The following is a 56327-nucleotide window of genomic DNA, read 5'->3' as shown; positions in this document are numbered from 1 at the left end:
GTCGCCCTCGAACAACAGCGCCGCGTCCTGCGCGACCGCGCCGCCGGCAGCTGACCCGGCGGGTGAACGTCAGGATCGCGCCGTCAGCCTGACCGTCCGTCCGACCGGCTGACGCCGCGAGCCAGGCGCGCCACGGTCTCCCCGAGGTACGCGCGGAACTCGGGCGGCCTCACCACCTCGAAGTCGGCGGCCAGCGCGGTCAGGATGAGCACCGGCCAGTCGAACTCGTCCACGTGCAGCACGAGACGGCAGCTCGCGTCGTCGACGGGTTCCACGACGCCGCCGGTCGCCGCGACCACGCGCCGGGCGTGCTCCAGGGAGGTCTGGACGATCACCACGATCTCCCAGGCGGTGGACTGCGAGGTGAAGCGGTCCCGCACGAACGCGGCCGGATCGCCGCCCGGCACCTCCCGAGGTCGGAACGGCACGCCGGTGGTGGCCGGGGCCCGCATCCGGTCCACCCGGAAGGTCCGCCAGTCGTGCCGGTCGAGGTCCCAGGCCAGCAGGTACCACTTGTGCCGCACGGACACCAGCCGATGCGGCTCCACATGCCGCCTGTCCTCCGCGGCGGGTTCCGCACGGGACGCCGGATCAGGGGCGCGGTAGGTGAAGTGGAGGCGTTCGGTGTCGCGGCAGGACTGGGCGAGGGCGGTGAGGGTGGCGGGGTCGGTCCGAGGGCCCGTCGAGGTGAAGGGGCGGACGGTGTAGCGGGCGAGAGCGTCGACCCGGTGCCGCAGCCTGGGCGGCATGACCTGGACGATTTTGGCGAGGGCCTGGACGGACGTCTCCTCCGCGCCCACGACCGCGCCGTCGGCGGCCGCCTGAAGGCCGACCGCGATGGCCACCGCCTCGTCGTCGTCCAGGAGGAGGGGCGGCATGGCCGTACCGGATCGGAGCTGGTAGCCGCCGTCGACGCCGCGGGCGGCGTCGACCGGGTAGCCGAGCTCGCGCAGGCGGTCGATGTCGCGGCGCAGCGTGCGCTCGCTGACGCCGAGGCGGGCGGCGAGGTCGGTGCCGGGCCAGTGGCGGTGTGTCTGCAGGAGGGACAGCAGGCGCAGCATCCGGCCGCTTGTATTCGCCATGACCGGCAGCATATTGCGGACGGAAAGTGGCCGGAATGGGTTCTAGCGTGGGTGGCATGACGGTTCTGGTGACGGGCGCCACGGGATTCGTGGGCCGCAACGTGGTGAAGCAGCTCGTGGACGCGGGCGCGGAGGTAAGGGCGACGACGCGCAGGCCCGAGGCGGCGCACGGGCTGCCGGACGGGGTCGAGGTGGCCGGGGCCGACCTGGAGCGCCCGCGGACGCTGGAAGCGGCGCTGGAGGGGGTACGGGCGCTGTACCTGTTCCCGGTCGAGGAGACCGCCGAGGAGGTGGTGGCGCTGGCCAAGGAGGCGGGCGTGCGGCGGATCGTCGATCTGTCGGGCGCCTCGGTGAGCGTGGGTCTGCATCACAACCCGGTCGAGACGGTCGTGGAGAAGTCGGGCCTGGAGTGGACCCACGTGCGGCCCGGCGGCTTCATGGCGAACATGCTGCAGCTCTGGGCGCCGTCGGTGCGGGCCGAGCGGGTGGTGCGCTATCCGTTCGCCGACGAGCCGATGAACCTCGTCCACGAGGCCGACATCGCCGCCGTCGCCGTACGGGCGCTGCTGGAGGACGGGCATCACGGCCGCGCGTACACGATCACCGGGCCGGCCTCGTGGACGGTGCGCGAGCAGGTCGCCGCCATCGGGGCGGCGCTCGGCGAGCCGGTGCGCTACGAGGAGGTCTCGCGCGAGCGGGCCAGGGAACTGCTCAAGGCGCAGGGCGGGTTCGCCGCCGCGTCGGCCGATCTCATGCTCGGCTTCGTCGACTACGACGGCGGCGCGGCCTCCGGCGAGGACGGCTACTCCGAGCAGGACTGGTCGGCGCTGGAGCGTCCGTGGCCCGATCTGGAGCAGGTGCTGGGCCGTCCGGGACGCACGTACGCCGATTGGGCCCGCGACCACATCGGCGATTTCCGGTGAATTCAGTGGATTGATTCCCGACGTCTCAGGCAGGGAAAGGTGGCGCCCGGCACCCGGGCGCACCTAACCGGAGCGCGCAATTGACTTTACTTTCCTGATCAAACTCGGGCTAAACCTTAAACCGATCTCAATTTGGCAGGACTCCCCGCCTTACCTTCTGTGACAAAAATGGGTCTGCCATTTTATGGAACCAATACTGCAGACTGTGTCCCGTGGGTGCATCGGTACTGCCAGCAGGAGCGCCATCGGTCGACCAGGTGGCGGACCTCGTCGCGAAGGGAAGGGAGCGCGGCAGCGTAACCGTCGATGACGTCGCCGCCGCGCTCGACCGATCCGAGCTGCCGTCCGACGCGCTGGAACGCGTCGTGCGCATGCTCGCCGAGAACGGCGTGGAGGTCCTTGAGCCTCAGGGCGACGAGGAGACCACCCGCGCCGACGAGGAAGACGTAGGCAAACGCGCGCCGACCAGCGATCTTGTCCGCATCTACCTGCGCGAGATCGGCCGCGTGCCGCTGCTGACCGCTGAGGAGGAGGTGGAACTCGCCAAGTCGATCGAAGCCGGCCTGTTCGCCGAGGACAAGCTGGGCAACGGGGTCTCCCGTCTGGCCTTCCCCGAGCTACGCGAGCTCGTCTGGCAGGGAACCCGGGCCAAACAACGCCTCATCGAGGCCAACCTGCGACTCGTGGTGTCGATAGCCAAACGCTATGTGGGCCGCGGAATGCTCTTCCTGGACCTGATCCAGGAAGGCAATCTCGGCCTGATCCGCGCGGTCGAGAAGTTCGACTACACCAAGGGCTACAAGTTCTCCACGTACGCCACCTGGTGGATCCGGCAGGCGATCACTCGGGCGATTGCCGACCAGGCGCGCACCATTCGCATTCCGGTGCACATGGTGGAGACGATCAACAAACTCGTCCGGGTGCAGCGTCAGCTCCACCAGGACCTCGGGCGCGAGCCCATCCCCGAAGAGATCGCCAAGGAAATGGACCTGCCGGTCGATCGCGTGGTGGAGATCCAGCGCATCGCCCAGGAGCCGGTCTCGCTGCAGTCGCCGATCGGTGAGGAAGACTCCGACCTGGGCGACTTCATCGAGGACGCCGACGCGGTGGTACCCATGGAAGCCGCCGCCTTCATCATGCTCCAGGACCAGCTCGACGACATCCTGGCGACCTTGTCGGATCGCGAGCAGCGCATCATCCAGCTGCGCTTCGGCCTCGCCGACGGTCATCCGCGCACGCTGGAGGAGGTCGGACGCGAGTTCGGCGTCACCCGCGAGCGCATCCGGCAGATCGAGTCCAAGACCCTGGCCAAGCTGCGCCACCCCACCCGCGCGCAGATGCTCAGGGACTACCTGGACTGAGTTCACCGACGCACGCGGGCCCGGACGCCCCCGGGCCCGCGCGTCCGTGATTACGAGCAGCCCTCGAACTGGGGCACGGCGATCGTCGAGAAGTCCAGGTCGGTCGTGCCGAACCACTTCTTGAACAGCGACTTGGCCGTGCCGTCCTGGTACATGTCGGTGATCGCGCGGTTGACCGCCTCGCAGCCCTCCACATCGCCCACTCGCAGGCCCACGCCGGTCCGCTGCTCGTTGAAGCGCGCGTTGAGCAGCCGCAGGCCGGAGCCGTCCTTCGCGGCCAGGCCGGCGAGGATGATGTCGTTGGTGGTGATGGCGTCCACCTGCCCGGCCTTCAGGCGTTGCAGGCAGGTGCCGTAGTCGGGCACCGGGACGAGCAGGGCCGCCACCTTCCGTTCCTCGACCACCCGCTGACCGGCGTTGGCGCCCTGCACCTCGCAGATCCGCCGCCCCGCCAGGTCCCGGACCTTCTTGATCCGCGCCTCGTCGGGCCGCACCAGGATGTCCTGGTACGACAGGTGGTAAGGACCGGCGAACAACACCCGCGACTTGCGTTCCTGGGTGATGGAGAACGTGGCCAGCACCAGGTCGGCCCGGCCGTCGGCGAGCACCTTCTCCCGGTCGGCGGCCAGCACCGGCACGAACTGCGGCCGCGCCCCGAGCTTGTTGGCGAGGTAGCGGGCCACGTCCACGTCCAGGCCCTCGAACCCGCCGGAAGCCGTGCGCACGCCGATCCCCGGCAGGTCGGTACGGACCCCGATCCTGATCGTCTCCTTGCCCATCACGCTCTCGACCCCGCCGGTCCCGCAGGACACCGCCACGAGCGCCAGGACGGCCAGCGCCGCGATCCGCCTCATCGGTACTCCCTCAGCCGGGGCCACACGCCGGCGGCGATCAGGACGGCGGCCGCGCCGAGCGCCCACGGCGCCAGCCGCCACAGCCCGTCCAGCGCCCCGTCACCGGCGGCGACGGTCTTCGTGAACGTCGCCTCGTAGCGCTCGCCGACCGTCACCAGTTCCTTGTCGAACGCCGTGAAGCTCTGCGCCAGCTCGTCGAGCTTGGCCGAGACGGCCTGCGGGGTCTGTCCCGAGGTCGCCAGCGCGCGCATCCGGCCGTCGGCCTCCTGGAAGCGCCGGTAGGCGGCGAAGTTGCCGGAGACGTTGGCGCGGACCGGGGCCAGCAGACCCAGGCTGACCTGCCCGTTCTTGGCCAAGGTGGCGTGGTAGGCCTCCACGTTGCCGCCGTCGGCGTAGACGAGCGACTGAGACTTGTCGAGGAAGGCGTGCTCGTAGGTGTCGGCTCTGTCCGGGTCGAGCAGGTAACGTGCCTGGTCGGCGTGGAGACTGTTGCCGATGGCGCGGGCGCGGGCGGTGGTCAGCACCGCGTCGAAGCCGTCGCGCTTGGCCGCCGCGATCGACTGCAGCGCCTGCCCCAGCACGCCCACCCCGACCAGCCCCGCGACGACGGTCAGCGCCGTCGCGAGGAGCAGCGCGGGCGCCAGCCGCCTGCGGAAGGCACGGGCCAGATAGAGCTGCAGGGCCACGATGAGCCCGCCGACCGCGATCAGCGCGGCGATCAGCCCGAGCATGAGCAGCCGGACGGCCGCGCTCTCCTCGTCGTGGGTGCGGCGCACGATCGTGCCGCTCTCCAGCGTCAGGTTGTACGCCTTCGGCAGCAGCTCCAGCCGCATCAGGTCGGTGGCCTGCCGGTAGACGCTCAACACCCGCTCCGGGGGCACGCCCGCGGCGTGGCCCGACTGGGTGTTCAGCAGCAGGGCCTCGCCGGCCAGGCGCTCGTAGCGGCCCAGGCCGTCCAGGACGGACTGGATGGTGAGCCGCTCCGCCGGGTCTCCGTCGGCCAGCTCGAACGCGTCCAGCAGCGCCTGGTTGGCCTCCGTGCGGCGGCGCTCGTACTGGGCCAGGGCGGCGGCGCGGCGCTCGCCGTACTCGCTGCCCATGAGCAGCACGTCGGCGACCTGCGCGTCCATGTCGCTCAGCCCGAGATAGAGGCCGGCCGTGGCGACGACCTGCGGTCCGGAGTCGTGGCCGATCACCCGCAGGCCCTCGCGGGCGCTGCCGCTGCCGAAGGCGAGCAGCGCCGACAGCAGCGCCAGCGCGATCAGCACCGCGCCGGTGAGGGTGCGGACGCGGCCGGGCACACTGTGGCGCGAGACGGCGTGCTGCGTGATCACCGGCGCGGGGACCGCGCTCTGGGTCTGCGCGGGCGTTGGCGTGGTGGCGGGCTGGACGATCGTCATGGCATGTTCTCGCGGATGGTGATGACGGTCCACGCGCCCACGTGGATGCGGTCGCCCGGCTTCACCGGCACCGGCACGTTGACCTTGAGCGCCTTGCCGTTGACGCGGGTGCCGTTGGCGGAACCGGGGTCGACGAGGTCCCAGCCGCCGTCGTCCCTGAGCAGGAGGACGGCGTGCAGGTGGGAGACGCCCGGGTCCTGCGGCGGGCCGCTGAGGTCGATCTCGGGGTCGTTGCCGCCGGAGGATCTCTGCCGGCCGATCCGCACGTGCCGGCCGGCCATCGCGAACGAGCGCTCGGGGCAGTACGGCGGGAAGGCCATGGCGGCCGCGTCGGGACCGCCTTCGGCGATGATCTCGTTGAAGTAGGCCCGGTCGGCGCCGGCGATCGCCTCCCAGCGCGTCGGCGTCGGTGGGCGCGGGAGCGGGCCAAGGCCGGGTCCGGTGCCAGGGCCGGGGCCGCGGTGGTCCTGCGCGTCGGCGGGTGCGTTGAAGTCGTGGCCGCAGACCTCGCAGAACTGCCCGGCCCGCGGAGCCTGGCACACCGGGCACGGCTCGCCGCCGGCCGGGGCCGCCGCCACCCGGGTGGGAGACTGGACGGCCGGAGAGGCCGCGCCGGACCCGCCGGGCATCTGGGTGCCGCAGACGTCGCAGTAGTCGTCGGCGCCCGATGGGTGCCCGCTCGGGCAGGTGGCCATCAGCCCTCCTCCTTCCTCAGCTTGCTGGTGCGCACCGAGCCCGTGTCGAGCTCGATCATGTCGGCCTTGTCGACCTGGCGGCGCAGCCGGGCGGTGCCGGAGGAGTCGATCTCGACCACCTTGTCCAGCAGCCTCGCGGTGTCGCCGTGACCCGACTCGACCGCGATCTTCCTGGCCCTGGCCAGGCGGGCGGTGGCGGTGTCCAGGTCGCCGGCGTCGCGGGCGCTGAGTCCCTCCTGGATCAGCACGGCCATCTCGGCCTGGCCGCTGTAGTGGGCGACCTTCGGGTTGAGCCGGGTGGACAGGGCCAGGTCGTCGGTCCACTGGGCCAGCACGTTGCCGCTGGCGAAGACCTCCTGCGTGTCCGGCAGCACGAGCTTCACCCACCCGGCCCTGATCTCGTTGCCGATCTGGCCGGGCTGGTCGAGCTCCACGCACAGGTGGTAGACGCGCTCCTCGGCGCCCCAGGAACCGGTCGGGTAGTCGCCGGTCAGCGGGTTCACGTCGGTGCGCTTGCCGGTGAGCTCCACGAGCGTGGGGTTGACCTGCTTGACGAACTTGATCCGCGAGTTCTGCGGCGCCCACAGGCGCAGGGCCAGCTCGGCCACGGTCTTGCCCATCGACTGCTGGGTCAGGTCGCGGAAGAACGCGGCCAGGTCGCCCTGGTTCCTGACGAAGGCGGAGGTGCCGAGCAGCGCCTCGGCCACCTTGCGCAGCTCGGCCGGGACCCAGTCCTCGCCGATGCCGAGGCTGTCACAGACGAACCTGCCCTCGCACGCCTGCAGCGCGCGGGCGAAGACGTCGGCGCTCTGGTTGTTCTGCCCGTCGGTCATCAGGATCGCGTGCTTGATGGCGTTCGGGTGGTAACGGAACAGGTTCTCGGCCAGCTGGAGCCACCGGCCGATCTCGGTGCCGCCACCGGCGCCCAGCCGCCTGATCGCGCCCAGCGCCTCCTTGCGCGAGGCACCGTGCGCCGGAACCAGCCTGCCGCTCTGCGGATAGATCACCGCGGCCTCGTGGTTGCCGGCGATCACCGCGAAGTGCACGCCGTCGCGCAGCGCCTGCACCGCCGCGGAAGCGGCCTCCCTCGCATCCCTGATCTTGCTCCCGCTCATGGAACCGGACACGTCGATGATGATGATCTCCGCGGCCTCGGCGGGCCCCGTGTCCGTGGTGACGGTCCCGGAGGACTCAATGGTCAGAACGGCGTGCACCTCCCGGCCGTCGGTCGGCAGGAACTTGTTCTGGTCGATATTCAGCTTGAAGTCAGCCATCAGTGCCTCCTAGGGGGTTCACGGGGATCAGAACGACGGTCACGTTGTCCCGCCCGCCCGCGTCGAGCGCGTGCTTGAGCAGGTCGCGGGCGAGCGCCTGAGGCTCGCCCGCGTCGGGCACACCGTCGCCGAGGTAGCCGGACAGGCCGTCCGTGCACACGCACAGAAGGCCCGGCTCGCTGGGCGCGAAGGTCCGCACATGCGGTTCGACCGGGCCGGCGTCGGCGCCGAGCCAGGCGGTGATCTCGCCGGTGGGCGCGGCGTCGTCCACGGTCAGCTGAGTCCAGCCGGGCAGCCAGTACGCGCGGCTGTCGCCCGCCCAGGCCAGCGTGATCCGCCCGCCGCCCACCAGGGCCGAGACATAGGTGCAGGCCGGCGGGTCGGCCGGGTCGTCGGCCAGATCGGCGACGGCGCGGAACGCCAGCTTGAACGCCTCCTCCGACGAGGCGCCGCCGGCCAGCGCGGCCGAGGCGGTCCGGACGGCCGTCGCCGACGCCTCGTCCGCCCTGGGCGAGGAGGCGACGCCGTCGCAGACCACCGCCACGGTCGTGCCGCCCGCCTCCAGCAGCGCCATCGCGTCCTCGTTGCGGGTACGGCGCAGCCCCTTGTCGGTGACCCCCGCGGCGCCCGTCTCCAGGGCCGCCTCCTCGTGGTCGCGGCCGGTGGGCTGGCGCAGGCCGCAGCGTTCGCAATAGCCCTCGGGGTCCACGGTGGGGGTGCCGCACGCCGTACACGTGGGGGCGTTGAGCGGGTGGCCGCAGGCCTCGCAGAAGGAGTCCGACGGCAGCACCGAGGCCGCGCAGAGGGGACAGGTCATACCCACGTCCTCACCCGGACGGCGTTGGCCCGGTCGACCAGGGCGTGGCGTTCGCGGCGCGAGGTCGCGGCGTGGGCCAGGCGGCGGTAGATGCTCTCCAGCTGGCCGCGCACGCTCTCCTCGGTGACCGGCTGCCCGGCGATCGTCAGGCCCGGCTGCGGGGGCGCCTTCGCGAGCCCGGCGAGCGCCGAGGTCAGGACCTCCGCCAGCATGCCGTCGCGGCGGCTCTGGTCGAGGTCGGTCAGCGCGTCGAGGCGGTCGGCGGCGCCGGCGGCCTCGCGCGCGTCACCCGCCCGGGTGCGGGCGCCGATGGCCACGCAGGCGAGCTGGGCGGCCACGCGGTGGCTGGAGCTGGCCGGCACCTGGTCGAGCACGCGTATCGCCGAGGCGGTGTCGCCCGCGGCCAGATGGCGTCTGGCCAGGCCGAAGGCGGCGCTGACGTAGGAGCGGTCGGTACGCCAGACGGTCTCGTACCAGCGGCCGGCGTCCTTGCCCGCGGCCTCCAGGGCCAGGGCGTAGGCCAGCTTGGGGGCGAGTTCACCGGGCAGCATGGTGAAGGTCTCGTCGAACAGCCCGGCGGCCGTGTCGGCGTGGCCGGTCGCCAGCGCGTGCACGCCCTGGTACCAGGTGAGGCGCCAGTCGCCGCCCAGGGTGCCGGCCGCGTCGGTGAGAGCCTGCCCGGCCTCCGGGCTGCCGGTCTCGGCCAGCAGCCTGATCCGGGTCAGGACGGTCTCCGGCGTCTGTGGCATCGCCTCCACCTGGGCGAGCAACTGGTGCGGGAAGCGGCCCGCGAGCCCCGCCAGCGCGCCGGCGGCGGGGTCGGCGGGGTCGGCCAGCGGCACCGGCATCGCCGCCGCGGCCTCCAGCGGATCCAGCTCGGCGAAGACCCGGGCCGGGTCGGGGGACAGGGCCGCGCCCGCCGCCAGGCGTTCCGGCCCGAACAGCCCGGACACCTGCGGGAACGGGACGCCTTCCGCCTCGGCGCTGATCTCCCGCAGCACGCCGACGAGCTGCTCCTCCATCTCGGCCGCGCTTTGGAAGCGGGCCGACGGCTCGGGAGCGGTCGTCCGGCGCAGCAGCCGGGTGAAGGACTCGTGCCCGCAGTCGGCCGGCAGCGGGTTCTCCTTGCCGTCGCGCACCGGGCTGAAGCCGGGTATGGCCAGCACCGCCAGCGTCCTGGCCACGGTGTAGAGGTCGGAGACCACGGAGGAGGGCAGGGTTTCCAGCTCGGGCGCGTGGTAGCCGCGCGTCACCCACGAGGTGCCAGGTGGAGAGCCGAGCCGCTGGACCGCGCCCAGGTCGATGAGCTTGAGCCGCCTGCCGACGCGGATGGCGTTGGCGGGCTTGAGGTCGCAGTAGACCAGGCCCTGCTCGTGCAGGTAGCCGAAGGCGCGCAGGATCTCCCTGCCGTACTTGAGCGCGTCGCGCAGCGGGACCACGCCCTGGCGGCGCAACTGGTGCAGCGACTGGCCGCCGACGAACTCCATGACGATGTAGCTGAGGCCGTCGTGGTGCTGGAAGTTGATGATGTCGACGATGTTCGGGTGGTCGACAGAGGTGAGGAAGCGCCGCTCGGCCTCGGCCGCGGCCAGGGCCTCGGGGTCGTTGGTGTTGAGCAGGCCCTTGAGCACGACGGGCTTGCCGTCGAGGTTCTCGTCGGTGGCCAGGTAGATCCAGCCGAGACCGCCGTGGGCCATCGCGCCCCGCACCCGGTACTGGCCGCCGACCAGGTCGCCCTCCACCAGCTTGGGACTGAAGGAGAAGCGGGTGCGGCAGTTCGGGCAGAACCCGTCGGCACGGCCGGGCCGGCCGTCCCTGCCGCGGCCCACCGGCTCACTGCACGAGGTGCAGTAGCGCTTTTCCTCGGCGACCTGCGGGTCCTTGAGCACCACGTCGTCGGGGTTGACGGCGGGCACCGCCGGCAGGTCCTCCAGCGAGGCGGCCAGCCGGCCGCCGGTCGAGCGGCTCACCGGGCCGCTGACCGGCGTGCTCATGGGCGTGCTCAGCGGACCGGTGGCCGGGGAGGCGCTCTGCGCGGAGGGTGGTGTGGCGGCCGCGTGGCCGCAGTAGTCGCAGTAGCCGTCTTCGATGGTGCCCGGGCAGCCCGGCTGGGCACACGTGGTCATCGGCTGCCTCCATGAATGGCGTTCTGGTAAAGGTCGACGGCGGTGGACGCCTGCCTCAGGTCACAGGGGGCGGTCCAGAGGATCTGGTGCGCCCGCTCGTACAGGCGGGTGAACTCGGTGTTCTCCGCCAGGCCGACCCTGGCGGCCTTGGCCTGGGTGGCGGTGAGCCTGCCGCGCAGCTCGTCGCGGCGGCCGATGAGGCCGAACAGCGCCCGCGTGCTGGCCCGCGCCTTGTCGGCGGCCTCGGCGGCGGCCTTCTCCAGCGCGTCGAGGCGGGTCGATCGCGTGAGCCAGCCCTCGGTCGCGGCGTCGAGGCCGGAGAGGTGGGCGACGAGGTCCCGCAGGCGGTTCCCGGGCGCCGCGGACGGCGGCAGGACGATCTTGACGACGACCTGGCCGTGGGCCATCCTGGCCTCCGCCTCGGCCTGCCGTACCGTGTCGATGGCGGCCAGCAGCCGGTCGCGGCGGGTGGCGTAGTCGCGCTTGGCGCGCACGGCGCGCTCCAGGTCGGCGCGGCTCGCGTCGAGGAGCTTGGTGAGGCGGTCCAGCTCGGGGCCGGGCGGAGCGCAGCCGATGGGGTCCTCGACGACCTGCGCGCGCACGCGCGCGAGGTCGGACTCGACCGCGCTGAGGTCCAGGCGCTCGCCCACCTCGGCGGTCAGCGTCACGAGCGCCTGGGCGCTCGCCTCGGCCTGCTCGACGCGGGGCAGGGCGGGGTTCCAGACCGCGTCGACGTCCTGCAGGGTCTTGGCGATCTCGCCGAACGCCGCGTCCATCCTGGCCACCGTCTGGTCGAGGGTGAGCAGCTCGTCCGGTTCCGCCTCGCCCAGCGTGCGCTGCTCCACGGGCTTGGCCGCGGCCTTGAGCACGACGGACGGGCCGGTGAGTAACGCGGTGATCTCGGCCAGCTCCGCGGTACCCGGTTTACCGCGCCGTGCCCGTACCTCTTCCGCCTGCCGGAGCACGGCGCGGTAGAGGTCGTACAGCGCCCACATCGCGGCCACCGACGCCTGCGCGGCGGCCCACCTGCTCGCCGTGGCGCCCCGCAGGGTGGCGCCCTTGAGCAGCTGGTAGGTGTTGTGGGCATCCAGGTCGAGAAGGTCGCCCGAGATGCGGTCGCGCTCCTCCGCGCGTGCTCGGAGCTCATAGTCGGCGCCTTCTCGGCTCATGGGCAGACCCAGGCTCATCACACTCCCCGTTCAGGCCAGGTAGGGGGATCCCTGACTTGACCCTGATTCAACCCTGTGACGCCTGCATTTGGCTTGAATCCGCGCATACCGTCGATGACATGGGACGAATTCTTCTGATCATCGCCGCCCTCGTCGCGGCCTTCCTTCTGCTCGGTCCGCTCGTGGGTCTCGTGTTCACGCTGATCAAGTGGGCCCTGATCATCGGCGCCGTCGGGCTCGGCGTCCTGCTGCTGAAGAAGGTGCTCACCGACTGAGGTCACTTTGGTGGCGTACGTCACTCTCCACTGTTAGGTTAGGGGAAGCTAAGTTAGGGGCACCTTACGTCACCAGGAGACCCCATGGCTTCCGTGCTCCGGACGCTCGCCCTGAGCGGTTCTCTCGCTCTCGCCCTGGCCGCCTGCGGCGGTGCCGACGACGGAGCCGACGGCGGCACCGGGAGCGGTAGCGGCAGCTCCGGCTTCACGCAGGCCGCGCCCACCGGCGCGGTCAAGGAGACCGTGGCGGTGGCAGCCACCGACACCACCTGCGTGGCCGAGAAGACCGACCTGGCCGCCGGAGTCATCAAGTTCGCGATCAAGAACCAGGGCGCCCAGGCCACCGCGGTCTACGTCTACCGCGCCGACAAGAGCGTGGTCTCCGAGCGCAACAACATCCAGCCGGGAGCCTCCGGTGAGCTCGTCGTCGAGCTGGGCGGCGGCTCCTACCAGCTGGCCTGCAAGCCCGGCCACAAGGGCGAGGGCATCCGCCAGGACTTCAAGGTCTCCGGCGAGCTGGCCAAGCAGGCCGACCCGCGCGTCACCCGCGCGGTCGAGGACTACCGCGCCTACGTCACCGCGCAGGTGGACGACACGATCGCCAAGACCGAGAAGTTCGTCGCCGCGGTCAAGAAGGGCGACGTCGACCGGGCCAAGGACCTCTACGCCCCCAGCCGCTACGGCTGGGAGAGCGTCGAGCCGGTGGCCGAGGCGTTCGGCGACATCGACCCCAAGGTGGACCTGCGCGAGGCCGACCTCGAAGAGGGCCAGCAGTGGACCGGCTGGCACCGCCTGGAGAAGGCCCTCTGGACCGCGCCCGGCACGCTGGCCAAGGAGAAGAAGTACGGCGACCTCCTGCTCAAGGACCTCGCCGACCTCAACTCCCGCATCCCCAAGGCGCAGATCGACGCCACCTCCATGGCCAACGGCGCCAAGGAGCTCCTCGACGAGGTGGCCACCGGCAAGATCACCGGCGAGGAGGAGGCCTTCTCGCACACCGACCTGTGGGACTTCGCCGCCAACGTCGAGGGCGCCAAGAAGGTCTACGACCTGCTCACGCCCGTCCTGCAGGAGAAGAACCCGGCCCTGGTCACCACCCTGGACACCGAGTTCGCCGACCTGGACGAGCTGCTGAATGCGCACGTCTCCGGCGACGGCTGGGTCACCTACGACAAGCTGTCCAAGGCCCAGATCAAGGAGCTGGCCGACGGCGTCAACGCGCTCGCCGAGCCGCTGTCCGGGCTGGCCGACGCCGTGGCGGGCTGAGCCGTGGCCGTCTCGCGCAGGAAGCTGCTCACGGGCGCGGGCCTGGCCGCCGGCGCGGGCGTCGCGGTGGCGGGAGTCTCCCTGGTACGGCTCGGCGGCCCGGAACCCGCCCAGGCGGCGCCGTCCGCCGTCCCCTTCCACGGCCCGCACCAGGCCGGCATCGCCACCCCGGTCCAGGACCGGCTGCACTTCGCCGCCTTCGACCTCGTCGAGCCCTCCGTGCCCAAGGCGGTGGCCCTGCTGAAGGCGTGGACCGAGGCGGCCGTACGGATGACCGCCGGGCAGGAGGTCGGCAGGGGCGCGCTGGGCTCGGCGCTGGCCCCGCCCGACGACACCGGGGAGGCGCTCGGGCTGCCCGCCTCGCGGCTCACGCTGACGGTGGGCTTCGGCCCGTCGTTCTTCGACCGGCTCAAGCTGACCGCCCACCGGCCCGCCCCGTTGCGGAGGCTGCCGCACTTCCCGGCCGACAAGCTGGATCCGGCGCGCAGCGACGGCGACCTGTGCGTCCAGGCGTGCGCCGACGACCCCCAGGTGGCGGTGCACGCGGTCAGGAACCTGGCCAGGCTGGCCTTCGGCACCGCCGCGGTGCGCTGGTCGCAGCTCGGCTTCGGCAAGACCTCCTCCACCACGCCGGACGCCCAGACGCCGCGCAACCTCATGGGGTTCAAGGACGGCACCAACAACATCGCCTTCAACGACCGGGCCGCGCTCGACCGGCACGTGTGGGCGGGCGCGGAGGCGCCGTCGTGGCTGCGCGGCGGCTCGTACCTGGTGGCCAGGCGGGTCCGGATGCACATCGAGACCTGGGACCGTACCTCGCTGCGGGAGCAGGAGGACATCTTCGGGCGGACCAAGGGGGAGGGCGCGCCCTACGGCGGGCGGCGCGAGCACGACGCCGTGGACCTGGCCAAGCAGCCCGCGGACTCGCACGTGCGGCTGTCGAACCCGGATTCGCTGGGCGGGGTGCGCATCCTGCGCAGGGGCTACTCGTTCACCGACGGCACCGACGGGCTGGGACGGTTGGACGCGGGGTTGTTCTTCCTCGCCTACCAACGCAACCCCGAAACCGGATTTATCCCGATTCAGCGGGCGTTGGCTCGGCAGGATCCGCTCAACGAGTACATCCAGCACGTCGGGTCCGGGATCTGGGCCTGCCCGCCGGGCGTCGCACCCGGCCAGTTCTGGGGGCACGAGTTGTTCGGGTGAGGGCGTAGTCGTTACGGCGGGCGGCCCCGTGAGCCCTCACTCGCGGCGCTCGACGGAGGCCCGCCGGGGGCGGCGGGGCGGGGGGATGGCGAAAGCCGTACGAGATCCTCAGAATTTTGGGGGTTTGGGTTTTGACGTGGGGCGCGCATAGTGGGTTGATGGAAGCGCGGCCCGCGGTCGATGACGCCGCGCTCGGGCGCGAGGCCATGGCCGTGCTCGAGGCGAACTGGACGGGGACCGCTACCGTGCCCGCGCCCGGCCTCTACCCCCACCAGTGGAGCTGGGACTCCGCCTTCGTCGCCATCGGCCTCGCCCGCCACCGCCCCCAGCGCGCCCACGCCGAACTCGCCGGGCTGCTCGCCGGGCAGTGGTCCACCGGGATGGTGCCGCACATCGTCTTCCACACCCCCGAGGCGTATTTCCCCGGGCCGTCCGTCTGGCGCTCCCAGGACCACGCCGCTGCGCCCGGCGGCGTGCTCACCTCCGGCCTCACCGCGCCGCCGCTGCACGCGCTCGCCACCTGGTGGATCTGGCGGCACGGCGGCGACGCCGCCTTCGCGCGCCACCTGTATCCGAAGCTCGCCGCCCAGCACGCCTACCTCGCCGCCGCCCGCGACCTGGGCGGCTCGGGACTCGCCGCGATCATCCATCCGTGGGAGTCCGGCATGGACGACAGCCCGTCCTGGGACGAGCCGCTCGCCGCCCTCCCCGAGATCCGGTACGGCTACCGCAACGTCGAACTCGACGAGCGCCACCCCGACAGCGACCACGACCGCTACGTCTGGCTCGCCCTGCGCTACCGCAACGCCGGATACCTCCCCGAGTACCTGCGCGACGAGCACCCCTTCGCCGTCGAGGACCCCTTCTTCAACGGCATCTGGCTGGCCTCCTGCCATGCTCTCGCCGAGCTCGCCCGGGTCGCGGGAGCCGACCCCACACCCCACCGCGAGCAGGCGGAACGCATCAGGCAGGCGCTGCTCGACCGGCTCTGGGACGGCTGCTTCTACGCCCGCGACCTGCGCGCCGACCGCCTCATCCGGGTCAGCACCATCGGCGCGTTCGGCCCCCTGCTCGACCCCGGCCTGCCGGCCGACCACGTGCGCGCGCTGATCGACGTGCTGGAGTCGGCCAGGTTCATGGGCGCCACCGGCTACCCCGTTCCGAGCTGCGAGATCAGGGCCGCCCAGTTCGACCGCACCCGGTACTGGCGCGGCCCGTCCTGGGTCAACACCAACTGGCTGCTGCGCCGCGCCGCCGCCGTCCACTCCCTCGGCCAGCTCTCCCGCCAGCTCACCACCGGCACCCTGCGGCTGGTCAGGCAGGCCGGGTTCCGCGAGTGCTTCGACCCGTTCGACGGCAGCGGGCGCGGGTGCAGGGACTTCTCCTGGAGTGCGGCGCTCACCCTCGACCTGCTGGCCGATAGCGTGGAGGAATGAGCTTCCTGAGCCGCCTGCCCGCCGATGTCCGCAAATCCCTGGCCACCGAGCCGGGGGAGCGCGTGCTCGCCTTCGCGCCCTCGGGCGACGGGTACGTGGTGGCCACCGATCGGGCGTTGTTCCTGCCTGACGGGGTGCGGGTGCCGTACGAGACGATCGATCGTGCGGCGTGGAGCGAGGACGGCGTGCTGAACGTCGCGACCACCACCGGCGAGCGTCACCAGGCGCCGGTGAGCGAGCCCCGCCGCCTGCCCGAGACGGTCCGCGAGCGGGTGAACGCCACGATCGTGGTCAACAAGCACGTGCGGCTGCCGGGGCGGGGCGGCGTGCGCCTGATCGCCCGCCGCCCGCCGGGCGGCGAGGTGAAGGAATGGACGCTCGTGTTCGACGAGGGCATCGACCCCAACGACCCGGGCGTGCGCGCCCAGGCCGAACAAGCCCTTGAGGGGGTACGGCGGAGCATGGGCGTCTAGACCGTCGCCAGGAAGTCCCGGACGGCGGCGGGCGAACGCCCTCAGGGTCCGAGGTGCAGACCAGGTGGTCGGCGTCCACCTGGGCGGCGGTGGTGCCGGGGCGGCGTTCGACCATGGCGCGTACCTGCTCGGCGGGGATGACTCCCCTGGGCGGCGTCGAAGAGGGCGCGGTGGGTGATGCCGAGGCGCGTACACTCGGCGCGGTTCAGATGGCCTGCTCACCGGTCTGGTGACGCAGTGGCTCACCGATCCGGGGCTCACCGATCCGGGCCAGACCCCGGCCGGGGCCGACGTGGTCGCCGGCCTGAGGGCGCTGGCCCGCATCGTCTCTCAGTAGGGAACGCCGGTCTCCTCGGGCTTGCGTTCCTCGTCCGGCCAGCCGGTGCCCGTGTCGTGGTGGTTGAACCGCGACAGGAACGGAACCCGGTCGCCGACCTTGGCCTTCGTCTTCGAGGCCGCCTTGGAGACCTGTGCTCCGAGCAGCCCCGCGGCCTCCTGCACCGTGGGACTGTCGGCCACCCGCTGGGCGGCCCGTTTGATCTGCTCGTAACGCTCACGACCGGCGCGGCTGCCCAGCACATAGCCCACAGCCAGGCCAATCGCGAATGTCATCCGATAACGCATCTTGCACCTCCGCTGTCTCCCGGCCTACCCCACTATCGATGCGACACGCACTCCCGGAGTGCGCTAATCTATTCATGCGCCGAACGAGAGGCCCAAAGCCCCGCCGATCAGCGCGAAGTTCAATCCCGTGTAGCTCAACCGGCAGAGCAGCCGGCTGTTAACCGGCAGGTTATAGGTTCGAGTCCTATCGCGGGAGCAGGACGGTGCCCATTGAGGTACGACTCAGGCCCTCTACCTAATGACAGGTAGGGGGCCTGAGTCGTTTCGGGAGCCGCTGCCGAGGACGGTGTCCATGGTCCGGGCGGTTGATGCCCGATCTGATCCGGCCGGAGGCGGAGCAAGGGTCACATCCCGTGTATCGATGGGTGTGGCCGGACTTCCCAGGCCGGCCGTTGGAGCTGATCGTTGTACACGATGACGTCGGCGTGGTCGGTGGGGCGGGCTGCGGCGAAGTAGAGCTGTTGCGAGGGGATGTAGCGGTTGCGCCAGGACCGTTCGATGTCGGCGGTGGATCCGGTCGATCCTTTGCCTCGTTCCCGGGCGCGATCTACCGTCTGCTCAAAAGGGACGGACACGAAGACGCGCAGGTCCCACCGGTCGATGAGTTCGGGGCGCAGGAGGAAGACGCCGTCGAAGAGCAGGACGGCGTCCGCGGAGGCGGTCGTGGCCGGCGGGGACGACGGGGTGTCGGTGTCCGCGTCGTAGACCGTGTGCCGGAACCTTCGGTCTCCCCCCGGGCCCAGCGGATCGAGCAGGACCCGGCACAGCGCGGCGTGGTCGTGGGCGTCGAAGTAGCAGCCTTCGGCCGAGTACCGGCCGCGTCGGTAGCGCCGTGCGCGGGGGACGAGGAAGTCGTCGATGGTCGCGCGGATGACGTCGCGGCCCTGCGCGCGCAGGACGGCCGCGAGCTCGTCGGCCAGCGTGGTCTTGCCGGCGGCGGGCGGCCCGTCGATGGCGACCCGCAGGGGGTGCCCGGTCGTGACGGACGTGATCGCCTCGGCCAGCCGGCCGATGAGCTCGCCGCGGGTGCCATGGTCCATTGCCGCCTCTCTCGCGGTGCCTCCGTTTGGCGCCGCAGGTCAGGCTTTCCCGCGGGACGTGGATCGGAACCGGGCTTGGGTGACTGATCCCATCACCTGTCCGGGCGCCGGCCGAGCTCACCGAACGTGAACGACGTCGTCGTGGCCTCCCAGCCGGCCGGTCCGGATCGGCCGTGGGGGTGGCGACGGTGCCGGCCGTACCATGCGAACAGCCGGTCGAACCCCGTCTGACCAGGCCCGGAGAGGTACCCGTCCAGCGAGACCGACGCCTGTGTGAAGACCTGCCCATGGTGCCCAAGAACGTTCGCGATCTTGACAAATCCGGACTCTCGCACATATAAAACCATCAGGTTATTGAACCGGTGGGTTATCGACACGCTGGACACGACGTGCGCGGCACTCGCCGACCCTCATCCACGAAAGGCCCCACCCGTGACCGACACGTCCACCCCCGCCAACGAGGTCCCCGAGAATGCCGGCAACCCGCCCGTGCCGCCCGGCGTGCTGTTGCTGGAGCTGGTGCCGGTACCGGTCACCGATATCGAGCGGGCCAAAGCCTTCTACCGGGACCGGCTCGGGTTCCGCCTCGACGTCGACGTCAACCCGAAACCCGGCATCCGCGTCGTCCAGCTCACCCCACCCGGTTCGGCCTGCTCGATCACCCTCGCCGAAGGTCTCCCCACCCTCGACATGCCGCCGGGAACGCTGCGTGGTCTGCACCTGGTGGTCGCCGACATCGAGGCGTCCCGCGCCGAACTCGCCGAACGCGGCGTCGAGATCAGCGAGGTCGAGGACCTCGGCGGAGTGCTCTACGCCTACTTCGCCGACCCCGACGGCAACACCTGGTGCCTGCAGCACATGCCCTGGCGCTGACCCCGGGGGCGCGGCATGGCCGTCGTCAGACCTCGCACCTGCTCCTCGGCATGAGCGGATGTTTCGGAGCGCGGCTGATGGTCTCCGGCCGGCGGTGATGAGCACCGCGGGTGGCAGGCCCCGCCTGGTGATCGACCGCAGCCCGACGCCGAGATCTAACGGATATGGCCGAGGGCCTTGGCCAGTTCGGTGGCGGTGGTGGCGATGACCTTTTGGTCGGGGGAGACGCCGTTGGTGTTGCGGTTGGTGAAGATCGAGATGATGATCGGCGCCTTTGACCTGGGTGGCCAGGCGATCGCGATGTCGTTCGCGGTGCCGTAGTTGCTCGCGCCCCCCGTGCCCGTCTTGTCGCCCACCGTCCAGTTCTTGGGGAGTCCGGCACGGATGCGCTCGGCTCCGGTGAGGGAGGCGCGTAGCCAGCCGATCAGCCGCTTTCTGTCATCGGGGTGGAGGGCGTTGCCCGCGGTGACTTTGGACAGGCCGGCGGCGGCGGCCGCCGGGGTGCTGGTGTCGCGTACCTCGCCGGGTTTCCATTCGGTGAGGTGGGGCTCGAAGCGGTCCAGGCGGCTGTGGCGGTCTCCCAGGGAGCGGAAGTACCTGGTCAGGCCGGCGGGGCCGCCGATCTGCTTCAGCAGCATGTTGCCCGCGAAGCCGTCGCTCTTGGTGACGGCCGCGCGGCAGAACTGGGCCGGGGTCATGCCGGTGTCGGTGTATTCGCGGGTTTCCGGGGAGTTCTCCAGCACCTCTTCCGGCTTCCAGCGCTGGACGCGGTCGAGGAGGCCGGGGTCGGTGTCGCGGGCCTTTCGCAGGACGGCGGCGCACGCGTACGCCTTGAACATGGAGTTGAACGGGAACCTCTCGTTCGCCCGGTATCCGATGGTCTTGCCGGTGGCCAGGTCGATGGCCGCCGCGCCGATGCGCCCGTCGTAGGACTTCTCGAGCTCCCGCAGCTTGCGCTCCAGATCGGTCTGGGCGGTGCGCGCGTGCGCCGGGGAGGCGGAGGCGAGCGAAGCGGCCGCGGTGAGCACCGCCGTGGCACTCCGGAAGGGAAATCGCATAGCGGAGAGCAGAGCAGAGATCGCCGGCGGATGTCCAATAGCGATATGGATCATGGATTGATAGCGGAACGGATATGACAGCGCGCGGAGGACCCCTCGACGTGGAGCTAGAGGGGCGGGAAGTCGGGGTCGCGGCGTTCGAGGAAGCTGGCGACGCCCTCGGCGAAGTCGGGGCGGCCGAAGGAGGCGAGCATCTCCTGCACGGCGGTCTTGGCGGAGGCCTCCAGGGTGACGTCCCAGTCGTTCCACACCTGGCGCTTGATGACGGCCATCGAGGCGGGTGAGCTGTGCGTGGCGAGTTCGCGCGCGTACGCCTGGGCTCCCGCCAGCAGTTCGCCTGCGGGCAGGACACGGTTGACCAGGCCCATCTCGTACGCCTCGGCGCCGGTGAAGACGCGGCCGGACAGGAGCACGTCCATGGCCCGCTGCTGGCCCATCAGCCGGGGCAGGATCCACGAGAGCCCGTACTCGGCGACCAGGCCGCGCCGGGGAAAGGCGGTGGTCCACTTGGCCTCGGCCGCGGTGAAGACCAGGTCGCAGACGAGCGCGTGGACCATGCCGAGCCCGGCGCAGGCGCCGTTCACCGCGGCGATGACCGGTTTGCGGATCGTGGTGGGGAAGGTGGTGGGGCGGGGGTCCGGGGTCTCGTCGTAGTCGCCGGTCCGCAGCGCGGTGAGGGTCTGGAAGTCGGCGCCGGAGCAGAAGCCGTTGCCCGCTCCGGTCACGACGACGGCGCGTACCGCGGTGTCCTTCTCGGCCTGTTCGAGCAGGTCGAAGTAGCGGCGGCCGAGCGCGTCGGTCCAGGCGTTGAGGCGTTCGGGTCGGTTGAACGTCAGCGTCAGCACACCCTGGTCGAGCGAGGAGAGAACGAGTTCCGGCATACCGCAACCGAATCATGTTCTAGGGCGCGCGCGCAAGGACCCCGCTCAATGGCGGGGGACGTAGGCGGGGGTCAGCGTGGACTGGTCGTAGTACCGGTGGAAGACCGGCGTGGCCGCCCCCGAGATCGGCGGGACGATCCACGACCAGTCCGCCGGGCAGACCCGCCCGGCCTTCTCCTCACGCTCCAGATGGGTGAGGAAGCGGCGTGACTCGGTGTGGTGGTCGGTCATCGTCACCCCCGCCCGGTCGAAGGAGTGCAGCACCGCCACGTTCAGCTCCACCAGCGCGTGGTCACGCCACAGCGAGCGCTCGGTCGAGGTGTCGAGACCGAGGTGCTCGGCCACCACGGGAAGCTGGTCGTAGCGGGTGGCGTCGGCGAGGTTGCGCGCGCCGATCTCCGCGCCCATGTACCAGCCGTTGAAGGGCGCGCACGGGTAGCAGATCCCGCCGATCTCCAGGCACATGTTCGAGATCGCCGGTACGGCGTGCCACCGCAGCCCCAGATCCGCGAACCACCGGTACTCCGGATGCTCGATCGGCACCTCCAGCACCGCGTCCCCGGGCAGGTGGCATAACAACGGCTCCCCGAACCCCGGCTGGATGACCAGGGGCAGCACGTCGAAGCGGCCCAGGCCGCCCCGCCAGCCCAGCTCGCGGGTCAGCGCGGTCAGCTCGGCGGCACGCGGGTCGCCGATGACCGAGCCGTCGCGGGCGCGGTGGCCGGCGTACCGGATGAGCTGCTCGTTGAGGATGCGCGGACCGGGGCGGGCGGGCGCGTCGGGGGCGAACACCGTGATCGTGGGCCGGATCCTGCCGTCGCCGGTGGCCTGGCGCAGGTGCTCGACGCACTCCAGGGCCACGCCCTCGGCGCTGGAGATCGTGCGCCGGTCGCGGACCTTGAGCGAACGCCAGTAGAGGCGGCCGATGCAGCGGTCGTTGTTGCGCCAGGCGACCCTGGCGCCGAACTGGAGCTCCTCGGGGGTGTGGGTGTAGGTGCCGTGGCGGGCCACGTCGGTGACCACCTGGCGCAGGCGGGACAGCAGGTCGCCGGAGCCGGGGTTCTCGGCGTGGAAAAGCCTGATGAAACGCTCCGCTTCGCGGAGGTCGACCGTTCGCTCGATGATCGTGTGGATGGAGACGGCGTCGAAGGGACGCAGGGACCTGATCCAGGTACGCACGCAGTGAACCAACGCATTCCGCAACACGGATCGCCCGGCCGGTTCCGGGCCGGCCTGACGTCCTCGTGGCGGTGCCCTCTCCACACCGCCCCGTTTCCGCAGCAGTTCACATCCTTTACCGACAGGCGAGGATTTGTCCCACAAAATCGAAAACTCGGTGATCTTATGGATACATAGAGTGATGCTCAGGCGAGCTTGCGGGCGCCCTGTGCCGGGGTGGCGCGCAGGTAGCGGGGCTCCTGCCAGCCCTTTTCCGCGTACGCGGCGGTGACCGAGCGCTGAACCGCTTCGACGCGGTCGGCGGCGGTCAGGGCGATCACCGAGCCGCCGAAGCCGCCGCCGGTCATGCGGGCCCCCCGGGCGCCGCCCCGCACCGCGGCCTCCGCCGCCACGTCCAGCTCGGGCACGGTCACCTCGAACTGGTCGCGCAGCGACAGGTGGGAGGCGTTGAGCAGCGCGCCGATCTCCGCCGCCTTGCCCGCCCGCAGGAGCCCGATGAGCGCCTCGACCCGGTGGTTCTCGGTCACGACGTGCATGGTCCGCTTGCGCTCGTCGCCCGAGAGCCTGCCCAGCGCGTCGGCCAGGTCGGTGACGTCGCGCAGCGCGGCCACGCCCAGCGTGCGCGCGGCCGACTCGCACTCCGCCCGGCGCTTGGCGTACTCGCCGTCGGCCAGCTCGTGGTGGGCGCGGGTGTCGATGATGAGGATCTCCAGGCCGTCGGCGGCCAGGTCGAGCGGGACGTTGCGGGAGGCCAGCGAGCGGCAGTCGAGGAAGAGCGCGTGGCCCTCCTTCGACAGCGCCGACGCCGCCTGGTCCATGATCCCGCAGGGCATGCCGACGAAGTCGTTCTCCGCCTTCTGGCCGATCAGGGCGATCTCCATGGGGGTCAGGCCCAGGCCGTACACCTCGTTGACGGCGGAGCCGACCGAGACCTCCAGCGCCGCGCTGGAGCTGAGCCCCGCGCCCTGCGGCACGTCGCCGTCCACGGCGATGTCGGCGCCGCGCACCCGGTCGCCGAGGATGGCCAGCACACCGGCGGCGTACCGCTCCCAGCCCCGGGTGTCGTCGAGCCGCCCGCGGGTGACCGGGCCGCCCTCGGCCTGCAGCGACAGGAGGCGCACGACGCCGTCCGCGCGCGGGCTGACCGCGGCCGTCACGCCCCACGGCACCGCGAAGGGCAGGACGAAGCCGTCGTTGTAGTCGGTGTGCTCGCCGATCAGGTTGACCCGGCCGGGCGCGTGCCAGACGGTCCGGGGATCGGCGCCGAACGCCGCACGGAAAGCTTCAGTAACCCGCATAATCGAACACTCCTCAACAACGGTCCGTCCGTAGACTAGCGCCATGCGCACGCTGGCAGATCCGTCGCTGGGCTCGGTACGGGTCATGCTGAAGGCCGACGACAACAAACCGCGCAAGCTGAAGTACAACCTCGGCCACCCTCGCATCCTCACCTTCGGCGGCGCCTACTCCAACCACATCCGCGCCGTGGCCGCCGCGGGGCGCGAACGCGGCATCGAGACGATCGGGATCATCCGCGGCGAGCAGCGCCTGCCGCTCAACCCCTGCCTCGCCCACGCCGTCTCGTGCGGCATGCGCCTCGGCTATCTCGACCGGGCCACCTATCGGCTCAAGCACACGCCGGCCGTACAGGAGATGCTGCGCGAGCGGTGGGGCGAGGTGGCCATCCTGCCCGAGGGCGGCAGCAACGCGGCGGCGGTACGCGGCTGCGCGGAGCTGCCGGGCGAGATCGGCGAGCCGTACGACGTGATCTGCTGCGCGGTCGGCACCGGAGGCACGCTGGCCGGCATCTCCGCCGGGCTGCCCGAGGGACGGCGGGCGATCGGCTTCCCCGTCCTGAAGGGCGGCGGCTTCCTGGCCGGCGAGGTGGAGCGCCTGCAGCACGAGGCCTACGGCCGGGTCCGGCCCAACTGGAGTCTGGAGACCGGCTACCACTTCGGCGGCTACGCCAAGACCACCCCCGAGCTCGACGCCTTCGCCGCCCAGCACGGCGTGGAGAAGGTCTACGTCGCCAAGATGCTCTACGGCGTCCTCGATCTGGTACGGCACGGCGCCTTCGCCCCCGGCACCCGGATCGTCGCCCTCGTCACCTCCGGCACCCTGGAGCGATGACACGAGGGGCGGCTAGCGACGGGGCGCCGCGTCCGCCTCGCCGCTCAGGCCGTGGAGCAGCGCGCGTACCCGCATGGCCGCGTCGTGCACGTCCGTGCCCACGTCGCCGAGCAGCCGGTCGGCCGCCGACGGCGAACTGCGCAGGCTCGTGCCCGCCTCCCGCAGCGACCGGTGAACGCCTTCGAGCGCCCGGTCGAGCTCGGCGCGCAGGCCGTCACGAAGCCGCCGCTCCTCCTCTCTGGCCGCCGCCAGCCGTTCGCGCGAGCGCCGCAGGTCGTCGCGCATCCGCACGGCGTGGGCGCAGTCGGCGATGTACGGCGCCGCCGCCCACAGCAGTTCCTCGGCGTAGTCGGCGGTGAACTGCCTGGCGCCCGGCGGGCCGATGACCAGCGTGCCGACGGGCTCGCCGTACCAGACCAGCGGCAACTCCCTGCCCGCCGCCCGCACCCCGCCCGCGCGGCGCCCGCCCCGCGCCTTCCCGTCCGCCCGCCGGCCGATGGTGTCGGCGTCGCCCACCTGGATGGGTTCGCCGATCGCGATCGTGGCGCCGTGGCGGATGCGGACGGCCAGTCCGCGGACCGCGAGCCCGTCGGCCGTCACCCGCAACGCCGCGCGGAGCGCCTGGTCGGTGTCGGCGCGGCCCACCTCGGCGGCCAGGCGCCTGGCCAGGCGGTGCGGGTCGCCGTGGGGGCCGTACATGGCGTGGTCGACGAGGCGGCGCAGCCGTACCCGCAAAGGCTGGAAGGCGGCGCCCGCCAGGAGCGCGGCGGCCAGCCCGGCGACCTGGCCGCGGCCGGAGACCACGAGGCTGGCCGCACCGGAGGCGGCCAGGTAGGCGACGCTGACCACGCCCGCCACCCCCGCGCCGACCAGCGCCTTGCCGAGCAGCACCTCGATGCCGAACAGCTGGTGGCGCAGCACCGAGGCGACGATGGCGATCGGCACGAGCGCCGTCGCGACCAGGCACGCCGCCCAGAACGCCGGTCCGGCCAGCAGGCAGACGACATACAGGGCGAAGGCCCCGAGCGGCCAGGCGAGCTGGCGGCGCAGCGCGGCGTCGGCCCCCCGCGCCCGCAGGGCCAGCGAGAACAACCCGGCCACGACCACCGCCAGCGTGCCGACCTCGGTGACGTCACGCAGCAGGCCGTCGACCGGAGCCAGCGCCTCGATCGCGAGCGGGTTGGGGATGGGCGCGGGCCAGCGGAGCGTCTGGGGCGGCGGCGTGGGCCGGACGACCGCCCGTACGCACTCCAGCGCCGTCACCAGCACCGCGAAGGCGACCACCGGCCGCCAGCGCGGCGAGGGCAGCCGCCCGTCCGGCGAGTACGCGGGCAGCAGCCCGGCCAGCAGCATGCCGCCCACCACGCGGCCGATCGCGGCCGGATAGCGCAGCAGCGCGGCCAGTTCGAGGTCACCGGCGGCGGCCGCGGTGAGCATGCCCGTCTCGGCGCCGATCCGCACGGCGCAGGCCAGCCCGCCCGCGCACATCAGCCGGGCCAGCAGATGACCGGGACGGCGGCGCAGCAGGAACGCCCCCAGCGCGGGGAAGGCCAGCCCGGCGGCGTAGTCCGGCAGCAGCGGCACGTCGGGCGACCACGCGCCGGGCAGCAACGCCCGCATCACCAGCGCCGCGAACGTCAGCGCCGCCGCCGCGACGGCCACCCATCGGCTCCATGCGCTCATCGGCCCCCCGGTGTGACCAGGCCCGACTCGTAGGCGAGCACGACGAGCTGGGCGCGGTCGAGCAGGCCCAGCCGGGCCAGCAGCTCGCCGACCATCGCGCCGGCGTCGGCGACGCCCATCACCTCGCCGATCTGCCGGTCGCTCAGCCCCCGCGCGACCAGGCGCAGCACGCTCAGCTGCCCCGGCGGCAACCCGTCGAGCCCGCCCACCGGCCCTCCCGCGGGCTCAGGCGGCGCCACGAAGGAATCGGAGGAGGGGAAGGACGCGAAGGAGGCGATGAGGCGGGTCGTGACCGCCGGGTCGATGAGCGCGTCCCCCGCCGCTGCCGCGCGCACGGCGGCGACGATCTGCTCGGGCGGCGAGGTCTTGAGTATGAACCCGCTCACCCCCGCCCGCAGCGCCGCGTAGAGGTTCTCGTCGCTGCCGAACGTGGTCAGCATGATCACCTTCGGCGGTCGTGGGCCGGCCAGGATGCGGCGGGCGGAGGCCAGGCCGTCCAGGCGCGGCATCTGGATGTCGAGCAGCACCACGTCCGGCCTGAGCGCCCGCACCGCCGTCACCGCCTCCTCCCCGTCGGCGGCCTCACCCGCGAAGCGCACGTCGGGCTCGGCGTCCAGCACCACGCGCAGCCCCGCCCGTACGAGCGCCTGGTCGTCGGCGATCAGCACCCGCGGCGCCGCACGCTCGGGCGCGCGCCGCTGCTCGGGCAGCCACGGCCCCCCGGCAGGACGCTGAGCCAGGAAGTCCGCCTCCAGCGCGCGCAGCTCCGCCGACAGGTCGAGCCCCAGCTCCTCCCGCCAGAAGGCGCGGGCCCTGCGCAGCGCGCCGAGCGCGTCGCCCAGGCGGCCGCTGGAGTAGAGCGAGGAGGCCAGCAGCCGCCAAGCCTCCTCGCGCAGCGGGTGGGCGCACGCGTGCGCCTCAAGATCGGGAACGAGCGCCGCGCCCATGCCCAGCCGGATCCCGGCGTCGGCGTGGCGCTCCACGGCCACCAGTCGCAGCTCCTCCAGCCGGGCGGCCTCGGTGGCCGCCCAGGGAAGGTTGGCCAGCTCGGCCAGCGCCGGTCCGCGCCACAGGGCCAGGGCCGCCTCCATGGACGTCCAGACCTGTCGGGGCTCGTCGCGGACGCGGCGTACCTCGGACTCGAAGCGCCAGGCGTCGACCTGCTCGGCGCCGGCCCGCAGGGCGTAGCCGGGCGGCGCGTTGACCAGCACCGTGGCCTCCTGGCGCGGCGGCCGGTCGGGCTCAAGGGCGCGGCGCAGCCGGGAGACGTACCCCTGGATGCTGGCCAGCGGCTGCGCGGGCGGGCGTCCCGGCCAGATCTCGTCCACGAGCAGGCTCGCCGGTACGGCCCGCCCCCGCGCCACCAGCAGCCGGGCCAGCACCGCGAGCTGGCGCAGCCCGCCCAGGTCGAGGGCGGTGCCGTCGCGATGGGCCTGGAACGGTCCAAGGATGTGAAAGCTCAGCCGGGTGGACGTGGGAACCTCACAGGGGTAGATCGACTTCGACAATCGTCCCGCCTCCCTCCGCGTGCCGGATCACGCAGCAGCCGCCGAGCTCGGCGGCCCGCTCGCGCATGGACCGCAGACCGATGCCCGCCGGCGGCAGGGCGGGCAGCCCGCGACCGTCGTCACGGACCCGCACGAACAGCCGGTCCCGGCATCGCTCCACGGCGACGGTGACCGAGGTCGCCGCCGCGTGCCGATGCGCGTTCGTCACCGCCTCCTGGACGATGCGGTAGACCGCAAGCTCCACCGCGGGCGGCAACCCTTCCAGGTCGCCGCCCCCCGACGAGAGCGGGGAACCGACGAGTGCCTCGATCGCCCTGAGGAGGCCGAGCTCGGCCAGCTGGGGTGGGGGCGCGCCGTCCACCAGCCTGCCGACCTCAATAGTCACCTCCTCCATCGCGGAGAGCAACCGCATAAACAGGGCTTCGGCCTGTTCCGGGGCGGTCCTGGCGGCCAGGCGAGCCGCGTGGATGGACATCGCCAGGCCGCTGAGCGACTGGCCGAGCCCGTCGTGCAGGTCCCGGCCGAGCCGCCGGCGCTCCTGGGCGCGCAGCGCGGAGGCCCGCTCGTGCTCGCGTTGGAGCGTTCCGGCCAGCCGTACGGCGTGGGCGGCGTCGGCCAGAGCGGGCAGGAGCGCGGCCAGCACCCGCGTGGTGACCGGGCCGGGCGCGCCCCGTCCGGTGTAGGCCCCGAGGAGCAGCCGGCCGACCGGCTCGCCGTGCCGGTCCAGGGTCACCGAGGTGGCGGCGGCGGGCAGCGTGCCGGTCTGGACGACCTGGTCGTCGAGCTCGACGGCGGCGCCGGTCACCGGCAGCGCGGCGCACAGCAACGCCAGGATCGCGCGCAGCCCGGAGTGCGGGTCGCCCTGCTGGAGGCGTTGCCTGGCGGTGGCGGCCAGCGCGCGCACGTCGGCGGTCCTGCCGTCCAGCAGCCGGTCGGCGGCGCGCCTGAACAGCCGGTGCAGGGGCTGGAAGAGCGCGCCGGCCAGCAGCGCGGCCCCGAGGCCCGCCCACTGACCGGCGGCGCGGGCCGCGCCCACGGCCGCGAGCATGACGGCGAGCGTGGCGACACCGATCGCCACGCTGCGGACCCTGTAGCTGCTCCCCATCTCTTCCGGGGAGGTTAATCGCGGCCTGCCAACGTCGGATCAACGTCCGCTCAACGCGGAACCCGCCTCACAGCTGGGCGAACGCCGGGCGGCGGTCGATACGCGCGCGGTCGGCGGCCGAGGCGAAGTGGTAGTCGATCCGCCGGGTGGCCTCGGCCCACTCCCGCACGGTACGCACCGGGGTGAGCGTGGCGACCACGAACGGGTCGTGCCACCGCTCGACCGAGCGCCGCCAGAGCTCGGCGGGGGAGTCGGTCAGCAGGTTGCCGACGGTGCCCTCGTAGGCCGGCATCGCCCGTACGGCGCCGTCGGGCTCGATCTGGAGCGCGGGGAAGAACTGGCCGTCGCGGATCCGGTCGGGATGCATCTGCAGGGCGAGGTTGTCGGTGGCGGTGACGTGCACGCCCGGCGGGACCAGCGCGCGCAGCCGTTCGCGGAAGGCGGGCTCGCCCATCGCCGCCATCTGCTCCTCCGTCAGCAGCTCGTGCTCGGCGAAGCCGGTACGGCTGGCCAGCCCCTCGGGCACCACCGCCCCGAAGGAGACGAACCCGAGCCCGGGAAAGCGCGGCACCAGTTCCGTGCACACCTGCTCGATCTGCCGGAAGTTGCTGCGCACCACGACGTAGTCGATGCCGAACACGGGCCCGGCCCCGTCCAGCATGGCCAGCGCCCCCAGGGCCCGGTCGAAGGAGCCGCGCCGGCCGCGGACGCGGTCGTGCACCTCCGCCGTGGCCCCGTCGACGCTGACGCTCACCCGGAAGAAGGCGCGGGCCAGGTCGCCGACCATCTCGGGCCGCAGCGTCCAGCCGCCGGTGAACAGCGCCACCTGGATGCCCGCCGCCGTCATCCGCTCCGTGACCTCGAACAGCTCCTTCACCAGCAGCGGCTCGCCGCCGGCGATCGAGATCCCGTGGGGGCGCATCGCGACGATGGCGTCGGCCATGCGCAGCAGGTCGTCGCGGCGCAGCTGGCGGCTGGGCCGCCGGCCGGACTCCGAATAGCAGTGCACGCACCGCAGCGGGCAGGCGTAGGTGATGTCCCAGATGATCTCCAGGGGACGGTCGGGGATGGTCACAGCGGGTCTCCAGGGTCGAGGACGACGAGCAGCTTCCTGGTGCCCGCCCGGGTGGGAGCCGGGCCCTGGTCGGCCGCGAGCCGCATGCGCGGGAAGCGCCGGGCCAGCGTGCCGACGGCGACCTTGGCCTCCGCCCTGGCCAGGGCGGCGCCCAGGCAGTGGCGGTGGCCGAGGCCGAAGGCGAGATGCGGGTTGGCCGGGCGGTCCGGGGCGAAGGCGTCCGGGTCGGGGAAGCGGTCCGGATCGCGGTTGACCGCCGCGAGCACGCAGTGGACGCCGCCGCCCTCCGGCAACTCCACGCCGCCGATCTCCAGGCTCTCCTTGACGTACCTGGAGGAAAGGGCGGTGGGGGTGATGAGCCTGAGCAGTTCCTCCACGGTCGGGTCGAGCCGCGAGGGGTCCTCGACCAGGCCGGGCGGGCGGCTCAGGAGGATCTCCACACCCTCGGTCAGCAGGCGGGTGACGGGACGGTGGCCGGCGACGAGCAGCAGCCGTACCGCGGAGAGCACGTCGCGCGGGCCGGCGGCGGACATCGCGCTGATGAGGTCGTCGCGCGGCGCGGCGCGGCGCTCGGCGATGAGCTCCTTGAGGTAGCCGGCCATGGCGACGCCCGCGCTCTCGGTGACCACGGTGCCCACGCCGGCCTCGGCGATCCAGCCGAAGACGTAGTCGCGGATGTGGCGGCGGCCCTCGGGCGGGACGCCCAGCAGCTCGCACAGCACCGCGACGGGGAACGGACGGGAGAACGCGGCGATGAAGTCGGCGGGCTCGCCGGCCGGCATGGCGTCCAGCAGGAGGTCGGCCTCGTGCTGGATGCGCGGCAGCAGCCCGGCCACGCGGCGCGGGGTGAGCTGACGGGAGATCATCCGGCGCAGCCTGGCGTGCTGCTCGCCCGGCAGGAAGAACAGGTCCTCCTCGTCGGCGAGCTCCTTCTCCGGCCCCTGCGCCTGGGGCGCGTCGCCGCGCAGCCTGGGGTCGACCAGCGCCTTGGCGGCGTCCTCGTGGCAGGTCAGGATCCAGCCCGGCTCCCTGCCGCCCATGTCGACGTGGTGGACCGGACCGGCCTCCCTCATCCGGCGCAGCGCGTCCATGTCGCGAAGCGTCTCGACGCCGACGAGGGGCAAACTACTGTCCATGGGGAACCTTTCCGTGGCCGGTGCCGGGGATCACTGCCCGATCCCCGGCACCGGTGTCGATCAGCAGGTGCCTGCGTACGACGTGACGTGGCTGTAGCACGGGTGCGCCGTGAGAGCCTTGGGGGCGTTGAGCGCCTGGAGCTCAAGGACGAATGCCATTTCCTTCACCTCCTTCCGGCGCCTTCGACCGCGGGTGCACGCAGGTCGACGGCGGGGATGACCGACGCGTTCAGGCCGAACGCGACGCCTAGGGCGGCAAGCACACCGGCGGTGCCCGTGGCCAGATCCATGGACAGGCGCAGCAGCTGGTTGCCGGGGAAGGCCAGATGGCCTCGGTAGGACAGGGCGTGCCAGGCGAGCCTGCGCACGTGGTCGTGGATCACCGGCCGGTCCTCGGGCAGGCCGAGGTGGTGGAGGGCGGCGATGGTGCCGGCCCGGCCCATGAACAGGAACGGGTGCCGGACGAACGGCGCGCGGCACGATCGGCGCGCTCCGTCGATCACCTCGGCGAAGCCGGGCTCGTCCCGCCGGGCCAGATACTGCGACACGACCAGGGCGAGACCGCTGCCGCCGGTGCCGAGGTAGGCGTGGTAGCGGTTGTCCTCCAGGAGCTGGAAGCCGCCGTCCGGCAGGACCTGCCCGTGCTCGACGGCCCGGCGCAGGGCCTTCAGCGCCCGGTCGAGGTGGCGTTCGTCGCCGGTGGTCTCGTGCAGCCGCAGGAAGAAGTGCGCGATGCCGGCCAGGCCGTGCTGGAGCCCGCCGCGTTCGCAGCCGTCGGCCGCCGCGGCGACCCGCTCGCCCACCGCGACGGCCGCTTCGGCCTGCCCGAAGTGCAGCAGGCTCATCCCGACGCCGGCCAGCCCGCCGTGGAGCCCCGCGGCCACGCAGCCGGGCTCGGCCGCCCTGGCGCGGGCCAGCGTCCGCGCGGCCTCCTCGCCGCGGCCGAGCTCGTCCAGCACCACCGCGACGCCGTGCAGGCCGTCGAGCAGTCCGGGCCGGGCGGGAGCCGCGCGGGTGGCGGCCACCAGCCAGTCCACGTGCTCCTCCGGCACCGGCGACCCCACGGAGCGAAGCGCCCAGAGCACCCCGGCGGCGCCGTGGGCCACGGTGTGCCCGCCCGAGACGAACTGCCGGGGGTCGCCCGGATAGAGCCGGTCGCGCCGATCGGGCGTGGCAGCGGCCAGAATCCCGGCCGTGATCGAGTCGCTGATCTCCGGCCAGGACGGGTCGTCGAACATCCTGGCCCGCTCGTCCATCCCGGCGCTCAGTCCGAACCCCCTGAGCATTCGGGGGCCGAACCCCGGCGGCACCGGGAAGTGCTCGGTGATCACGTCGGTCAGGCTGGAGAGCTTGACCCGGTCGCGCTCCTGCAGCGGCGAGATCGGCAGGAACACCCACTGGCGCAGGCAGTTCAGCACGTACCGGTCGGCCTCGCGCCCGCTCAGCCCCACCGGGGCGGCGAATCCGGGCGCCGCCAGCCCCGGCCGGTGCGGGTCGGCCAGGTCGCAGGCGATCTCGAAGTCGATCAGCGCCACCCGCCCGTCCGTACGCACGATGACGTTGCCCGGGTGCAGGTCGGTGAAGCGCACGCCCCTGGCGTGCACGGCCGTGAGCGCCTGGTCGACCTTGGCGAGCACGCCGACCGCCCACCGCGTGTACGCGGCCGCGTCCTCCGGCGTCGGGTCGGGCCCGGCCAGCGGATAGCGGTCGAAGACCTCCTCCATCAGCGTCTTGCCCTCGATGTACTCCTCGACCATGAAGTGGTGCTCCCAGATCACCAGGTGGTCCAGGACGCGGGGCACGCAGTCGAGGCCGTCCAGCCGCTTCAGCACCTCGCGCTCGCGCGCCAGCCGGGCGACCGCGTCGGTGCCGTCGCGGTCGAGACCGGCGTGCGGGCGCGCCTCGGAGAGCACCACATATCCGCCGGACTCCCTGTCGCGGGCCAGGTACACGCCGCCGCCGTTGGAGAAGTGCAGCGGGCGCTCGATCTGGTAAGGGAAGTCCTGTGCGCCGCCCTGGCCGCGGCGGGCCAGCGACCCGGCCAGCACCTCGGGCACCCGTACCCACTCGGGCACGGTGAAGGCGGGGCTGCGGTCGTCGGGCACCAGCGCGCCGTCCGGGTCGCGGATCGCGTAGACGGTCTCGCCGTCCGCGCCGACGTAGGTCATCGGGCGGAACGCGCCGTAGCGCACGTAGACCGGGGCCTCGCCGTAGCGCAGATCGGTCAGCACGTACGGCCCGGCGAACCCGCGCAGCAACTCCTCCAGCTCGGGCAGCACGCGGCTCAGCTCGTCCTCATCGGCCGGGTAGAGGGTGAGCAGCTTGCCGCTGCTGCCGCGCTCGGCGTACTTGCTGTTGAGCAGCCGCACCGCGGCGGCGCCGCGCAGGAACTTCACCGCGATCCCGCGCGCCAGGCAGTGCTCCACGACGAGGTCGCACACCCGCTCGGCGTCACCGGCGGTGGCCGAGACGTGGATCTTCCACCCCTGTTCGGGCAGCTCCCCGACGGGCGGGCGCAGCACGACCCACAGCTCCTTCTCGCTCCGCCGCCAGCCTTCCGGCAGGTCGCGGCGGGCGGTGGCGAAGCGCGCGGGACCGTCGGCGATGCGCCACGGCGGCTCGAAGAACAACGGGTCCGCCTGGCAGTAGGCGAGCAGCTGGGGAATGGTCGCGTCCATGGGACGGGCTCCTAGCGCGGGCTGAGGACGACGGGGAGTTCCAGCAGGTAGCGCACGCGGTTCTGCCGGTAGTGCAGGTCACGGGCGTCGTGCGTGAGGTCGACGCCGGGGAAGCGGCGGGCCAGCGTCTCCAGGGCGACGCGCGCCTGGATCCTGGCCAGGGCGGCGCCCAGGCAGAAGTGGTGCCCGTGGCCGAAGGCCAGGTGTGGATTGCGGGCGCGGCCGATGTCCAGTTCGTCGGGCTCGTCGAAGAAGGCCGGGTCGCGGTTGGCCGCCACGAGGGAGGCGGCCACGAGGTCACCGGGCGGGATCGCCCGGCCGGCCACCTCGGCCGGGCAGGACACGGTCCTGGCCAGGCCGACGGGGAAGGGCGTGACGTAGCGCAGCAGTTCCTCGACCGCGCTCTCGGCCAGCGCCGGCTCGGCGACCAGCCGCTTCCACTGCTCCCGTTCGCGCAGCAGCGCGGCCAGGCCGTTGGCCAGCAGGGTCGTCGGCGCGCGGTGCCCGCCCACCATCAGCAGGCGGGCGGCGGCCACGAGATCGTCCTCCGGCAGGCGCTCGCCCTCGGCCTCGGCCACCCAGCTCAGCAGGTCGTCGCGGGGGGTCGCCCGCCGGTCCGCGATGAGCGCGCGCAGGCGCTCGTCGATGTCGGCGTGGGCCACCGGCGGCACGGTGTTCATCCGCACCAGCAGCCAGTCGGCGATGTCGTCGCGGTCGTGCTCGGCGATGCCGAGCAGCTCGCACAGGACGATGATCGGCAGCGGGCGGGCGAAGGCGCGCACCAGGTCCACGGGCTCGTGCGCGGGCAGCGCGTCCAGCAGGCGTTCGCACGCGGCCCGCACGCGCGGCGTCAGCGTCTCCATCCGGCGCGGCGTCAGGTGCGGGCCGACCAGCTTGCGCAGCCGGGCGTGCTCGTCGCCGCCGATCGTGATGAGGTCCTGCTCGCCGCGGTGCTCCAGCTCGCCCTGGAGGCGGAAGCCGGCGGTGATCTCCAGTTCACCGGCCAGCGCCGGGTCCGCGAGGGCGGCGGTGCTCGCGGCGTGGCCGGTGAGGATCCACGAGGTCGACACCCCGGGGGCGTTGACCCGGTGGACCGGACCCAGCACGCGCAGTTGCCGGATCACGTCGGGATCGTTGAGCAGGACCGGGGTGAGCGCGGGCAGCCGGACGGGGCAGCCGGTGTCCTCACCCGGGTCGAGCGCGGCCAGGAACGAGGCCACGCTCCGGGTGTCGTCCTCGGCCAGCACGAGGGCCGGGCAGCACAGGCCGGACGGGTCGAGGTCGCCGGGCGCGCCCACGGCCACGACCGCCGCCGCGCGCTCCGGGTGGAGGTCAGCGAAATCCATGACGGCCGGGGCGGCGGCGCCGTAGCCTAGGAGAACCGCACGGGCGGGGCTTCCGGGTGCGGCGAGGAAGTCCTCGACCGCCTGCGCCCAGTCGCCGTCCGGCGTCCCGGCCACGTGGACCCGCCAATCCTCGCGCACCGGCGGCGCCCCCGCGCCGAACACCACCAGGGTCCCCGTCATCACCGCTCCCTCACGTCTTCGAGCTGACAGACCGAGGATGGACGGCCGGACTTGGATCGCCCTGGGAGACGGCTGCAAAGCCCGGCCAGACCTGTGTCGGCCCAGGTCAGCGCGTACGGCACCGCCCGCCCGCGACCCGCGGCGTCCCGGCGGGCGGAACGAGGCACCCCGCCCCGCGCCGTCCGATGGCGATGGATCCGCAGGTCAACGCCCCAAAGCCGGGCCTCCCCGCCGTCGTCAAGCCACTTCCAAGCCGGGCTTCCTACGCTGGCCAGCGGCGTCGGCCGAAACGCGGAGGGAACATGCGGATGCGAAGGCGAGGCGCGGGCGCCGCGCGGGGGAGCGCGGACCTGCCGTCCCTGGCCACGGCCTGGTGGGACGCCCACACGGCCGCGCTCGCCGGCACGAGCTTCCTGCGGATCGCCGCCCGGCTGCCCGCCACCACCGCCCGCGCGGTGGCCGTCGCCTGGCGGGCCGACCGCCGCGACACCGCGTGCGCGATCGCGCTGAGCCTGCTCGGCGGAGTCGCGACCTCCTACGGCCTGCTGGCCACGCGCGACGTGCTCGTGGCGCTGTTCGCCGCCGGGCCGACGCTCGGACGGGTCCAGGCGGCGCTGCCCTCGCTGCTGGGCGTGGCGGCGGCCGTGGCGGCCAGGTCAGGGCTGTCGATCGGCGCCGGCTGGGCGCAGGCCAGGCTCATGCCCAGGGTGCTGACGCTGGTCGAGCGGGAGCTGTTCGAGCTGACCACCCGGGTGGAGCTGGCCGCGTTCGACGACCCGGGCTTCAGCGACGAGATGAAGCGGGCGCGCAACCGCGGCGGCATGGCCCTGCAGGCGCTGGTGCGCGGGACCCTCGACCTGGTCGCGGGCCTGGCCGGGCTGGCGGGCACCGCGGTGGCGCTCCTGGTCGTGCACCCGCTGCTGCTGGCCGCCCTGGTGCTGGCCAGCCTGCCGGGGGCGTGGGCGGCGGTGCGCGTGGCACGGCTGTCGTACGTGAGCGAGCGCAACCGCACCTCGCGCCGCCGCCGCATGTGGATGCTCGGCGAGCTCATGGCCGAGCGGCTGACCGCGGCGGAGGTGCGCGTGTTCACCATGCGCGACTTCCTGCTGCGCGAGTACGACCGGATGGTCTCGGCGGAGACCGACGCCGAACTGGAGGTCGTCGCCGGGCAGACCCGCGTGCGGGTTCTGGGCGGCCTGCTGTCCGGCGGCGCCACCGCCGGGCTCTACACGGTGCTCGGCATGCTGCTGATCGGCGGCGGGCTGCCGCTGGCCGCTGCGGCCACCGCGGTGCTGGCCCTGCAGGCGGCCAGGCAGTCGCTCACGCTTGCGCTCACGAACGTCAACAAGATCTACGAAGAGGGCCTCTACTACGGCGACTTCACCGAGTTCGCCGAGCGCTGCGAGAGCCGCCTGCCGCCGCAGGCCGACACCGCCGTGATCACGCCGCCCGAGACGATCGAGGTGAAGCACGCCGGGCTCAGCTACGGCGAGGACGGCCCCATGGCGCTCGGCGGCGTCAGCCTGACCGCCCGGCGCGGCCAGACGATCGCGCTCGTCGGCGAGAACGGCTCGGGCAAGACCAGCCTCGCCATGCTCCTGGCCGGGCTGCGCCGGCCCACCTCCGGCGCGGTCACCTGGGACGGCCTGCCGCTGGACGCCGTGGAACGCCACGAGCTGTGGCGGCACGTGGGGCTGGTCAGCCAGGAGTTCTGGCGCTGGCCGTTCACCGCCGCCCGCAACATCACGCTCGGCACCGAGCACGAGGACCGCGCCCGGATGCGCGCCGCCGCCGTCAAGGCCGGCGCGCACCAGGTGATCGAGAAGCTGCCCGAGGGCTACGACACGCTGCTGTCGCGGGTCTTCGCCGGCGGCCAGGACCTGTCGGGCGGGCAGTGGCAGCGGCTGACCTGCGCCCGCGCCTTCTACCGCGACGCCCCGCTGCTCATCTGCGACGAGCCGTCGGCCGCGCTCGACCCGAAGGCGGAGCACGCGCTGTTCGCCAGCCTGCGTGCCGGCGCCGAGCGCCGGATCACGGTGCTGATCACCCACCGCCTGGCCAACGTACGGCACGCCGACCGCATCTACGTCCTGCACCACGGCCGCGTCGTCGAGGAGGGCACCCACGGCCACCTGATGGCCCTGGACGGCCGCTACGCCGAGCTGTTCACGCTGCAGGCCGACGGTTACCTCGAGGAGCGGATCGCATGACCACCCGCCTGACTCCCGCCCAGCTCAACGACGTGCCCACGGTACGCCGCCTGCGTGAGGCCGCCCCCGTCCACCACGTCGACCTGGGCCGGGGCGGCGCCGAATGGCTGCTGACAGGCTACGAGGCGGCGGTCACCGGCTTCGCCGACCAGCGCCTCATGGGCGGCGGCGCGGCGGGCAACCCGATCGAGGAGGCGGAGAAGGCGGGCCGGGTCATCTTCGAGGAGGACCTGGTCGACCTGTCCGGCGAGGACCACCAGCGGGTCCGCCGGATGATCTCCCGCCAGCTCACCCCGCGCCGCGTGGCCGCGCTGCTCCCCAGGATCGAGCGGATCACCGGCGAACTCCTGGACGCGATCCCGCCCGCCGAGAGCGTTGACTTCATCGCCGCCTTCGCCCGCCCCCTGCCGATCATGACGCTCTGCGCGCTGATCGGGGTGCCGGACGCCGACCGGGCGTACGTGCAGGCGTACGTGAGCGGCCGGATCGCCACGCTGCCCGAGCGGCCGGAGGCCAGGACGCCGGGGCCCGACATGACCTCGCCGGAGACGGCCGCGATGGTCTCCCACCTCGCCGCGCTGATCGCCGAGCGGCGCCGCGCACCGGCTGACGACCTGGTCAGCGGCATGATCCGGCAGGCGGATCGGGAAGGGCTGCCGGACGCGTACCTGGTGGCGGGGGTCAGGCTCACGCTGGTGGCCGGGCACCGGGCGGTCACCGCGCTGCTGGCCAACGGGCTGGCTCTGCTGCTGCGCGAGCCGGGGTCGTGGCGGCTGTTGCTGGAGCGGCCCGAGCTGATCGGCGACGCGGTCGAGGAACTGCTGCGCTACGTCACGCCGATCGCGCTGAGCGTGCCGCGGCACGCCACGGCCGCCGTGGAGGTGTGCGGGGCGGAGGTGCCCGACCGGGCGGTGGTGCGCTGCGCGTGGGGAGCCGCCAACCGGGACCCGGCGCGCTTCGCCGAGCCCGACGCCTTCGACCCGGCCCGGCCGGACAACGCCCATCTGTCCTTCGGCTACGGGCACCACTTCTGCCTGGGCGCGGCGCTGGCCAGGGCAGAAGCCGGGCTGGCGCTGACGACGCTGCTGGCCCGCTTCCCCCGGATGCGGCTGGTGGAGAAGGAGCTCGAATACCGCTCCGGCGACCTGCGCGAGCCGAAGACGCTGCGCGTGGTGCTGTCGCCGCCCGGTTAGCCGAGCTGGTCGAGGATCGGCGAGACGAGTTCGTTGAGCTCGCGCACCAGCACGGCGACGGCCCGCTGGGCGCTCTCCTCGACGCGCTCGTGCGGGCCCTCCGGCTCCGGGGGCAGCCCGGCCAGCGGCACCGGCGCCTCCACCAGGAGCGTCGCGCGCAGGAACGGGCTTCTGGCGAAGTCCTGCTGGGTCGGCTCGACGTACTGGCCGAACAGCTCCTGCCAGCCCTGCCAGCCGCGGTCGCGCCACCAGGCGCGTGAGCGGGTGAGCGGCTCGGGCAGCGGCGAGACGATCCGGACGCGGGCGATCAGCGTGCCGTCCCAGGTGTTGCGCGCGCAGGTGGCGTCGAGCACGCGCCGGTCCCAGCGGACGTAGCCGGGGTCGAGCGACGGCGGCGTGGCCAGTCTCCAGGCGGCACAGGCGAAGCGCACCGGAGCGATGTCGCCCCATTCGAACTCCGGCAGGTTCTTCTCCACGTGCGCGGCGTAGCGCCCGTGGCGGTCCCTGTCGAAGTCCTGGTCGATCCAGAAGGCCTTGGCCATGGGATCTACCGTACGGCGCGGGGCGGGTTCGGGGGCCGAAGATCCGGGAACGTCCCTCGTGCTGAATTTTCTGACCAATTACGCCTATCTGGTCAGAGAACGGAGAACGCGCATGGCCTGGCCGCCCGCCGATCCCGAGCGCCGGAGGGAGCGCGCCCACCGCGTGCTCGACGCCGCCGCCGAGCTGATCCTGCGCCGGGGCTACGACAAGACCACCATCGCGGACGTCGCGCGCGCCGCCGGCGTCGCCAAGGGCACGATCTACCTGCACTGGAAGACGCGCGAGCTGCTGTTCGCCGCGCTGCTGCGCCGCGAGCGCGTCGCCACCCTGGAGGAGGTACGGCGGGCCGAGCCGGGCACCCTGCGCGAGCTGGCCGGGGTGGCCGGGGTGGCGGCCGCCGAGATCATGCGCCGGCCGCTCATGCGCGCCGTACTGCTGGCCGACACCGCGCACCGCGCGCTCGGAGCGGGGCGCGAGCCGTCCCCGCGCGAGGCCCGCGCCGTCGCGGAAGCCGTCCGCGCCTACGTCGAGCAGGCCGCGGGCCTGGCCGGGCGCAAGCTTGAGTTCGCTCTCGAAGGGCAGCTGCCATGAACGTTCTCCCTCTCGACGACGCGGCCGCCGATCTCGCCCTCGCGGGCGGGAAGGGCGCGTCGCTGGCCCGGCTGAGCCGCGCCGGGCTGCCGGTCCCGCCGGGCTTCCACATCACCACCGACGCCTACCGCGCGTTCACCGCGCCCTTCCGCGAGCGGCTCGGCGCTCCCGGCGCGCAGGAGTTGTTCACCACGCACGAGATCCCGCCGGACCTGGCCGCCGAGATCCTCGCCGCCTACGCCGAGCTCGGCGACGGCGATGGCGATGGCGAGGGCCACGGCGCGGTGGCGGTGGCGGTGCGCTCGTCGGCCACCGCCGAGGACCTGCCCGAGATGTCCTTCGCCGGCCAGCAGGACAGCTACCTGAACGTCCACCGCGCGGATCTGCTCGACGCCGTCCGCCGCTGCTGGGCCTCGCTCTGGAACCCGCGGGCCGTCGCCTACCGCGAGCGCAACCACGTCCCGTACGACGACGTGGCGCTCGCCGTGGTCGTCCAGCAGCTGGTCGACGCCGACGCCGCAGGGGTCGTGTTCACCGCCGACCCCGTCACCGGCGCGCGCGGGCAGAGCGTGGTCAACGCGGCCTGGGGCCTCGGCGAAGCCGTCGTCGGCGGCCAGGTGACACCCGACACCGCCGTGGTCGCCGGCGGGCGCGTGCGCTCGTACACCGTGGCCGACAAGGCCGTCATGACCGTGCGCGGCCCCGAGGGCACGCACGAGCAGGAGGTCCCTCCCGCACGCCGCTCGCGGCGCGTGCTCTCCGACGAGCAGGTCCTGCGCCTCGCCGCCCTGGGCGAGCAGATCCAGCGGCTGTACGGCACGCCCGTGGACGTCGAGTGGGCCAGGCGCGGCGAGGAGCTCTTCATCGTCCAGGCCCGCCCGATCACCGGCCTGGCCGAGGAGGTGGAGGAGTGGAACGACAGCCTCACCGGCCCCTACCTGTGGACCAGCGGCAACCTCGGCGAGGCCATCCCCGACGTGATGACCCCGGTCACCTGGTCGCTGGTGCGGCTGTTCATCCGCGAGGCCATGTCCGCGTCGGCCATCCCCGGCTACCGCCTGGTCGGCAACATCGGCGGGCGCTTCTACCTGAACCTCAGCATCGCCATCTCCGCCGCCAAGGCGTTCGGCATGAGCGGCAGGCTCGGCGCGATCGAGCAGGTGTTCGGCAGGATCCCGCCGGGTCTCGACGTGCCGCTGCTGCCCGCCTCTCGGTGGCAGCTGATCAAGGCCCTGTTGCCGATGGCGATCAGGCTGCGCCGCCGGGTCGCCGCCAACGTGAAGCGGCTGCGGCCCTTCCTGGCGACCGCCCGGTCGCGATGCGAGGAGCTGCGCGAGCGCGCCGGGCTGATCTCCGAGCCCGCGGAGCTGGCCGCCTTCTGGGAGGAGGGGCTGCGGCCGTACGTCGTGGAAACCTGCCGGATGCTGGAGGCGGCCGGACGCCAGGGCGGCGGCGCGCTCGTCATGACCCGCGACAAGCTGCGCGAGATGGTCGGCGACAGCGACGCCGAGGCCATGCTCACCGGCGCCAACGCCGGCGGCGAGCTGGCCAGCATGGGCCCGATCATCGGCCTGGACAAGCTGGCCGGGGGCGAGATCGACCGGGCGGAGTTCGCCGCGGTCTACGGGCATCGCGGCGCCCACGAGTTCGAGGTCAGCGTGCCCAGGCCCGGCGAGGATCCCGGCTGGATCGACAGGCGGCTCGCCGAGGTCGCCTCCGGTGCCGCCGGCGACCTGCTCACCCGGCAGGAGGAGGCGCGCGCGGCGGCCTGGGCCCGCTTCGACCACCGCTTCCCGCGCAAGGGCGCGGCGATGCGCGAGCGGGTGGACAGGTGGAACGCGATCGTCAGGGACCGGGAGGACACCCGGTCGGAGAACATGCGGGTCTTCTGGGCGATGCGCGCGTTCGTGCTGCGGGCGGGGGAGCTGACCGGCCTCGGCGACGACATCTTCTACCTGGAGATCGACGAGATCCTCGACGTGCTGCGCGGCGGGCGCTCGCCGCTGGCGAGGATCCCGGTGAGGCGCGCCACCTACCGGAAGTACGCCGCACTGCCGATCTACCCGATGCTGATCGTCGGGCCCTTCGACCCGGTCCGCTGGGCCGCCTCGCCCGACCGGCGCGTCGACCTCTACGACGCCCGCGGCGGCCAGGCGCCCCCGGCCGACACGGTGTCCGGCTTTCCCGGCGCGCCCGGCGTCGTCGAGGGCGTGGCCCGCGTGCTGTCGGGCCCCGAGGAGGGCGAGCGGCTGAAGGCGGGGGAGATCCTGGTGACGACGCTGACCAACATCGGCTGGACGCCCATGTTCCCGCGCGCCGCCGCCGTCGTCACCGACATGGGCGCGCCGCTCTCCCACGCCTCGATCGTCGCCCGCGAGCTCGGCATCCCGGCTGTCGTCGGCACCGGCAACGCCACCGCGCGCATCCACGACGGCGACCGCGTCCGCGTCGACGGGGAACGGGGGACTGTGGAAGTCCTCAACGGATGACAAGACGCATGCGAACGATCACGTCCTGTGGTCACGATGGCCGTCATGACCGACGAGATGGAATGGGAGGAGCGGTGCGTCGTCTACCGGCGCGCCAAGCTGGCCCTGGAGCGGGCACCGGCTGCCTCAGGCGAAGACGGATACGCGCCCCGATTGCTGACCGATTGCGTGGCAGGGATCGCCTCCTCCCCGTCAAGGCTTCTCCCCGGGCCTCGGCCCGATCTACAGTGCTGGCGTGACGACGGACAGTGACGGTGATCGCCGTGCGCTCGTACGCGCGCTGGTGGCCGAGTTCGCCCCCCAGGAACTCCCCGACTTCGACCTGATGACCGGCGTGTACTTCGCCAACCCCGGAGCCGCCCGCCGTGCGCGCAGGGCCCGCGACGAGCCCGGCGCCTCCGGCATCGACCTGGGCGACCCCACCCTCACCAACCTGTTGTGGGGCGTCGTGGGCGGCCTCATGACCGAGATGGTGGTCATCGGCGTGCGCGACGGCAGGTCCAGGCTGCGGCGCTGGCGCGAGCGCCGCAGGGCGGGCGGCCCGGAGGCGCCGGTGCCCGAGCTGGGTGAGTCCGCCGACCAGGCCAGGCGGCGCATCGCCAAGGAACTGGAGGCCGCCGGCCGCGACCACGCGGAGACCATCGCCGAACGCGCCGTGGAACGCTGGAGCCGCCGAGACTGGACCCCTCCCCAGTGAGCGGCGGGGATCGTCCCGGCAACCCGTTCCTGTTACCGGCGGCGACCACCTCCCACTTCGTCCTGCTGGTCACGATCGTGCTCGCGGCCGCGGCCTCCTCCTTCGACTTGGTCGCGGGCGGCGCCTCGCGGTGGCGTGCGGCCTACGCGCCCTGCGACCTCGCCGCCGACGCCGCCGCCCGAGCCGGCGGCCAGGATACGCGGGCGCTGGCCGCCGGCTACCTCGGGTGCCTGCGCGGGGTCGGCCTGGAGCGGGCCGCGGTCGCGCTGGGCGCCATGCTGGCGGTGGCCGTCGCGATCCTGCTCCTGTACCTGGTCAGGCCCCGGCTGACGATCGCCCGCCAGCATCTGGTGCCCGCGGGTGAGGAGCTGTCGGGCCTGGTCGCGGGGCTGGCGGCCGAGGAGGGGCTGCGCCGTACGCCCGAGGTGCTTCTCGACGCCAACCGCGGCACGCCGGGCGGGCGCGCGTTCGGCCGCTACCCGCGCTACTACCTCCGCCTCAACATCGGGACGCTCCACGAGGCCACGCGGCGCGGCGACCGGAGCGAGCTGAGGGCGATCGTCCTGCACGAGCTGGCCCACCTCCGCAACCGCGACGTGGACCTGACCAGCCTCACGCTGTCGGCCGTGTGGGTCTTCGCGGTGCTGGTCGGCGCGCCGCTGCTGGTCCACACCGCGATCTTCGACCCGGTATGGCTGGCGCCCCTGTCGATCAGGACCCTGATCGGCACCGTCCTGGTCGTCCTGCTGGCGGCGTCGGTGCTGCGCGCCCGCGAGCACTACGCGGACGTGCGGGCGGCGATGTCCGGCGGCGCCCCGGTCGAGTCCCGGGGCGATGTGAAGGGCAGCCTGGTCAGGCTGCTGCGCCTGCATCCGCGCGCGGCCGACCGGGCCGAGGTGGTCCGGCAGCCGGGACGGCTGCTGCGGTGGATGCCGGGCGAGGCGCTGGGCGCCGGGATCGCGGCCGGGCTGGTGCTGCCGCATCTGATGGAGTTCGTCAGCCTGTGGCTGAGCAACGCGGATCTGCTCGCCTATCAGGTGAGCGCGTTGCTCGCGGGTCTGCCCGTGGCGGCGATCCTGCTGGCCGGGGCGTTCCGTGCCACGCTCGCGGCCATGGCGGCCGACCGGCCCGCGCCCAGGGGCGTCGCGGCGGGGGTGGCGCTGGCGGCGGGAATCGTCCTGGGCCTGCTGGGCGCGCCGAGCCGGATGCGCCTGTCCTGGGCGGAGTCCATCGCCGCCGCGCCCGTGGCCGCCGCCGTCATGGCGCTCTTCCTGCTCGCGCTGTGCGTGACGTTCGTGCGCTGGCTGTCGGCGTGCGCCGACGCGTGGCTGCCCGTGGCGAGGTCGCGCACGCTGCTGCCCGTCTATCTGGGCGCCTTGGTGCCGGCCACGTTGCTGTTCGGGCCCTTTCTCGGTGCCTGGGTCATGTCCGCCGTCTTCGGCATGGAGACGCGCGCGCCCGGCACGGCCGTCTGGGCGATCCTGGTGTCGGTGTTCGATTCCGGGAAGCTGACCGTCCTGCTCCTGGCGGCGCTGTATCCGCTGGGCTCCTGGCTGCTGTACACCTCGCGGGCGCGAGGGCGGCGGCTCTACCTGGACTCGCCGCAGGAGTTCGCCCTGCCGGCCGCCCGGGTCAGGCCGCTCGTGGCGCTCGCCCCCGCCGCGGTCCTGACGTCGCTGGTGGTGGTCGCCGAGCTGGCCACGCCGGAGCCGATACTGCTGTCGCTGGTCGCCGGGTTCGGTCCGGGCGTGCGTACCGACTCCCTCGGCGACATGATGGCCGTGGCCGCCGCGATCGTCGTCGTCCTGGGGCTGCTGCAGACGCTGACCGCGGTCGTGGTGTCGGCGTTCACCGGCCGCGGTCTGGGTCCTTCGCACGCCGTCCTGGCGGCGGTCGCCGGGGGACTGGGCTGTTCGGTGGCGATCGTGTGGCAGCCGCTGGCCCGGACGTGTGCCACCGGGCAGTGCGTGGCGGCGGACCTCCTGTCCCAGTTCGCCGCGCTGTGCATCGGCGTGCTCGGGTTCGGGGTGCCGGTGAGCCTGCTGGGGGCGGGCGCGGTGAGCGCGGTGCGCGCCCTCGTGGCGTTGGCGTCCTCGGCTCCCGCCCGGCCCTTGGTGCGCCCGGCGCGTGCGTGGCTGCGCCGTACGCTGGCGGTCGCCGCCCTGGGGGCGTCGGCGGTGTGGATCGCAGGGACGGCGCCGACCTGGCTGCTCCAGTACGGTTTCGTCGACTTCCCGCAGAGCGGCAGCTTCGACAGCCCGGGGAACGCCGTCCCGCCGCCGGGCCCGCCCGGCACGGTCACCGACCGAGAGGCGTGCGCGGCGCTGGCGAGCGCCGCGCTGACGCCGTTCGTCGGAGACGGCTACTACGCCACGTGGGCGACCGCCTTCGTCAGGCTCGGCGCCAGCCGGAGCCCTTTCCTGGTGAAGCTCGGGCACGCCGGCTACGCCGACGCCCGTGCCGCCCAGTACCGCCTGCGGGACTTCACCACCGCGCTCAACGCGTACTGCGTGCGGGTCAGGTAGTGGAGAAGGTGAACCAGTTGACGTTGACGAAGTCGGCCGGCTGGCCGCTGCTGAAGGTCAGGTAGACCGTGTGGGTGCCGGTCACCGGTGAGATGTTGGCGGGTATGGTGCGCCAGCTCTGCCATCCGCCGGTGTTCGCCAGTGCGAAGTCGCCGATCGGCGGCGCGGTCGGGCTGCCGAGGCGGACCTGGACGAGCCCGCTCACCCCGCCCGCGGCCCCGGAGGCCACCCGGGCGCGGAACTGGGTGGCGGCGGTGCCGCCGAAGCGGACGTTGTCGAAGCGCAGCCAGTCGCCGTTGGTGATCGCGCCGACGTTCTGACCGCCGCCGGTGTCGGTGGTCGTCTCGACGATGGTGCCCGACTGGGCCTGGTGGCGCTCGGCCTGGATGGTGGAGCGGGCGTCGACGTCACCCGGCGGATCGGTGGGAGTGGGGGTGGGGCCGGTGGCGCCGCTCTGCCAGACGGCCACGTAGTCGACGACCATCGGCCGGCCGGAGACGGTCGCGGCGGTGGGCGTGGAGAAGCCGGCCACGCCGTCGGGGAAGGCGCCGCCCATGGCCACGTTCAGCAGGATGAAGTAGCCGGCGTGGCCGGTCATGTTGTTCCAGGTCGCGGCGTCGAACTGCGACTGGCTGACCGAGTGGAACTGCTGGCCGTCCACGTACCAGCGCAACTGGTTGGGCGAGACGCTGCGGTCCCACTCGAACCGGTAGGTGTGGAAGGCCGACTGGCAGGAGGCGCCGGGGCAGGCGCGGCTGGCGCCGAGACCGCTGAACTCGTTGCACGGCCCGCCGGGCGCGACGCCGCAGTGGAGCACGGCCCACACCGAGTTGATGCCGTTGACGTTCTCCATGATGTCGAACTCGCCGATGCCCGGCCAGTTCCAGTAGTTCCCCCGGTACGGCGAGCCGAGCGCCCAGAAGGCCGGCCAGTAGCCGAGCGCGGCCTGCCCGGTCACGTTGGGCATCTGGATGCGGCCCTCGATGCGCAGCACGCGGCCGTCGGCGGGCTTGAAGTCGGAGCGACGGGTCTCGATGCGGGCGGAGGTCCAGTCGCGGTTGGCGCCGTGCGGGGTGATGCGCAGGTTGCCGGTTCCGTCGAGGCTGAGGTTGGAGGGGCTGGAGGTGTAGTTCTGGATCTCGCCGGTGCCCCAGTTGGCGGGGCCGCCCGGGTAGGAGTGGCCGGTGTCGATGATCCAGTTGCCGGAGTCCGGCAACGATCCGGCGGGGCCGTTGAAGTCGTCGGCCCAGACCAGCGACCACCCGGAGGGCGGGGGCGGCACGGCGGCCGAGGCGGCGAGAGCGGCGTACAGGACGAGGGAGAAGGCGGCCGACAAGGCGGCGGCGGCGACGGCGAGACGGCGGCGCGGCATCACTGCTCCTAGCGGGGGGTGGACGGTGCAGAGAGCGCTCTCACACCTGAAAGAAACATATGGTTAACGCCGTGTCAACCTCGGTGAGAGCGCTCTCGCATCCGGGTGGTTCGCGTGGTGTTCCACGTCCCGTCACCTGACCGGCCTAGGGTGCGCGCCATGAGACGTTTCGCCATCGTGATGTGCGCCGGCGCGCTGGCCTTCGGGACCGCCGCGGTCCCGGCCACCGCCACCCCCGAGCACGGTTTCGGCAGGGCCGCCCTGGCCGGGTTCGCGTCGCTGCCCGCGCAGACGTACGTGCCGGGCAGCGAGCGGTCCGGCGCGCAGCTGGGCACGGCTCCCATCAACGGGCTCACCCCGCCCTTCCCCGGCCAGCCCGTGCAGGGTTTCAGCGGCATCGCCCGCCGCCACGACGGAGGCTACGACGTCCTGTCCGACAACGGCTTCGGCGCCCAGGCCAACAGCGCCGACTTCCTGCTGCGCGTGCACCACGTACGCCCCGACTTCCGGACGAGGAAGCTGAGCCTGCGCGGCGGCTTCAACCTGTCCGACCCGCACAAGCGGGTGCCCTTCCCGCTCACCCGCCCCGACCGCAAGCTGACCGGCGCCGACTTCGACGTCGAGTCGATCGTGCGCTCGCTCGACGGCACCTACTGGTTCGGCGACGAGTTCGGCCCGTTCCTGCTGCACGCCAACGCGCGCGGTGAGCTGCTCGACGCGCCGGTTCCGCTGCCCGGCGTGAAGGCCCCGGAGAACCCCGAGCTCAACGGCGGGCAGCCGAACCTCGGCCGCAGCAAGGGCTTCGAGGGCATGGCCAGGTCCGTGGACGGGCGCCGCCTGTACCCGCTGCTGGAGGGGACCGTGACCGGCGACCCCGCGGGCACGCTGCGCATGTACGAGTTCGATCCGCGCAAGCGCTCCTACGGCGAGCGCCGCTGGACCTACCGCCTGGAGGACCCCTCCCACGCGATCGGCGACGCCATCGCGGTGGATCGCCACCGCTTCCTGATCATCGAGCGGGACAACCTGCAGGGGGCCGAGGCCCGCTTCAAGCGCGTCTACCTGGCCGACACCCGCGACAGGGACGGCGACGGCGCCATCGACAAGACCCAGGTGGCCGACCTGCTCGACCTCGCGGCCCCGGGCGGCGGCACCTTCACCTTCCCGTTCCAGACCATCGAGGACGTCATCATCCTCGACGACCGCACGCTGGGCATTCTCAACGACAACAACTTCCCGTTCTCCTCCGGCCGCACCGCGGGCGCGGCCGACGACAACGAGTTCATCAAGGTACGGCTGACGCGCGGCCTGCGCGCCGACCCCCGCGTCTACCTCTGAGGGACGCCCAGCCGGGCCACCCGGTTGCGTACCCCCTCGAAGTGGGCGTGGACGGCGGCGATCGCGGCGCTCTTGTCCCCGGCCGTCACCGCGGCGTAGATGTCGCGGTGACGGCGGGCGACGTCGGCGGGCGGCTCGTCCGGGGCGCCGATCTGGTCGCGCAGCTGGTGGTAGACGTCCCAGAACGCGCCGAGCAACTGGCTGACCAGCGGGTTGCCCAGCGGGCGGTAGAGCACGTCGTGGAAGAGCCGGTCGATCTCGGGGGAGACCCCGCCGCGCTCGGCCTCGTCCTCCATCCTGGCCATGACCTCGGCGGAGGCCGACAGGTCGGCCTCCGAGCCCAGGTCGATGAGCTTCTGGACGAGGCCGGTCTCCAGCATCTCGCGGATCTCGACGAGGTGGGCGATGTGGCTGCGGCCGTCCTGCAGGGTGATGCGGCTGTGGAAGGTCAGCTCGTCCACGAGGCCGGCCAGCGACATCCGGCCGACGAACATGCCGAAGCCGTGGCGGATGTCCACGATGCCGACGGCCTGGAGCGCCTTGAGCGCCTCCCTGACCGAGTTACGGCTGATGCCGAGCTCCTCCATGAGCTCCGACTCGGTGGGCAGGGGATCCCCAGCGGCCAGGCCGCGCCCGAGAATGATCTCCTTGACGGCCTCCTGGGCCTCGACGGCACGGCTGGGTCGTGAACGCATGTACAGCCCCTTCTCGGCGATCACTGCGTAACATTCCGGAAACCATCCGTTGACCGCAAGCTGTCTCCCGGCTTAGCGTCCACGTTACGCACAAGATAGGACATGGGATGTCCCACGTTCTACCCCTGGCCACATCCGGCCAGCGTATCCCCCAGGAGGCATCCGTGAGCTCTGAGTTCAGCCGCCGCGACTTCCTGCGCTACACCAGCGCCTCGGCGTTCGTCGTCGCCACCGTCGCCGCCTGCAGCGGCGGCCCCGCCTCGACCGGCTCCGTCGGCGCCGGATCGGACAAGTACCTCATCACCGCCGTCATCGGCTACGGCAACGACCAGAGCTGGGACCCCACCCAGACGGCGTCGGCCTTCGCCATGGCCGGCATCACCCACATCTACGAAGGCCTGCTCGACACCGATCCGATCACGCGCGAGCCGTACCCCGCGCTGGCGACGGCGCTGCCGGCGGACCTCAACGCGACGAGCTGGACCTTCACCCTCCGCGAGGGCGCCACGTGGCACGACGGGCAGCCCGTGACCGCCGACGACGTGGTCTTCACCTTCGAGCGGGTCCTGGACCCGGCGGCCAACGTGCTGGTCGGCAACTTCTTCAAGGCCTGGCTGAAGGAGGTCAGGAAGACCGGCGAGCGCAGCGTCGAGCTGGTCTTCAACTTCCCCTTCCCGGACGCGGCGCCGCGCCTGACCATCGCCAAGATCATGCCCAAGCACGTGTTCGGCGCCGCCGGCGGCTGGGACGCGGCCAAGGGCGGCAAGGCGGTCGGCTCGGGGCCGTACAAGATGACCGCGCACAACCCCAAGTCCAACACCGCCTTCGAGGCCTTCGCCGGCTACAACGGCCCGCGCCCGGCCACCGCAAAGCGCATGAACTGGCTGACCATCGTGGACGCCGCCGCCCGCGTGGCCAAGATCTCCGGCGGCGGCGCCGAGGCCCAGATCGCCGACAACATTCCCTACGCCAACATCGACCGGCTCAAGCAGCAGGGCCTGAACGTCGAGGGCGGCAAGGGCATGAACCACCTGTTCCTCATGTTCAACACCGCCGCCAAACCCTTCGACGACGTGCGCGTACGGCAGGCGCTCCACTACGCCATCGACCGCAAGAAGATGATCGACGTGGCGCTCAAGGGCCACGGCACGCCCTCCAGCTCGTTCCTCAACGAGGGCCACCCTGACCACAAGCGCGCCGCGGTCGTCTACGACCACGACCCGGACAAGGCCAAGGCACTGCTCAAGGAGGCGGGCGTCACCAACCTGACGGTCAACCTCATGGCGGTCAACGTGAGCTGGCTGGCCGACTGCCTGCCCACGATCGCCGCCTCCTGGGAGGCGATCGGCGTCAAGACCACGCTGGAGCCGCAGGACACCGCGGCGCTGTTCGCCAAGATGGACCAGATGCAGGACTACCAGGTGGTCGCGGCGGCATCGAACCCCAACCAGTTCGGCATGGACGCCGACCTGATCCTGCACTACAACTACGTGCCCGACGGCCTGTGGATGAAGTACTCCCACTGGGAGGCGAGCAAGGACGCCAAGGCCCTGTTCCGCATGATGGACGAGGCCACCCGCGAGCCGGGCAAAGCCCAGAAGACCGCCCTGGTCCAGAAATATCTGGATGTGATCGCTGAGCAGGCCGTCCTCTACCCGGTCGTCCACACCGAGCTCATGACCGCCTGGGACCCGAAGAAGCTGTCCGGCGTACGCGCCCAGGCCTACCCGGGCATCAACCTCCTGCAGGCCAAGAGGACATGATCCTCGTCGCCCGGATGCTGGTCCGCCGCGTCCTGATCCTCGTTCCGCTGCTGCTCGGCGTCATCGCGTTCGTCTTCATCGTGATGCGCTTCTCCTCCAGCAAGCCCGAGTACGCCTACTTCCAGGGCGCCAACCCCACCGCCGAGCAGATCCGCCGGTTCCAGCTGGAGAACGGGCTGCTCGACCCGCTGCCGGTGCGCTACCTGCGCTTCGTCGGCGAACTGGCCACCGGCGACATGGGCACCAGCGTGCTCACGAAGAAGCCGGTGCTGGAGTCGGTGCTCACCGCGCTGCCGCTGACGCTCCAGCTCACCCTGCTCGGGCTGGCCGTCGCGACCGTGCTGGCGCTGGTGTTCGGCGTCACCGCGGCGCTGTTCCGCGACCGCTGGCCCGACCAGGTGATCCGGCTGGTGTCGCTGGTCGGCGTGGCCGCCCCGGCGTTCTGGCTGGCCCTGCTGATGATCCAATGGCTGGCCGTGGGGGAGGGGCTGTTCCCGACCGGCGGCTACATCAACCCCGCCGACTCCACCGCCGGCTGGCTGCGCTCGATGACGCTGCCCGCCCTGTCGCTGTCGCTGCCCGTCGCCGCCCAGCTCATCCGCATCGTGCGCACCTCGATGGTCGAAGAGCTCGACCGCGACTACGTCCGCACCGCCGTCGGCAGCGGCCTGCCGCCGGTCGTCGTGGTCGGCCGCAACGTGCTGCGCAACGCCCTCATCAACCCGCTGACCGTGCTCGGCCTGCGCATCGGCTACCTCATCGGCGGCGCGGTCGTGATCGAGCAGATCTACGGCCTGCCCGGCATGGGCCAGCTCATGATCAACGCGGTGCGCGACGGCGACCCCGCCGTGGTGCAGGGCGTGGTGCTGACCATCGCGGTCGGGTTCATGCTGGTCAACCTGGTCGTCGACATCCTGTACCTGCTGGTCAACCCCCGCCTCAGGAGCGCCGCATGAGACGAGGACTCGCCGATCGGCTGGCCCGGCCGGGCGTCACCTTCCGCCGGCTGCCGCCGCTGTCGTGGGCGGCCGTTGTGCTGATCGCGCTGGTCGTGCTCGCCGCGTTGTTCGCGCCGCTGCTGGCGCCGCACTCGCCGTACTTCCAGGAGGTCGCCGGCGGCGGCCCGTCGGCCGCGCACTGGATGGGGCTCGACAGCGCCAACCGCGACATCCTTTCGAGGCTCCTGTACGGCGCGCGCTTCTCGCTGCTCATCGGCCTCGGCGCCACCGGCCTGGCCCTGCTGGCCGGCGCGGTCGTGGGCGCGATCGCCGCCACCTCCCGCAAGGCCGTGGACGAGACGCTGATGCGCCTGCTCGACGTGGTCATGGCCTTTCCCGGCATCGCGCTGGCCGCCGTGCTCGTGGCCGTCTTCGGCGGCAGCGTCCCGGTGCTCGTCATGGCCATGGCCTTCCTGTACATGCCGTCCGTGGCCCGCGTGGTGCGCGCCAACGTACTGGCCCAGTACGGAGAGGACTACGTCGCCGCGGAACGGGTCATCGGGGCGCGCACGCCGTACATCGTGATCAGGCATGTCGCGGTGAACACCGCCGCGCCCGTGCTGGTCTTCTGCACGGTGATGGTCGCCGACGCGATCGTGTTCGAGGCGTCGCTGTCGTTCATCGGCGCCGGCGTACGCCCGCCGGACCCCTCCTGGGGCAGCGTCATCGCCGACGGCAAGAACATGGTGCTGCTCGGCGGCTGGTGGGCCACGGTCTTTCCCGGCCTGCTGATCCTGCTCACGGTGCTCGCGCTCAACATCCTGTCCGAGGGCATCTCCGACGCCTGGGCGGCGCCCGCCGCCCGCACCGCGCCGCCCGCCCGCGACGACGACGCCTTCGAGCGGGCCGTGCCCGGCTCCGGCCAGGTCACCGAGCTGCCCGGTCTGGAGGAGGCGGCGCGCCGCCTGGCCGAGCGCGCCCGCCCGCTGCCCACGGGGCCGCCGATCCTCGCCGTGGAGAACCTCGCGATCGGCTTCGAGCACCGGCACGGCGGCGTCGACATCGTCGACGGCATCTCCTTCGACGTGCGGCCCGGCGAGGTGCTCGGCCTGGTCGGCGAGTCCGGCTGCGGCAAGTCGCTGACCGCGCTGACCATCATGGGCCTGCAGCCGCGCGAGGCCAGGGTGCGCGGGCACATCCGCTTCGACCAGCGCGAACTGATCGCCCTGCCACGCCGCGCCCGCAGGCGGCTGCTCGGCCACGAGATGGCGATGATCTACCAGGACGCGCTCTCCTCGCTGAACCCCGCCATGACCATCCGCGCCCAGCTCAAACAGCTCACCCGGCGCGGCGGCCGACGCACCCCAGCCGACCTGCTGGCCCTGGTCGGGCTCGACGCCACGCGCACGCTCTCCGCCTACCCGCACGAGCTGTCGGGCGGGCAGCGGCAGCGGGTGCTCATCGCCATGGCGCTCTCGCGCGAGCCCAAGCTGATCGTCGCCGACGAGCCCACCACCGCGCTCGACGTCACCGTGCAGGCGCAGGTCATCGAGCTGCTGCTGCGGCTGCGGGAGGAGCTCGGGTTCGCGCTCGTGCTCGTCTCGCACGACCTCGCGCTGGTCGCCGACGTCACCGACCGCGTGGTCGTCATGTACGGCGGGCAGATCGTCGAGACCGGCGCCACCGCCACGCTGGTCGGGGCGCCCGCGCACCACTACGCCCGCGGCCTGCTCGGATCGGTGCTGTCCCTGGAGTCGGGGGCGGAACGGCTCACCCAGATCCCCGGCGTGGTCCCCTCGCCGGCCGGCTTCCCCGCCGGGTGCCGCTTCGCCGACCGCTGCCCGATGGCCGACGCGCTGTGCCACACCTCGCGGCCGCCGCTGGAGGGCGACGCGCACGCGCACGCCGTGGCCTGCCACCACCCCGCGCTCACCCCGGCGGGAGTCCGAGGAGAAGAGCATGTCTGAACCCGCCGTCTCCGTTCCGGTAGCCGAGGTCTCGGGCGTGCACGTCGTGCACAAGGCCCGCTCCGGCGGGTTGTTCTCCCGCGACCGCGTCTACGCGCTGACCGCCGCCGATCTGGCCGTCGCGCCCGGCGAGACCGTCGGCGTCGTGGGCGAGTCGGGGTGCGGCAAGTCCACGCTGGCCAGGGTGCTGGTCGGGCTGCAGCGGCCCACCGAGGGGACCGTACGCGTCCAGGGCCGCGACCTGTGGGCCACGAAGGAGCCGGAACGCCGCGAGCTGATCGGCACCGGCGTCGGCATGATCTTCCAGGACCCGTCCACCGCGCTCAACCGCCGCCTGCCCGTCGCCCAGGTGCTGCGCGACCCGCTCAACGTGCACCGCCGTGGCACCCCGCGCCAGCGCGACGAGCGCGTACGCGAGCTGCTCGACCTCGTCGGCCTGCCCCAGAGCGCCGCCGACGCGCTGCCCGGCCAGCTGTCCGGCGGGCAGCGGCAGCGGGTCGCCGTGGCCAGGGCGCTCGCGCTGGAGCCCGGCCTCGTCGTCGCCGACGAGCCGACCAGCGCGCTGGACGTGTCGGTACGCGCCCAGATACTCAACCTGCTGCTCGACCTCAAGGCCCGGCTGGGCCTGGCGCTCGTGTTCGTTTCGCATGACATTCAGACCGTGCGGCGGATGAGCGACCGGGTGGTCACCATGTACCTCGGCAGGATCGTCGAGCAGGCTCCCGCCGCCGGCGTGCCCGGCGGGGCGCGGCACCCGTACACGCGGGCGCTGTTCTCCGCCACCCCCGGGCTCATCTCGCCGATCAACCCGATCCCGCTGGTCGGCGCGGTGCCGTCGGCGACCAGGCCGCCGAGCGGCTGCCCGTTCCGCACCCGGTGCTGGCGGGCCGACGACGCCTGTGCCGCGGAGATGCCGGCCGTACTGCGTGAGGGCGGGCATCTCTTCCACTGCCACCACCCCGTGACCGCGGGGGCGACAGACCTCGACCTGATCCAGGAGCGCGCATGATGTTGACCGGTGTGATTCCGCCGGTATGTACCCCGATGACGCCGGAGCACGAGGTGGACGCCGCCTCGCTCGTCCGGCTGATCGACCATCTGCTGGAGGGGGGCGTGGACGGGTTGTTCGTGCTCGGCTCCTCCTCGGAGGTGGCCTACCTGACCGACGCCCAGCGCGCGCTCGTGCTGGAGACGGTCGTGGGCCACGTGGGCGGGCGGGTGCCGGTGCTGGCCGGGGTGATCGACATGACCACGCCGCGGGTCCTGGAACACGCCCGCGCCGCCCGCGCCGCCGGAGCCGACGCCCTCGTCGCCACCGCGCCCTTCTACACCCGCACCCACCCCGCCGAGATCCGCACCCACTTCAGGATCCTCGCCGACCGGGCCGGCCTGCCCGTCTACGCCTACGACCTGCCCGTGTCCGTCCACATCAAGCTCACCGCCGACCTGCTGCTCGACCTGGCCGCCGACGGCGCGCTCGCCGGGCTCAAGGACTCCAGCGGCGACGACGGCGCCATGCGCCAGGTCATCCTCGGCCGCCCCCCGGGCTTCAGCGTGCTGACCGGTTCGGAGATCACCGTGGACTCCGCCCTGGCCATGGGGGCCGACGGCGTCGTCCCCGGGCTGGGGAACGTCGACCCGCACGGTTACGTCCGCCTGACCGCCGCCGCGCTGCGCGGCGACGCGGCCGCGGCCAGGGAGGAACAGGAGCGGCTGGTGCGGCTCTTCCAGATCGTGCGCGTCGGCGGGTCGCGCATGGGCGGCAGCTCGGCCGGGCTCGGCGCCTTCAAGGCCGCCCTGTGCCTGCGTGGCATCATCGACCACCCCACGACCGCCCCGCCCCAGACCCCGCTCAACGCCGACGAGACCGGCCGCATCGGCAAACTCCTCGCCGCCGCGGGCCTGATGTGACCTCCTGATGGTACGGCCCGCGCGGCCGTGATTGGTCTTGCCGATCGGGTGGGAATCGCGGCAGGCTGGTGGGCCATGTACTTCCAGCACTCCACCGCCATGTGGTCGGCCCACCCCGATCTGGCCGCCGGCGTGGTCCGCGCGGACGGCGTCACCGCCACGGCAGAGGTCGGCGAGCAGGTGGCCAGGTTCAGCGCGGTCGCGGCCGAACGGCTGGCCGGCCGTACCGAGTCCGACCTGCCGGAGATCCAGGCCTGGCGGCGGACGTTCGCCGCGATGGGCCTCAAGCCCACCCAGTACCGGTGCGCGTCGGAGGCGTTGCTGCGGCGCTTCAGGAAAGAGGGCGAACTCCCGCGCATCCACCCGCTGATCGACCTGTGCAACGCGATCTCGCTGGCCTTCGCGGTGCCGGTGGCCGCGATCGACCTCGCGCGGGTGACCGGCGACCTGACCGTGCGGCCCGCCGCCGGAGACGAGATCTACGAGACGTTCTCCCGTGAGGTGGAGAACCCGGAGCCCGGCGAGGTCGTCTTCGCCGACTCCGCCGGGCGGGCGCACGCGCGGCGCTGGACGAACCGGCAGAGCGGGTACTCGGCGGTGCGGGCCGGGACGTCGTCGGTGCTGATCGTGGCGGAGGCGCTGCACGCCACGGCGGCCACGGACGTCACCAAGCTCGCCCAGACGGTGTCCGACGAACTGACGGCCATCTGGCACACCACCCCCACCTCGGCCACTCTCACCGCGACCACCCCCCGCTTCCCCCTCACCTGAACCCCGCCACCTGCTCCGGGCCACCGCCTCGGGCCGCCGTCTTGGGTTGCCGCCGGCGCGTGGTGGCGGGGGAGCGGGCTAGGAGGGGAGGCGGCCGTGGAAGCGGGGGGTGCCCGTGGCGTGGAGGTCGGTTTCGATGCGGGCCGCCGTCGCGAGCAGGGAAGGCAGGAGGTCGCGGCGGGCCGACTCCGGGGTGGTACGGCTGGCGTGCGTGGAGACGTTGACCGCGGCCACCACCTGGCCGGTCGCGTCGCGGATGGGGGCGGCCAGCGACCGCAGGCCCTCCTCCAGCTCCTGGTCCACCATGGCCCACCCCTGCGCGCGTACCCGATCGAGCTCGGCGCGCAGCTGGATCGGCGAGGTGAGCGTGCGTGAGGTGTGACGCCGCAGCTTCGCCCGGGTGAAGTAGGCGTCGAGTTCGGCGGGGGGCAGCCAGGCCAGCAGGACCCGGCCCATCGAGGTGACGTGCGC

General features: G+C 72.7%; 49 protein-coding genes and 1 tRNA gene (2 of these 50 cut by a window edge). 25 read left to right on the top strand and 25 right to left on the bottom strand.

Annotation, left to right across the window (positions count from 1 at the left end; translation table 11 throughout):
• Window positions 1–54: the final stretch of a DNA primase gene (dnaG, locus tag ACIBHY_RS49800; RefSeq protein WP_397248835.1), read on the top strand. The gene continues 1788 nt to the left of window position 1, outside the view; the window shows 54 of its 1842 coding nt (coding positions 1789–1842); its start codon lies beyond the left edge, outside the window; it ends in the stop codon at window positions 52–54.
• 29 nt (window positions 55–83) lie between these two features.
• Here the strand turns inward: dnaG and ACIBHY_RS49795 are convergent, their stop codons facing one another.
• Window positions 84–1082, bottom strand: a complete 999-nt coding sequence (locus ACIBHY_RS49795; RefSeq protein WP_397310471.1) for a helix-turn-helix transcriptional regulator — start codon at window positions 1080–1082, stop codon at window positions 84–86.
• A 56-nt stretch (window positions 1083–1138) separates the two neighbouring features.
• Between ACIBHY_RS49795 and ACIBHY_RS49790 the strand changes: the two genes are divergently transcribed.
• Window positions 1139–2005: an NAD(P)H-binding protein gene (locus ACIBHY_RS49790; protein ID WP_397310470.1), complete on the top strand. Its 867-nt coding sequence runs from the start codon at window positions 1139–1141 to the stop codon at window positions 2003–2005.
• A gap of 257 nt (window positions 2006–2262) precedes the next feature.
• Entirely contained in the window at window positions 2263–3366 is a 1104-nt protein-coding gene (gene rpoD, locus ACIBHY_RS49785) for an RNA polymerase sigma factor RpoD (protein ID WP_312896804.1), read from the top strand.
• Between the two features lie 50 nt (window positions 3367–3416).
• Here the strand turns inward: rpoD and ACIBHY_RS49780 are convergent, their stop codons facing one another.
• From ACIBHY_RS49780 to ACIBHY_RS49750, 7 genes are read right to left on the bottom strand one after another with little or no spacing between them, the layout of a single operon-like run.
• Window positions 3417–4220, bottom strand: coding sequence for a transporter substrate-binding domain-containing protein (locus ACIBHY_RS49780; RefSeq protein ID WP_397310469.1), 804 nt, complete (start codon window positions 4218–4220; stop codon window positions 3417–3419).
• Window positions 4217–5620 carry a hypothetical protein gene (locus tag ACIBHY_RS49775; protein ID WP_397310468.1) on the bottom strand — a complete coding sequence of 468 codons (1404 nt, stop codon included), beginning with the start codon at window positions 5618–5620 and terminating at the stop codon, window positions 4217–4219. Before ACIBHY_RS49775 ends, ACIBHY_RS49780 begins: the two co-directional genes overlap by 4 nt.
• A complete protein-coding gene (locus ACIBHY_RS49770) occupies window positions 5617–6315 on the bottom strand; it encodes an FHA domain-containing protein (RefSeq protein ID WP_397310467.1) in 699 nt (232 codons plus the stop codon). The genes ACIBHY_RS49775 and ACIBHY_RS49770 overlap by 4 nt, the downstream gene beginning before the upstream one ends.
• A complete protein-coding gene (locus ACIBHY_RS49765; RefSeq protein ID WP_397310466.1) occupies window positions 6315–7589 on the bottom strand; it encodes a VWA domain-containing protein in 1275 nt (424 codons plus the stop codon). The genes ACIBHY_RS49770 and ACIBHY_RS49765 overlap by 1 nt, the downstream gene beginning before the upstream one ends.
• The gene (locus ACIBHY_RS49760) at window positions 7582–8406 is read right to left on the bottom strand and encodes a PP2C family serine/threonine-protein phosphatase (RefSeq protein ID WP_397248849.1); all 825 of its coding nucleotides are present in this window, start codon (window positions 8404–8406) and stop codon (window positions 7582–7584) included. The genes ACIBHY_RS49765 and ACIBHY_RS49760 overlap by 8 nt, the downstream gene beginning before the upstream one ends.
• Window positions 8403–10532, bottom strand: coding sequence for a tetratricopeptide repeat protein (locus tag ACIBHY_RS49755; protein WP_397310465.1), 2130 nt, complete (start codon window positions 10530–10532; stop codon window positions 8403–8405). The genes ACIBHY_RS49760 and ACIBHY_RS49755 overlap by 4 nt, the downstream gene beginning before the upstream one ends.
• Window positions 10529–11701 (bottom strand): hypothetical protein, encoded by a 1173-nt coding sequence (locus ACIBHY_RS49750; protein ID WP_397248853.1) that lies wholly within the window; start codon window positions 11699–11701, stop codon window positions 10529–10531. The genes ACIBHY_RS49755 and ACIBHY_RS49750 overlap by 4 nt, the downstream gene beginning before the upstream one ends.
• Window positions 11702–11820: 119 nt before the next feature.
• On the opposite strand from ACIBHY_RS49750, the gene ACIBHY_RS49745 reads away from it, so the two are divergent.
• From ACIBHY_RS49745 to ACIBHY_RS49720, 6 genes are all read left to right on the top strand, one after another.
• Window positions 11821–11976, top strand: a complete 156-nt coding sequence (locus ACIBHY_RS49745; protein ID WP_397248855.1) for a hypothetical protein — start codon at window positions 11821–11823, stop codon at window positions 11974–11976.
• Window positions 11977–12060: 84 nt separating this feature from the next.
• Entirely contained in the window at window positions 12061–13242 is a 1182-nt protein-coding gene (efeO, locus tag ACIBHY_RS49740; RefSeq protein WP_397310464.1) for an iron uptake system protein EfeO, read from the top strand.
• 3 nt (window positions 13243–13245) lie between these two features.
• A complete protein-coding gene (efeB, locus tag ACIBHY_RS49735; protein ID WP_397248859.1) occupies window positions 13246–14448 on the top strand; it encodes an iron uptake transporter deferrochelatase/peroxidase subunit in 1203 nt (400 codons plus the stop codon).
• 158 nt (window positions 14449–14606) lie between these two features.
• Complete coding sequence (locus ACIBHY_RS49730) at window positions 14607–15884, top strand: amylo-alpha-1,6-glucosidase (RefSeq protein ID WP_397248861.1); 1278 nt, start codon at window positions 14607–14609, stop codon at window positions 15882–15884.
• Complete coding sequence (locus ACIBHY_RS49725) at window positions 15881–16357, top strand: hypothetical protein (RefSeq protein ID WP_397310463.1); 477 nt, start codon at window positions 15881–15883, stop codon at window positions 16355–16357. Before ACIBHY_RS49730 ends, ACIBHY_RS49725 begins: the two co-directional genes overlap by 4 nt.
• Window positions 16358–16410: 53 nt before the next feature.
• Entirely contained in the window at window positions 16411–16590 is a 180-nt protein-coding gene (locus ACIBHY_RS49720; RefSeq protein ID WP_397310462.1) for a hypothetical protein, read from the top strand.
• 97 nt (window positions 16591–16687) lie between these two features.
• Here ACIBHY_RS49720 and ACIBHY_RS49715 read toward each other — a convergent pair whose 3' ends face one another.
• Entirely contained in the window at window positions 16688–16981 is a 294-nt protein-coding gene (locus ACIBHY_RS49715; protein ID WP_379619610.1) for a YtxH domain-containing protein, read from the bottom strand.
• Window positions 16982–17104: 123 nt separating this feature from the next.
• On the opposite strand from ACIBHY_RS49715, the gene ACIBHY_RS49710 reads away from it, so the two are divergent.
• Window positions 17105–17177 (top strand) — tRNA-Asn (locus tag ACIBHY_RS49710).
• 148 nt (window positions 17178–17325) lie between these two features.
• Here ACIBHY_RS49710 and ACIBHY_RS49705 read toward each other — a convergent pair.
• Window positions 17326–18021 (bottom strand): cytidylate kinase family protein, encoded by a 696-nt coding sequence (locus ACIBHY_RS49705; RefSeq protein WP_397310461.1) that lies wholly within the window; start codon window positions 18019–18021, stop codon window positions 17326–17328.
• A gap of 432 nt (window positions 18022–18453) precedes the next feature.
• Here ACIBHY_RS49705 and ACIBHY_RS49700 point away from each other — a divergent pair, with 432 nt between their 5' ends.
• Window positions 18454–18894: a VOC family protein gene (locus ACIBHY_RS49700; protein WP_397310460.1), complete on the top strand. Its 441-nt coding sequence runs from the start codon at window positions 18454–18456 to the stop codon at window positions 18892–18894.
• Window positions 18895–19049: 155 nt separating this feature from the next.
• On the opposite strand, the gene bla is transcribed toward ACIBHY_RS49700, so the two are convergent.
• The 4 genes from bla to galK form a co-directional block, all read right to left on the bottom strand.
• Window positions 19050–19952 (bottom strand): class A beta-lactamase, encoded by a 903-nt coding sequence (gene bla, locus ACIBHY_RS49695; RefSeq protein WP_397310459.1) that lies wholly within the window; start codon window positions 19950–19952, stop codon window positions 19050–19052.
• 107 nt (window positions 19953–20059) lie between these two features.
• Window positions 20060–20833, bottom strand: a complete 774-nt coding sequence (locus tag ACIBHY_RS49690) for an enoyl-CoA hydratase-related protein (protein ID WP_397310458.1) — start codon at window positions 20831–20833, stop codon at window positions 20060–20062.
• 45 nt (window positions 20834–20878) lie between these two features.
• Complete coding sequence (locus ACIBHY_RS49685; RefSeq protein WP_397310457.1) at window positions 20879–22012, bottom strand: nitric oxide synthase oxygenase; 1134 nt, start codon at window positions 22010–22012, stop codon at window positions 20879–20881.
• A 185-nt stretch (window positions 22013–22197) separates the two neighbouring features.
• The gene (galK, locus tag ACIBHY_RS49680) at window positions 22198–23310 is read right to left on the bottom strand and encodes a galactokinase (RefSeq protein ID WP_397248875.1); all 1113 of its coding nucleotides are present in this window, start codon (window positions 23308–23310) and stop codon (window positions 22198–22200) included.
• Window positions 23311–23353: 43 nt separating this feature from the next.
• On the opposite strand from galK, the gene ACIBHY_RS49675 reads away from it, so the two are divergent.
• Window positions 23354–24142, top strand: a complete 789-nt coding sequence (locus ACIBHY_RS49675) for a 1-aminocyclopropane-1-carboxylate deaminase/D-cysteine desulfhydrase (RefSeq protein WP_397248877.1) — start codon at window positions 23354–23356, stop codon at window positions 24140–24142.
• Between the two features lie 12 nt (window positions 24143–24154).
• Here ACIBHY_RS49675 and ACIBHY_RS49670 read toward each other — a convergent pair whose 3' ends face one another.
• The 7 genes from ACIBHY_RS49670 to ACIBHY_RS49640 form a co-directional block, all read right to left on the bottom strand.
• Window positions 24155–25825 carry a sensor histidine kinase gene (locus tag ACIBHY_RS49670; protein WP_397248879.1) on the bottom strand — a complete coding sequence of 557 codons (1671 nt, stop codon included), beginning with the start codon at window positions 25823–25825 and terminating at the stop codon, window positions 24155–24157.
• A complete protein-coding gene (locus ACIBHY_RS49665; protein ID WP_397310456.1) occupies window positions 25822–27333 on the bottom strand; it encodes a BTAD domain-containing putative transcriptional regulator in 1512 nt (503 codons plus the stop codon). Before ACIBHY_RS49665 ends, ACIBHY_RS49670 begins: the two co-directional genes overlap by 4 nt.
• A complete protein-coding gene (locus ACIBHY_RS49660) occupies window positions 27308–28411 on the bottom strand; it encodes a sensor histidine kinase (RefSeq protein ID WP_397310455.1) in 1104 nt (367 codons plus the stop codon). Before ACIBHY_RS49660 ends, ACIBHY_RS49665 begins: the two co-directional genes overlap by 26 nt.
• Before the next feature lie 94 nt (window positions 28412–28505).
• Window positions 28506–29513, bottom strand: a complete 1008-nt coding sequence (locus tag ACIBHY_RS49655; protein ID WP_397310454.1) for a radical SAM protein — start codon at window positions 29511–29513, stop codon at window positions 28506–28508.
• The gene (locus tag ACIBHY_RS49650) at window positions 29510–30649 is read right to left on the bottom strand and encodes a cytochrome P450 (RefSeq protein ID WP_397248887.1); all 1140 of its coding nucleotides are present in this window, start codon (window positions 30647–30649) and stop codon (window positions 29510–29512) included. The genes ACIBHY_RS49655 and ACIBHY_RS49650 overlap by 4 nt, the downstream gene beginning before the upstream one ends.
• A gap of 164 nt (window positions 30650–30813) precedes the next feature.
• Window positions 30814–33327 (bottom strand): class III lanthionine synthetase LanKC, encoded by a 2514-nt coding sequence (gene lanKC, locus ACIBHY_RS49645; protein WP_397310453.1) that lies wholly within the window; start codon window positions 33325–33327, stop codon window positions 30814–30816.
• 11 nt (window positions 33328–33338) lie between these two features.
• On the bottom strand, window positions 33339–34853 hold the full coding sequence (locus tag ACIBHY_RS49640; protein ID WP_397310452.1) for a cytochrome P450: 1515 nt from the start codon (window positions 34851–34853) through the stop codon (window positions 33339–33341).
• Between the two features lie 308 nt (window positions 34854–35161).
• Here ACIBHY_RS49640 and ACIBHY_RS49635 point away from each other — a divergent pair, with 308 nt between their 5' ends.
• Both ACIBHY_RS49635 and ACIBHY_RS49630 read left to right on the top strand, forming a co-directional pair.
• Window positions 35162–37063 carry an ABC transporter ATP-binding protein gene (locus ACIBHY_RS49635; protein WP_397310451.1) on the top strand — a complete coding sequence of 634 codons (1902 nt, stop codon included), beginning with the start codon at window positions 35162–35164 and terminating at the stop codon, window positions 37061–37063.
• Complete coding sequence (locus ACIBHY_RS49630; protein WP_397248895.1) at window positions 37060–38256, top strand: cytochrome P450; 1197 nt, start codon at window positions 37060–37062, stop codon at window positions 38254–38256. The genes ACIBHY_RS49635 and ACIBHY_RS49630 overlap by 4 nt, the downstream gene beginning before the upstream one ends.
• Here ACIBHY_RS49630 and ACIBHY_RS49625 read toward each other — a convergent pair.
• Complete coding sequence (locus ACIBHY_RS49625) at window positions 38253–38798, bottom strand: hypothetical protein (protein ID WP_379619586.1); 546 nt, start codon at window positions 38796–38798, stop codon at window positions 38253–38255. The genes ACIBHY_RS49630 and ACIBHY_RS49625 overlap by 4 nt on opposite strands.
• 112 nt (window positions 38799–38910) lie before the next feature.
• Here ACIBHY_RS49625 and ACIBHY_RS49620 point away from each other — a divergent pair, with 112 nt between their 5' ends.
• From ACIBHY_RS49620 to ACIBHY_RS49605, 4 genes are all read left to right on the top strand, one after another.
• Window positions 38911–39390, top strand: a complete 480-nt coding sequence (locus tag ACIBHY_RS49620; RefSeq protein ID WP_397310450.1) for a helix-turn-helix domain-containing protein — start codon at window positions 38911–38913, stop codon at window positions 39388–39390.
• Window positions 39387–41879, top strand: a complete 2493-nt coding sequence (locus ACIBHY_RS49615) for a PEP/pyruvate-binding domain-containing protein (RefSeq protein WP_397310449.1) — start codon at window positions 39387–39389, stop codon at window positions 41877–41879. Before ACIBHY_RS49620 ends, ACIBHY_RS49615 begins: the two co-directional genes overlap by 4 nt.
• A gap of 235 nt (window positions 41880–42114) precedes the next feature.
• Complete coding sequence (locus ACIBHY_RS49610) at window positions 42115–42576, top strand: hypothetical protein (RefSeq protein WP_397248901.1); 462 nt, start codon at window positions 42115–42117, stop codon at window positions 42574–42576.
• Window positions 42573–45101, top strand: coding sequence for a M48 family metalloprotease (locus tag ACIBHY_RS49605; protein ID WP_397310448.1), 2529 nt, complete (start codon window positions 42573–42575; stop codon window positions 45099–45101). The genes ACIBHY_RS49610 and ACIBHY_RS49605 overlap by 4 nt, the downstream gene beginning before the upstream one ends.
• On the opposite strand, the gene ACIBHY_RS49600 is transcribed toward ACIBHY_RS49605, so the two are convergent.
• Entirely contained in the window at window positions 45094–46473 is a 1380-nt protein-coding gene (locus tag ACIBHY_RS49600; RefSeq protein WP_397310447.1) for a glycoside hydrolase family 16 protein, read from the bottom strand. The two genes, ACIBHY_RS49605 and ACIBHY_RS49600, sit on opposite strands and share 8 nt — an antisense overlap.
• A gap of 159 nt (window positions 46474–46632) precedes the next feature.
• On the opposite strand from ACIBHY_RS49600, the gene ACIBHY_RS49595 reads away from it, so the two are divergent.
• Window positions 46633–47811: an esterase-like activity of phytase family protein gene (locus tag ACIBHY_RS49595; RefSeq protein ID WP_397310446.1), complete on the top strand. Its 1179-nt coding sequence runs from the start codon at window positions 46633–46635 to the stop codon at window positions 47809–47811.
• On the opposite strand, the gene ACIBHY_RS49590 is transcribed toward ACIBHY_RS49595, so the two are convergent.
• Window positions 47802–48506, bottom strand: a complete 705-nt coding sequence (locus tag ACIBHY_RS49590) for a FadR/GntR family transcriptional regulator (protein ID WP_397310445.1) — start codon at window positions 48504–48506, stop codon at window positions 47802–47804. The genes ACIBHY_RS49595 and ACIBHY_RS49590 overlap by 10 nt on opposite strands.
• Window positions 48507–48670: 164 nt before the next feature.
• Between ACIBHY_RS49590 and ACIBHY_RS49585 the strand changes: the two genes are divergently transcribed.
• From ACIBHY_RS49585 to ACIBHY_RS49560, 6 genes are read left to right on the top strand one after another with little or no spacing between them, the layout of a single operon-like run.
• A complete protein-coding gene (locus tag ACIBHY_RS49585) occupies window positions 48671–50269 on the top strand; it encodes an ABC transporter substrate-binding protein (RefSeq protein ID WP_397310444.1) in 1599 nt (532 codons plus the stop codon).
• Window positions 50266–51225, top strand: a complete 960-nt coding sequence (locus ACIBHY_RS49580; RefSeq protein ID WP_397248913.1) for an ABC transporter permease — start codon at window positions 50266–50268, stop codon at window positions 51223–51225. Before ACIBHY_RS49585 ends, ACIBHY_RS49580 begins: the two co-directional genes overlap by 4 nt.
• Window positions 51222–53174: a dipeptide/oligopeptide/nickel ABC transporter permease/ATP-binding protein gene (locus ACIBHY_RS49575; protein WP_397310443.1), complete on the top strand. Its 1953-nt coding sequence runs from the start codon at window positions 51222–51224 to the stop codon at window positions 53172–53174. Before ACIBHY_RS49580 ends, ACIBHY_RS49575 begins: the two co-directional genes overlap by 4 nt.
• Window positions 53167–54183, top strand: coding sequence for an oligopeptide/dipeptide ABC transporter ATP-binding protein (locus tag ACIBHY_RS49570; RefSeq protein ID WP_397248917.1), 1017 nt, complete (start codon window positions 53167–53169; stop codon window positions 54181–54183). Before ACIBHY_RS49575 ends, ACIBHY_RS49570 begins: the two co-directional genes overlap by 8 nt.
• A complete protein-coding gene (locus ACIBHY_RS49565) occupies window positions 54180–55085 on the top strand; it encodes a dihydrodipicolinate synthase family protein (protein ID WP_397248919.1) in 906 nt (301 codons plus the stop codon). Before ACIBHY_RS49570 ends, ACIBHY_RS49565 begins: the two co-directional genes overlap by 4 nt.
• A 48-nt stretch (window positions 55086–55133) precedes the next feature.
• Entirely contained in the window at window positions 55134–55856 is a 723-nt protein-coding gene (locus ACIBHY_RS49560) for a B3/4 domain-containing protein (protein ID WP_397310442.1), read from the top strand.
• A 78-nt stretch (window positions 55857–55934) separates the two neighbouring features.
• Here ACIBHY_RS49560 and ACIBHY_RS49555 read toward each other — a convergent pair whose 3' ends face one another.
• On the bottom strand, window positions 55935–56327 hold the end of the coding sequence (locus ACIBHY_RS49555) for an IclR family transcriptional regulator (RefSeq protein WP_397248923.1). The gene runs 426 nt beyond the window's last position; 393 of the gene's 819 nt are visible here — the last part of the coding sequence; the start codon falls outside the window, past its right edge; it ends in the stop codon at window positions 55935–55937.

This window comes from Nonomuraea sp. NPDC050547, assembly GCF_044457345.1.
In the GTDB taxonomy this organism is placed as follows: domain Bacteria; phylum Actinomycetota; class Actinomycetes; order Streptosporangiales; family Streptosporangiaceae; genus Nonomuraea.
Note: the sequence above shows the minus strand (reverse complement) of the source record. Positions and strands in the feature narration are given on the sequence as shown.

Excerpts from the sequence above, each read along its gene's own strand:
- ACIBHY_RS49795 (WP_397310471.1), bottom strand. The coding sequence starts at position 1,082 with ATGGCGAATACAAGCGGCCGGATGCTGCGCCTGCTGTCCCTCCTGCAG.
- ACIBHY_RS49790 (WP_397310470.1), top strand. The coding sequence starts at position 1,139 with ATGACGGTTCTGGTGACGGGCGCCACGGGATTCGTGGGCCGCAACGTG.
- ACIBHY_RS49780 (WP_397310469.1), bottom strand. The coding sequence starts at position 4,220 with ATGAGGCGGATCGCGGCGCTGGCCGTCCTGGCGCTCGTGGCGGTGTCC.
- ACIBHY_RS49775 (WP_397310468.1), bottom strand. The coding sequence starts at position 5,620 with ATGACGATCGTCCAGCCCGCCACCACGCCAACGCCCGCGCAGACCCAG.
- ACIBHY_RS49770 (WP_397310467.1), bottom strand. The coding sequence starts at position 6,315 with ATGGCCACCTGCCCGAGCGGGCACCCATCGGGCGCCGACGACTACTGC.
- ACIBHY_RS49765 (WP_397310466.1), bottom strand. The coding sequence starts at position 7,589 with ATGGCTGACTTCAAGCTGAATATCGACCAGAACAAGTTCCTGCCGACC.
- ACIBHY_RS49760 (WP_397248849.1), bottom strand. The coding sequence starts at position 8,406 with ATGACCTGTCCCCTCTGCGCGGCCTCGGTGCTGCCGTCGGACTCCTTC.
- ACIBHY_RS49755 (WP_397310465.1), bottom strand. The coding sequence starts at position 10,532 with ATGACCACGTGTGCCCAGCCGGGCTGCCCGGGCACCATCGAAGACGGC.
- ACIBHY_RS49750 (WP_397248853.1), bottom strand. The coding sequence starts at position 11,701 with ATGAGCCGAGAAGGCGCCGACTATGAGCTCCGAGCACGCGCGGAGGAG.
- ACIBHY_RS49745 (WP_397248855.1), top strand. The coding sequence starts at position 11,821 with ATGGGACGAATTCTTCTGATCATCGCCGCCCTCGTCGCGGCCTTCCTT.
- efeO (WP_397310464.1), top strand. The coding sequence starts at position 12,061 with ATGGCTTCCGTGCTCCGGACGCTCGCCCTGAGCGGTTCTCTCGCTCTC.
- ACIBHY_RS49730 (WP_397248861.1), top strand. The coding sequence starts at position 14,607 with ATGGAAGCGCGGCCCGCGGTCGATGACGCCGCGCTCGGGCGCGAGGCC.
- ACIBHY_RS49725 (WP_397310463.1), top strand. The coding sequence starts at position 15,881 with ATGAGCTTCCTGAGCCGCCTGCCCGCCGATGTCCGCAAATCCCTGGCC.
- ACIBHY_RS49715 (WP_379619610.1), bottom strand. The coding sequence starts at position 16,981 with ATGCGTTATCGGATGACATTCGCGATTGGCCTGGCTGTGGGCTATGTG.
- ACIBHY_RS49705 (WP_397310461.1), bottom strand. The coding sequence starts at position 18,021 with ATGGACCATGGCACCCGCGGCGAGCTCATCGGCCGGCTGGCCGAGGCG.
- bla (WP_397310459.1), bottom strand. The coding sequence starts at position 19,952 with ATGCGATTTCCCTTCCGGAGTGCCACGGCGGTGCTCACCGCGGCCGCT.
- ACIBHY_RS49690 (WP_397310458.1), bottom strand. The coding sequence starts at position 20,833 with ATGCCGGAACTCGTTCTCTCCTCGCTCGACCAGGGTGTGCTGACGCTG.
- galK (WP_397248875.1), bottom strand. The coding sequence starts at position 23,310 with ATGCGGGTTACTGAAGCTTTCCGTGCGGCGTTCGGCGCCGATCCCCGG.
- ACIBHY_RS49675 (WP_397248877.1), top strand. The coding sequence starts at position 23,354 with ATGCGCACGCTGGCAGATCCGTCGCTGGGCTCGGTACGGGTCATGCTG.
- ACIBHY_RS49670 (WP_397248879.1), bottom strand. The coding sequence starts at position 25,825 with ATGAGCGCATGGAGCCGATGGGTGGCCGTCGCGGCGGCGGCGCTGACG.
- ACIBHY_RS49650 (WP_397248887.1), bottom strand. The coding sequence starts at position 30,649 with ATGGACAGTAGTTTGCCCCTCGTCGGCGTCGAGACGCTTCGCGACATG.
- lanKC (WP_397310453.1), bottom strand. The coding sequence starts at position 33,327 with ATGGACGCGACCATTCCCCAGCTGCTCGCCTACTGCCAGGCGGACCCG.
- ACIBHY_RS49640 (WP_397310452.1), bottom strand. The coding sequence starts at position 34,853 with ATGACGGGGACCCTGGTGGTGTTCGGCGCGGGGGCGCCGCCGGTGCGC.
- ACIBHY_RS49635 (WP_397310451.1), top strand. The coding sequence starts at position 35,162 with ATGCGAAGGCGAGGCGCGGGCGCCGCGCGGGGGAGCGCGGACCTGCCG.
- ACIBHY_RS49630 (WP_397248895.1), top strand. The coding sequence starts at position 37,060 with ATGACCACCCGCCTGACTCCCGCCCAGCTCAACGACGTGCCCACGGTA.
- ACIBHY_RS49625 (WP_379619586.1), bottom strand. The coding sequence starts at position 38,798 with ATGGCCAAGGCCTTCTGGATCGACCAGGACTTCGACAGGGACCGCCAC.
- ACIBHY_RS49620 (WP_397310450.1), top strand. The coding sequence starts at position 38,911 with ATGGCCTGGCCGCCCGCCGATCCCGAGCGCCGGAGGGAGCGCGCCCAC.
- ACIBHY_RS49615 (WP_397310449.1), top strand. The coding sequence starts at position 39,387 with ATGAACGTTCTCCCTCTCGACGACGCGGCCGCCGATCTCGCCCTCGCG.
- ACIBHY_RS49600 (WP_397310447.1), bottom strand. The coding sequence starts at position 46,473 with ATGCCGCGCCGCCGTCTCGCCGTCGCCGCCGCCGCCTTGTCGGCCGCC.
- ACIBHY_RS49595 (WP_397310446.1), top strand. The coding sequence starts at position 46,633 with ATGAGACGTTTCGCCATCGTGATGTGCGCCGGCGCGCTGGCCTTCGGG.
- ACIBHY_RS49590 (WP_397310445.1), bottom strand. The coding sequence starts at position 48,506 with ATGCGTTCACGACCCAGCCGTGCCGTCGAGGCCCAGGAGGCCGTCAAG.
- ACIBHY_RS49580 (WP_397248913.1), top strand. The coding sequence starts at position 50,266 with ATGATCCTCGTCGCCCGGATGCTGGTCCGCCGCGTCCTGATCCTCGTT.
- ACIBHY_RS49575 (WP_397310443.1), top strand. The coding sequence starts at position 51,222 with ATGAGACGAGGACTCGCCGATCGGCTGGCCCGGCCGGGCGTCACCTTC.
- ACIBHY_RS49570 (WP_397248917.1), top strand. The coding sequence starts at position 53,167 with ATGTCTGAACCCGCCGTCTCCGTTCCGGTAGCCGAGGTCTCGGGCGTG.
- ACIBHY_RS49565 (WP_397248919.1), top strand. The coding sequence starts at position 54,180 with ATGATGTTGACCGGTGTGATTCCGCCGGTATGTACCCCGATGACGCCG.